We start from the raw sequence: 56,346 nt of genomic DNA on the forward strand, positions 1-56,346 counted from the left end.
AACCTCGCCGGCTCCGCCGAAGGACAGCGCTGCGCGCGAAAGTCAGGGAAATGTGCCCCGCCGGCCAAGGCCGACGGGGCACAACGGTGTCGCTTCAACCGCTACTCGTACGAGATCGCCTGGAGCACGTTCAGCCGGGCCGCGCGGATCGCGGGCAGGATCGCCGCCACCACGCCGATCACCGCCGCGAGCAGCAGGTAGCTGCCCATCTGCGTCCACGGGATGCCCAGGTCGGTGAAGCCCTCGTCCTTCAGCGCCCGCACCGCGCCCACGCCCAGCGCCGTGCCGACGCCCAGGCCCAGCAGGGCGCCGAAGACCGAGATCACCACCGACTCGACGGTGATCATGCGCATCACCTGCGCCCGCCGCATGCCGATCGCCCGCAGCAGGCCCAGCTCGCGCGTCCGCTCGATCACCGACAGCGCGAGCGTGTTGATCACGCCGAGCACCGCGATGAGGATCGCCAGCGCCAGCAGGATCTGGATCATCAGCAGGACCGTGTCCAGCTGCGACGCCTGCTGCTTCACGAACGCGCTGCGGTCCTGGACGGTGATCTCCGGGTTGTCCGCGAACAGCGGCTCGACGCGCTTCTGCACGTCCTGCACCGCCGTGCCCGGTGTCACCTGCACGAACGCCGTCTCCAGCTGCTCGACCCGGAACTGCTTGGCCGCGCTCACCGGCAGGACGATCGCGTTGACCAGCACGTTGTTCTTCGCGTACACGAAACCGACGGTGTAGGTCCGCGCCTCGCCCTTGGTGGTCTGCACGGACACCGTGCTGCCCTGCTTGAGGTTCAGCTTGGTCGCCGAGTCCTCGTCCAGCGCGAGCGTCCCCTCGGGCAGCGCCGTGAACGCGCCTTCCTTGGCGGACAGGCCGAACTGCTTCTGCATCACCGGCACGTCCGTCACCGCGATGCCGAACTGCGGCTTGCCGTCCACGAGGATGCGGTCGGCGTACCAGCCAAACGACGAGCCCACCCCGGACAGCCGCGCGATGTCGTCCAGCCGCGCCGGCTGGAACGTCGCGTCACCATCGGGGCCGCTGCCCTCGCCGGACACGATCAGGTCCGACTTGACCTGCCCCTCGGCGACCTTCGTGATGCTGGTGGTCGCCGACGTGAGCACCACGCTCACCCCGGTGATCAGCGCGATGCCGACCATCAGCGCCGCCGCCGTGATGGCGGTGCGGCGCGGGTTGCGGGCGGAGTTGCGGCGGCCGAGCGTGCCCGGCATCGACCACGCCAGCAGCTTGCCGATCACCGACACCACCGGCCGGCTGATCAGCGGGGTCAGCAGCGCAACGCCGACGAACGCCACCAGCAGCCCGGACATGATGAACCACAGCGCGCCCTCGGCGAACCCGTACCACAGCAGCCCGCCACCGGCGGCCGTCAGCGCCGCGCCCGCGATGGTCGGCCGGGTCAACGGCCGGTCCGGGGTGGCCGCCTCGCGCATGGCCGCCACCGGCGGGATGCGGGACGCGCGCAGCGCCGGCAGCACCGCCGCCAGCACCGTGACGATGATGCCCACCGCGAAGGCGGAAATGATCGCGCTCGGCGGCACCGAGATGCCCTCCAGGCGCAGGCTGCCGCCGCCGACCGTGCTGAAGATGTTCGCCAGCAGCGCGCCGACGCCGATGCCCGCGCCCAACCCCACGACGGACGCGACCAACCCGATGACCACCGCCTCCAGCACGACCGTGCCGATCATCTGCCGGCGGCTGGCGCCCATCGCCCGCAGCAGCGCCAGTTCCCGCGTGCGCTGCGCGACGATGATGGAGAAGGTGTTGAGGATGATGAAGATGCCGACGAACAGCGCGATGCCCGCGAACCCGAGCAGCACGTAGTTGAAGAAGGACAGGCCCTCGCCGATCTGGGCGGCGGAGTCCTTGCTGAGCTGCTCACCGGTCTTCACCTGGTAGGCGTCGCCCAGCTTGTCCTGGATGCGCTGGCGCAGCACGTCTTCGGTCACGCCGGGGCCTGCCCGCACGGTGATCGAGCTGTACGCGCCGGGCTGGCCCAGCAGCAGCTGCTGCGCGGTGGCCTCGGTGAACGCCGTGGTCATCTCGCCGCCCAGCGAGTCCCGGTTGCCCGGGTAGCCGAAGATGCCCGCGACGGTGAAGGTCTTCTTGGGTTCCAGGGTGATCAGGGAGATCTGCTCGCCCACCGAGAACCCGCCGGTCTTGGCGAGGTAGGCGCTGATGACCACCTCGTCGTCGCGCTGGGGCGCGTGGCCCTCGCGCAGCTGCTCCTGGCCGCCGTCGCGCCACGCCGTGCCCAGCCGGGGCGCGCCGGAGGTGGTGAGCACCTTGCCGTTCTCGCCGATGGGCCGGGCGGAGCCGACGACGTCGCCGACCACGCGGTCCGTGCCCGGGACCGACTCGACCTTCGCCAGGTCGTCGGCGGTCAGCGTGCCGGCCAGGGCCTGGTCCGGGTCGTCCGAGCCGATCTTGGGCTTGACCGCGACCTGGACGTCCACGTCGGAGTAGATCGTGGTGAACAGGCTCTTGAACGAGCGGTCCAGCGTGTCGGTGAGCACGAACGAGCCGGACACGAACATCACGCCCAGCACCACGGACAGTCCGGACAGGACCAGCCGCAGCTTTCTCGACAGCACGCTCTTGAGCGTCGCCTTCAACATCGCTACACCACGACCAGTTCGTCGCCGTCGAGGTGCTTCATGGTCTCCAGCACCGCGTCGGCGGTGGGCTGGTGCAGCTCGCGCACGATCTTGCCGTCGGCCAGGAAGATCACGCGGTCGGCGTAGGAGGCGGCGTTCGGGTCGTGCGTGACCATCACGACGGTCTGCCCGAACTCGCGCGCCGAGCGCTGGAGGAACCCGAGGACCTCCGCGCCGGAGCGGGAGTCGAGGTTGCCGGTGGGCTCGTCGGCGAAGACCACCTCCGGCCGCGACACCAGCGCGCGGGCGCAGGCCACGCGCTGCTGCTGGCCGCCGGAGAGCTGGGTCGGCCGGTGGGTGAGCCGGTCGCGCAGGCCCACGGTGTCGACCACCGTGTCGAACCAGGCCCGGTCGACCTTCCGGCCGCCGATGGCCAGCGGCAGGGTGATGTTCTCCTCCGCGGTCAGCGTGGGCAGCAGGTTGAACTGCTGGAAGATGAAGCCCACCTTGCTGCGCCGCAGGTCGGTCAACCCCTTGTCGCGCAAGCCGTTGACCTTGGTCTCGCCGATCCACACGTCACCGGAGTCGATGGTGTCCAGTCCGGCCAGGCAGTGCATGAGCGTGGACTTGCCCGAGCCCGAAGGCCCCATGATCGCGGTGAACCGCCCCCGCTCGAAGTCGACGCTGACGCCGGCCAACGCGGTGACCGCGGCCTCACCGGTCCCGTAGGACTTCCACACGTCCACCGCTCGCGCGGCGGACTCCGTCTTGCCCGTCACCAGATCCTCCAGTGCCCCTCATGACGGCACTCGCCGTCCCCGCACCATCGTCCACTGGTGCGACTGAGAACGGCTCCGGTGTGAACCCTGAACCGTTCTCAGGGAGAACCCCCGAACCCACCGCGACCTTTGATCGAACCCATAGCGACTCTTGATCGACTGGCCACCCGATCATCCCACCGTTAGCCGGCAGGTTCAGACACCCTTGGGAGGCGACAGAACACACACCGTGTCGGCGACACGCGATCTCTCCCACATGCCGGGAAAACCGAGACAGGAGGCCCTGTCGGAGTTAAGTTCTGGCACCGTCAGCGACCCTGACCGCGCAGTGGGACGAGATCGTGTCGGCGACCGCTTGAGGAGCTGGTGGTGTCAACCTTCCGGGTGCGCCCGTACACCAGGACCGGCGGGCGGACGCGCTCGACCACGACGCTGGCGATCGAGACGATCGTGTCCACCAACGAGCGCGTGGACCGCGACGCCCTCACCTCCACCGCGGAACACCGGGCGATCAGCGACCTGTGCCGCTACCCGCACTCGGTGGCCGAGGTGGCCGCCCGCCTGCGACTCCCGTTGGGCGTGGTGCGCGTGCTGCTGGCCGACATGTCGGCCATGAGCCTGATCAACGTCCACGAGCAACAAGGCGCTTCGCAGGACGGGCGACCCACGCTGGAACTGATGGAACGCGTCCTGATGGGCCTGCGCCGCATCTGAACCCGGTCCACTGTGGACCATTCGCTCGTTCTCGCCCGCACGACGCCCACTGTCCCCGGCACCGCGCACGACGCTCGTTCCCACCGGCACCGCCGACGAAAGTGTCGGTACCCCGTGCGACAATGGAATCGGGGGCCGGAGGCCACGCCCGCGCGGTCAGGACGCCGTCGGCAACCGGACCAGGGTCGCGCCCTCCTTGGTGTCGCGCACCGAGAACTCCGTGATCTCGTGCCACTTCAGGCCGACCGACGCGTTGAGCCGCACCGGTTCCTTGTCCGGGTTGGACGCCCCGACCTGCCACGACCCGACCACCACGGTCTCACCGCTCCGCGACTTCGCCACCAGCTCGCACCGCGTCGGACCCTTGGCGCCCTTGACCTCCAGCACCACGGCCGTGCCCCACGGTTCCGGCGACGCGCTGATCCGCGCCCACACACCGGTCGCCGGGTCGGTCCGGGTGACGGTGCCGGAAACGTCGGACTTCGCGACCGCGCTCGGTCCCGGCACCGTCGACGACGGCGGAGCCGCCACGTCGTCCCCGGGCGAGGACGACAGCCCGGCCGTCACCACCGCGGTCAGCACGACGAGCAACACGGCCGCGGCGGCGGCCAAGAGCACCGTGTTGCGGCGGCGTCGGACCCGGTCCGCCGACACCGAGTCGAGCATCGCGCGCACCGAACGGCCGTCCGGGCGCTCCCCCGCGGCGCCGCGCAGCATGCCGTTGGCGTCGGCTTCGTCCAGCAGGTCCGGCAGCACGGCGAAATCGCGCAGGTCCAACGCGCAGCGACGGCACTGGGCGAGGTGGTTCTCGAAGGCGTCGACCTCGTCCTCGTCGAGGATCCCGAGGACGTACGCCGCCACGTCGACGTGGTCCGGACGCGATGTCACCGAAGTCAGCCCCGATCCTGCAACGCCCGCCGCAGGGCGCGAAGTGCGTAGTAGACCCTGGACTTCACCGTGCCCGGGGGAACCCCGAGCACCGCTGCGGCTTCCCCGACGGTCCGATCCCGCAAATACGTTTCGAGAATAGCCTCCCGGTGCTCCTCCGTCAGTCCGTTCATCGCCTCTGCCACCACTATCGCCGCCAGCGTTCGGTCCGCTTCGTCCCGCGCCGGGGCTTCATCGGACGGCGTCAACTCCGACTCCTGCGGTCGGACGCTGCGCTTGCGGCGGTCGTCGATGACCAGCCGCCGGGCGACGGTGAACAGCCAGGAGCGGAGCAGGACCGGGTCCCGTTCCAGCTTCTCGGCGTTGCGCCACGCCCGTACCAGCGTCTCCTGCACGATGTCCTCTGCCCACTGCCGGTCATTGCCCGTCAACCGCATGGCATGCCCGAGCAGCGCGCTGCCGAACTCCTGGTAGAGCCTGCGGATCAGCTCGTCTTCCAGGGTCAGGTCCGGCCAAGCGTGTTCTCTGGGGGGTTGAGTGCTGCGTCTGTGCCGCGCCACGCCGAGCATCCAAGCGCGCCGACCGGTTCCGCGTCGAGGGTTTCGGCCGAGAAAAAGTCGCCGATCTGTTCGTGAACCGTCACCGCATCGTGTCCGTACTCCCCGGTATCCGCTTCGAAAGCAGGACCGAACGCTGGTCTGATCGGCGGAACCCGCCAGCAGGAGAAAGGACGAACGATGCGCGGTCGACGTTTCCGGGAGGCCCTGCCCGCCGTACCGGCCGTCGCGGCATTGCTGCTGGTCAGCGCCTGTGGCGCGACCGGGACCAATGCCGCGGGCGGCCCGGCCGGCGCCGCCGCCGGCACGACGGCTCCCCAACAGCAGCCCGAATTCAGCAAGGAACCGCACCAGATGCTGGCGGCGACCGAGTCGAAACAGGTGGGCTGGTTCGTCGCCGACGCCGGCGGGTTCGCCCTCTACCGCTACGACAAGGACACCGCGAAACCGTCGAAGTCCACATGCGACGGTGATTGCGCGAAGACCTGGCCGCCGGTGCTGGTCGGCGAGCACACCATGACGTCCGGAGTGGACCCGACGACGGTCGGCTCGGTGACCCGCGCGGACGGCAAGAAGCAGGTCACGCTGTCCGGCTGGCCCCTGTACCGGTACACGGGCGACAAGAAGGCGGGCGACGTCACCGGCCAGGGCAAGGGCGGCACCTGGTTCGTGGTGACCCCCGAGGGCAAGAAGGCGCAGGCCAACGACGGCGCCGCGCCCACGCAGGGGTCCACCGGCGACGGCTACTGACACCCACGCGAGGGAAAACCCATGTCAGCCAAGCGTTTCACGGCCCTGCTCCTGGCCGCGCAGCTCCTGCTCGCCCCGGCGCTGACCGGCACGGCGACCGCCGACGACCCGCCCGGCGCGGGCGCGGTGCAGCAGACCCCGCTGGGCCCGATCACCGAGCTGGACAAGGAACTGCTGGTCAAGGTGCGCCTGGCCGGCCTGTGGGAGATGCCTATGGGCGACGAGGCGCAGACCCGCGCCGGCAGCCGGCGGGTCAAGGAGGTCGGCGCGCAGCTGATGAGCGACCACACCTTCCTCGACGAGCGCGTGACCCGCCTGGCCGGGCAGATGGGCGTGCCCATCCCCGACGAGGCCAACGAGGACCAGCAGTCCTGGATGGCCGAGATGCGCTCGCGCACCGGCGCGGCGTTCGACGAGTCCTTCGCCAACCGGCTGCGCGCGGCGCACGGGTCGCTGTTCCCGGTCATCGGCCAGATCCGCGCGACCACGCGCAACGAGGCCATCCGCCAGTTCGCCCAGATCTGCAACCAGATCGTCCTCAAGCACATGACCCTGTTGGAGAGCACCAACATGGTCACCGAGATGGGGCTGTCCAAACCGGTGCGCGCCGGCGCGGCCCCCGTGCAGGGGGCGGTGAACGCCGACCCGCAGCGCACCGCGCAGGTCGGCGACACCGGCCCCGACCCCGTGACCGTCCTGCTCATCTGCCTGGTGGGCGCGGTGGTGACCATCGCGATCCTGCGCCTGCTGCGGCCCAAGGCCGACGTCAAGTGAAAGGAGGAAGTTCCGCACTCCCCCCGCGGAAGGCAGTTCACACCCCTCACCCCGCCCGGAACGGCCGTGACCACTCCTGCGCGGCCGTCCCGGGCGGGCCGCCACCCCCTCCTCCCGCCAACCCGGAGGTCGACAAGTGTTCTCCCAGGTCCCGCTGCTGGTCGCGCAGGCGACCGGCGGTGACCACGACGCCGGGGTGCGCCACGTCGCGCAGATCTCGGCTCGGCTGGCCTACGCGTTGATGTGCGCGACCCTGTGCTGGGGCGTCATGATCGCGACGGGCTGGGCCAACAAGCTCACCGGTAGACAGGGGCTGCGCAACAGCCACATGGTGCTCGCGACCGCGGCCCTGTCCTTCGGTTGCCTGCACGCCTTCGCGTTCACCCTGCTCAACCTGGCCCCGTTCGGGTTCTTGCAGATCGCCCTGCCCTTCGTGGGCGGCGGGCTGTTCCGGCACGCGCTGGGCATCGTCGGGCTGGAGCTCATGCTGGTGATCGCGTTCACCGCGGGCCTGCGCAAGAAGATCTACTACCGCAAGTGGCTCCGGCTGCACCAACTGGCCTACGTCGCGGTCGGCGTCACCGTGGTGCACTCCTGGTTCGGCGCGATCGCCAACGGCAACCTGGCCACGCTGTGGCTGGCCGGCCTGACCGTCCTGATCCCCACGGTCACCATCGCCCTGGCCCGCTTCCTGCCCCCGCACCTGCTGGTGCGGCTGGGCATGCTGGAGCCGGAGCCGGGCTTCGAGCCCGAACCGGACGGCGCGGGCGGCAGCGCCCTGGACATCAGCGTGGACAACGAGCGCTGCCACCGCTACGGCATCTGCCAGGCCGAGGCGCCGGGCCTGTTCCAGCTCGTCGACGACGAACGGCTGCGCTACGAGCGCCGGCCGCCACCCGAGCTGTTCGCGAAGGCGCGGGCCGCCGCGCGCGCGTGCCCGATGCGCGCCATCGAACTGCGGGAGCGTGTCAGGTGAACAGCGACTTCCGGGGCGGTGCGCGGTGAAGAACGAGGAGCGCGTCGTCATCGCGGGCGGCGGACTGGCCGGGCTGCGCGCCGGGGAACGGCTGCGCGAACTGGGCTTCCAGGGCGAGGTCGTGATCGTCAGCGCCGAACGCCACCTGCCCTACCACCGGCCGGCGCTGTCCAAGGAGGCCATCAACGGCGAACTGCACGCCTCCGACCTGCGCCTGACCATCAGCCGCGAGCTCAACGCGATCTGGCGCCTGGGCACCGCGGCCACCCACCTGGAGACCGACCGGCGCGTGGTCGGCCTGCCCGGCGGCGAGGAGCTGAGCTACGACGGCCTGATCATCGCGACCGGGGTGGAGCCGAGGCACCTCCAGGGCGCGCCGCGCCAGGACCCGCGCATCCACGTGCTGCGCACCGTCGACGACGCCGTCGCCATCAAGCAGGCCATCACCTCGACGCAGGGCCTGGTGGTGGTGATCGGCGGCGGGCTGATCGGGTGCGAGATGGCCGCGTCGGTGAAGACGATGGGCCGGGACGTGGCCATCGTGAGCCGGTCCAGCACGCTGCTGGGCAGCGCGGTCGGCAAGAACATCGCGGAGACCGTGACCGAGGCCCACCGGGCGCGCGGGGTGCGGATGGCGATGGGGGTCAAGATCCGGCACTGGATGCCGCAGGCGGGCGGGGTGGCCATCCACTTGTCCGACGGCCAGGTGTTCGTCGCGGCGGTCGTGGTGATCGCCGTGGGCGCGTCACCGTCGGTGGCCTGGCTGCGCGGGTCCGGGCTGGTGCTGGAGGACGGGGTGCTGTGCGACCCCACGTGCCACGTGGTCGGCGGGACCGACATCGTGGCCGCGGGCGACGTCGCGCGGTGGCCCAACCTCCGGTTCGGAGGACAGCCGCGTCGGGTCGAGCACTGGCTCAACGCGGTGGAAATGGGGCGGGCGGCTGCGGAGAACCTGTTGGCGGGCAGGGAGGGTTCGCGGCCGTTCACCCCCGTTCCGAGGTTCTGGACCGAGCAGTACGGGATGCGCATCCAGGGCTCCGGCCTGCCGTCGATGGGCAAGGACACGACGACCCTGGCGGGCTCGAAGAAGGACCACCGGACCATCACGGGTTTCGTCGACGGCGGCCGACTGGTCGGCATGGTCGGCCTGGACGCACCGACGGCGATGATCAAGCTGTCGATGGAGCTGTGGCGCCAGAACCGCGTCCCCGACACCGAACGCGCCCGCCGCGTCCCCCAACACCTGGCACCCCCCGACCGCCTGTCCAACGCCGAACACCCCACTCCCCCGCCCACTCCCACCCCAGCCTTCACCACCCCTCGCCACTCCGGCTACGGCCCCCCGGCCACGCCCCCCACTCATCCCTCCTCCCCACCTCCCCCTCCCTCCTCCCCACCCCGGCACGAAGCGGACGCCCCCGGGTTCGAATTCCCACGTCAACAGCAGGATTCACAGCCCCTGCCCATCCCTCCCCACGCCCCCGTCGTGCGGACCCGGGCGCACCCGCGCTCACTGGCCCGCACCGGACCGAGGGCAAGACCCCGGTGAGCTGTTACCTCATCGCCGTGTCCCCGTAACCCGGGACACCAAGCATTCGGACTCATGAACCGAGTCACCGTCGTCGGCATCCCCGCCCGCGACGAGGAGCGCACGGTCGGCGCGGTGGCCCAAGCCGCCGACGCCGGCCTGCACCTCGCCTTCCCCACCGGGACCAACGTCGTCGTGCTGGCGGAGAACGGCAGCACCGACGACACGGTGCGGCGGTTCGCCGAGACACCGCTGCGCGCCCGCAAGCTCGTGGCCGGTTCGCCCGGGACCGGCACCGGCAAGGGCACGAACGTCTTCGCGATCATCGACCGCGCCCTGGACCTCGACGCGGACCACGTGCTGCTCCTCGACGCCGACGTCCGCTCCACCGAGCCGAGCTGGATCGGCCGACTGGCCGAAGCCGTGTCGAGCGACGAACCGACGCTCGCCGTCCCGTCGTACCGCCGCAACCGGTTCGAGGCCAACACCACCAACCACCTGGCCAGCCCCCTGCTGGCGGCGGTGTTCGGCGTGCACGTCGAACAGCCCATCGGCGGCGAGTTCGCGTTCAACCGAGCGTTCCTGGAACGCGCACGGGAATGGCCGCGCCCCGACAGCGCCTACCTCTACGGCATCGATGTGTGGCTCACCGCGAACGCCCTGCGCGAGCACATGCGCGTGGTCGAGGTCCCCCTGGGCCGCAAGCTGCACAACTCCCCGTTCCCGAAGATCCTGCGCCTACCCCAACAGGTCCTGGACTCCCTCTTCCACGTCCTCCTCACCACCGACCACCTCCGCCCACCCGCCCCAGACGTCCCCCGCGCCCGTTCCGCGGTGGACGGCGCAGCAGTCCCCCAAGACCCCGCGGTCGTCGCACGCGTCTCCGCCTCCGTCTCCCGCTACCTCAACGCCCACCGCACCGACGTGCTGGCCCTGTTCCCCGCGGCCAAGGAACTAGCCCGAGCCCCCTGGGGCCTCCGAGTCACATCCGACGACTGGCCCCACGTCCTGGCCGACGCCGTAGCCGCAGTGGCAGCAGGCCGCTTCGAAGCAGCCCGCGACCACTTGGTGGCCCTGTACGTGAACCGCGTCATGACGTTCTGGCGAGAAATCGACGGCCTGGCAGGCCCCGACATCGACCGCCTGCTGGACCACCAGGCCACCCGAACGGTCGAGGCCGTGCAGGCCAGGCGAATCACCCTGACCGGCGCCACCGGCCCAACCCGCTTCGACGTACGCCACTGGGCGGGTTACAACGACGAGGCCCCCATACCCGCCTGAGTAACAACCGAGCAGTCATGAGCGCTGTTCAGGTTATGAGATCGCGCGGGACGCGAGAGCGTTCGCTAGTAACACTGGCCGCAGTCTTCCTGGCAGTGGCCACGCTCAACGCCGTCTTCGCCCTACTCGACCAAGCACCCTGGCGCAGCGTCACGGCCGGCGGCTGCGCAGTAGCCGCAGCCGCCCTCTTCTTCGCAGCCATCAGCGAACGCCGCCACCACTAACCCACCCCAGCCACTAACCCACCCCGGCCACGCCACCGCCAGGCGACCCACCACCCAGCCATCCACCACCAAGCGCCCCAGCCATCCGGCCTCCCACCACCAGGCGGCGTCACCACCCGGGCACCGACCACCGGGCCAGCCACCACCTGGGGCCTCTACCTGCCCAGGCACCCCAGCCGCACCTGCGCACCCCTGCCCCGACACCGCCCGCGCGACCTCGCCCCAAGCCTGCCGAGCCAATCCGAGCAAATCCGAGCCGTGCCAATCCGAGCTGAGCCGAGTCGATCCAAGCCGAGCCGTAGAGCGGCCGAAGTGCCCAAGTGCCGGGCTGCCGCATCGACCGGTGGACCCTGCCCGCCCCGTCCGCCGTTCCTAATCACGGTATCGCGCGAGATCGCGAAAAATTGCAGATCACGCATGTCACACGATCGGGTACAGGTCTCGAGCGGCCGTTCACCGCAGCCAGCGGGCCGGATCATCGTCCCCTCAGCGGGCGAACCAGGCCGCCGCTTGTTCACACACTGTTCGACAGGTGTGAAATCTTCGGACATTCGGGACAGATTGACGCTTCCCCCCGCCTAGCGCCAGGCTCCGAGATCCATACCCTCGCAGTCTGGAGGTCCCTGTGCTCCGACGCCTCGGATCGATCATCACCGCGTTGTCAATCGTCGCGATCGGCCTCATCTTCGGTTCCGCGCCAGCCCAAGCGGACGGCTGCTACACCTGGACGCGCACCCTGTCCCAAGGCGCGTCCGGTGCCGATGTCCGGCAGTTGCAGATCCGCCTGTCCGGCTACCCCGGCTACGGCGCCGTCCTCGCCCTCGACAGCTCCTTCGGCCCCGCCACCCGCTCCGCCCTCATCCGCTTCCAGCAGGCCTACGGGCTCGCGGCCGACGGCGTCGCGGGCAGTGGCACCTACAACAAGCTCTACGCCCTCCAGGACGACGACTGCACCCCGATCAACTTCTCCTACGCCGAGCTGAACCGCTGCAACTCCGACTGGTCCGGCGGCAAGGTCTCGGCGTCCACCGCGAAGTTCAACGCCCTGGTGTCGATGTGGAAGCTCCAAGCCATGCGGCACGCCCTGGGCGACCAGCCGATCACGGTCACGAGCGGCTTCCGCAGCATCTCGTGCAACAACGCCGTCGGCGGTGCCTCGGACTCCCGGCACCTCTACGGTGACGCCGTCGACCTCGGCGCGGGTCCGCACTCCCTGTGCCGCCTGGCCCAGCAGGCCCGCAACCACGGGTTCAACGGCATCCTGGGCCCGGGCTACCCCGGTCACGGCGACCACACCCACGTCGACCACCGCGCCAGCCGCTACTGGTCGGCCTCGCAGTGCGGCATCTGACCCACCACAACCGCATCTGACCCACGACGACCTCATCTGACCCACCACGACAAGGTGTGAGCACGCCGATCCCGGTTACCCTGGGCGTGTGATCTTCCTCGGCGTCATGCTCGCCGCGATCGGGGTGTCGACCCTGGTGTGGCGCGATGCCGACCTGTTCGGGTTGCCCCCGGTCGCGGTCGGCATCGCGCTGCTGGTCCTGTCCGCCGGCTCGATCGGCTACGGGTTGGTGCGCCGCAGGCGTCGGTGGACGGTCGGCGGTGAGCCGGCGCCGGTCGGCTCGGTCGTCGACCGCGCCAAAGCCCTGCCGCGCCTGCTCAAGCGGCGCCGGGAGTACGGCCTGCCCACCACCCGGCTGGCACAGTGGGGCTTCGCCGTGGTCTACCTGTTGTCCCCCATCGACATCCTCCCGGAACTGCTGCCGGTCGTGGGCATCACCGACGACGCGGGCGTGGCGGTGTGGCTGCTCACCAGCCTGTCCACCGCCGCCGGCCAGTACCTCAACTGGGAGCGCTCAAAACAGCGCCAGCGCGAGCCCTAGGGCCGCCAGCACGTTCACCCCGGTCGCCGCCGCGAACACCCCCACCGGCCGCCACCCGGCCTCCTTCAACGCACCCACCCGGAACTCCAGCCCGATGCTGACGAACGCCAGGACCAGGAACCACGTCCGCAGGTCGTTCACCACACCGATGGCCGCCTTCCCGGACGGCACGTTCGCCAGGTAGACGGTCGCGATCACCGAGGTCGCCAGGAACCCGAGCACGAACTTGGGGAACCGGTCCCACAGCTGCCGCCCGGCCGACACACCGACCGGCTTGCGCTCGACCTTCAGCGCGAAGTACGCGGTCAACGCCACCGCCACCACACCGAGCAACGCGTTCTGCGTGACCTTCACGATCGTGGCGATCTGCAAGGACTCCTCGCCCGCCAACGTCCCCGCCGCCGTCACCGCCGCGGTGGTGTCGATGTTCCCGCCGATCCACGCCCCGGTGGTCGCCGGGTCCAGGCCCAGCGCGGTCGCCGCCGCGGGCAGGATGAAGATCGACGGCAGCGCGAACACGATCACCAGGCTCGCGCTGTAGGCCAGTTGTTCCCGCCGCGCCTGCACCGCGCCCGCCGCCGCGATCGCCGCGCTGACGCCGCAGATCGCGACCGCCGCCGACAGCAGCGCCCGCAGCTTGTCCTCCAGCCCCAGCTTCCCGCCCAGCCACCACGAGAAGCCGAACACGACGCTGATCAGCACGACCGACTGCACGATCGCCGGACCCGCGTTGGACACGATCACCGACAGGTTGATCGACGCGCCCAGCAGCACCAGACCGGTCTTGATGAAGAACTCCGTGCGGAACCCGCCGGACAGCCGTTCCCGCAGGCCCGTCGCCGACAGCACCGCGTTGCCCAGCAGCCCCAACAAGATCGCGTAGATCGGGAACTCGATCGACGCCCCGATCCCCTCCAGCCCGGTGCCCTTGGTCGCCTTGGGGACGGCGGTCGACAGGTACCGCGCCACCCACGACAGCGCGAGCACCACCACGACGCCCAAAGCCGCGTACAGCAACGGTTTCCGCGTCTGCTCCGAGGTCGTCATCAGGGCACCAGCCCCGGCGTGATCACACCGGTCAGGGCCAGCGCGAACAGCGCCAACCCGACGATCACGGCGAGCCAGTCCTCGTTCAGCGCCTTGCGGGGTGGTTCCTCGCCCATCGCTCACGCTCCAGCATGCGGGACAGCAGGGAGCTTCGAACGCTAGCGAGGACAAGGGGAACCGTCATCGGCTCCCAGGATGTGGGAGCTCGCGGACGCCGACAAGGAGCGCGGTGATCGCGTCCATGATCCGCGCGGTCGCCTCGTCCAGCACGGTCTTGCTCATCCGCTGGTCGTACAGGTCCGACAGGTCCACCGGCGTGCCCGCCACGACGTGCACCTTCGTCCACGGCCGCGGCACGAACCGGCCGGGCGGCAGCAGTTCCCGGGTGCCCCACTGCGCCACCGGCACGACCGGCGTCCGGGTCTGGAGGGCCAGCCGGGCGACGCCGTTCTTGCCCTTCATCGGCCAGCCGTCGGGGTCGTCGCTGAACGTGCCCTCCGGGTAGACGATCACGCACTGCCCGTCGTCCAGCGACGCCCGCGCGGTCTCCAGCGCCCGACCGGCCTGCACCGTGCCCCGGTCCACCGGGATGTGCTTCCCGCCCGACATCACCCATCCGATGACCGGCGCCTTCCACAGGCTGGCCTTGGCGAAGTAGCGCGGCACCCGCCCGGCGGCCAGCGCGTACGCGGTCAGCGTCACCGGGTCGGCGAAGGACAGGTGGTTGGACGCCAGCAGCACCGGGCCCCGCCGGGGGACGTTGCGACGTCCCGCCATCCGCATCCGCACGAAGAACACGACGAACGGCCACAGCACGTCGATCGCGACCGAGTACCAGAAGCCCCGCCCGCGCCGGGGCAGCCGCGGGGTCAACGCCACCATCTGCGAGAAGCTCACAGCGCCATCTTCGCCCACCCGGGTCCAGCGCCATCTTCCCCACCCGAGCACACCGCCACGGTCACCCGCCGAGTTCGGGGAGGCACATATCGATTGTGTTGGACGATCGCTGAGTTCTCGCGCCCGATTTTGTGCGAGCGTCCAGCACACGTCACATGCCCCCATCTGGACGGCAAGGACACGCAAGTCCAGCGAACCGCCGAACCGTGTGGGGCGCGGGTGATCGCTGTTCGGCTAGGGTCCCATGCCGTGACTGGCTTCAGCGGTGCGGACCGCATCACGGTGCTGCTCGTCGAGGACGACGAGGGCGACGCCGTGCTGGTCGAGGCGCTGTTGGAGGAGGTCGGCGCCGACGTCGAGCTGCACCGCGTGCGGACGCTGCGCGAAGCGACCCGACTGCTGGCCAAGGTGGACTGCGTCCTGCTGGACCTGGGCCTGCCCGACACCACCGGGCTCGACGGGCTCACCCGGCTGCTGTCGGTGTCCTCCCCGCCCGCGGTCATCGTCCTGACCGGACTCAACGACGAGCTCCAGGGCGAGCGCGCGGTCGCCGCCGGCGCCGAGGACTACCTGGTCAAGGGCCAGGTGGACGGTCCGCTGCTGCTGCGCGGCATCCGGTACGCCGTCGGCCGCAAGCGCGCCGAGGAGACCCAGCGGCAGCTGCGCGACGAGCAGCTGCACGCCGCCGAGAAGACCCGCCTGGAACGCGGTCTGCTGCCCACCCCGATCCTGCACGGCCCGGACCTGGGCGTGGAGGTCCGCTACCGGCCCGGCGGCAGCCGGATGCTGCTGGGCGGCGACTTCTTCGACGTGGTCCGCACCCGCGACGGCACGCTCCAGGTGCTGATCGGCGACGTCTGCGGGCACGGGCCGGACGAGGCCGCGCTGGGCGTGCTGCTGCGCATCGCGTGGCGGGCGCTGGTGCTGGCCGACCAGGAGCCGTCGCGGGCGCTGCGCACGCTGCACGAGATCCTGGAGCACGAGAGACACCAGCCGGGGCTGTTCACCACGGTGTGCATGGTGTCGATCGCGCCGGACCGCAAGTGGGCCCGGGTCTACCTGGCCGGGCACCCCGAGCCGATGCTGCTGGTCGGCAACCAGGTCACCGAGCTGCCCCGGGACCGGGCGGGCCTGCCGCTGGGCGTGCTGCCGGACAGCACGTGGAGCGGCTTGGACGTGCCGCTGCCGCCGGGCTGGTCGCTGCTGCTCTACACCGACGGCCTGGTCGAGGGCCGGGTCAAGGGCGACACCGAGCGGCTGGGCTCCGAACGGCTGATCGGGCTGATCGACGACATCACCCGCGCCCGCCCGGACTGGGCGCGCGACCCCGCCGGGCTGCTGGACTCGCTGATCGCGCGGGTCAAGGAGCTCAACGGCGGCGAACTGGACGACGACATGGCCGTGCTGCTGATCTCGGACCAGGGCTGATCGGCCGGGAGTGACGGACCGAGGCTGATGGACTACCGCACCCGCTTGCCGGCGAGCCGGCTGCTCGTGGCCGCCGTGACCATCCTGATCATCGTGTGCGCGAGCGCGATCGGCGGTGTCGCCGTCGCGCTGATGGGCCTGAAGGACGCGCGGGCGGTCCTGCTGGACCAGGTCAGCCCGGCCCGGCGCGCCGTGCAGGAGCTGGACGGCGCGCTGGTCGACCAGGAGAGCTCCGTGCGCGGCTTCGCGCTGACCGCCAAGGAGGAGTTCCTCGACGGCTACCGCGCCGGGCAGGAGGTCGAGGCCGACGCGCTGGCCGACGCCCGGCGGCGGCTCGCCGAGGTCCGTCCCGACCTGGTGGCGCGGGTCGACGCCATCGCCCGGCTGACCGCGAACTGGCGTGCCGAGTACGCCGAGCGGATCGTCGCGCAGATCCGTGCCGCCGACACCCCGCAGGTCGACGTGGCCGGCACCGAGCGCGGCAAGGAGGTGTTCGACAACCTCCGCGGCACCGTGTCGGCCCTGGAAGGCGAGCTGGCCGGCGACGCCGCCAAGGCCCGCGTGGACCTCGACGCCGTGGCCGACCAGGTGTTGTTCCTGGTCATCGGGCTGGGCGTGCTGCTGGTGGTGATCATCGCGGCGGTGGCAGTGGTGCTGTACCGGATCCTGATCCGGCCGCTGTCGGTGCTGGCCGACCAGGTGCGGCAGGTGTCGTCGGGCGACTTCGAGCACGTCATCGAGACCGGCGGGCCGCGCGAGACGGTGATGCTGGGCGAGGACGTCGACGCCATGCGCACCCGCATCCTCAACGACGTGGAGGACCTGCGGCGGTCCAATTCGGAGCTGGAGCAGTTCGCCTACGTCGCCTCGCACGACCTCCAGGAGCCGCTGCGCAAGGTCGCGAGCTTCTGCCAGTTGCTGGAACGGCGCTACTCCGGCGAGTTGGACGAGCGCGGTGAGCAGTACCTGCGGTTCGCGGTGGACGGTGCCAAGCGGATGCAGGTGCTGATCAACGACCTGCTGGCGTTCTCCCGCGTCGGCCGGCTGACCCGCGAGCACACCCTGGTCGACCTGAACGAGACGCTCGCGCAGGTCCTGGACAGCTACTCCGAGGCGATCGAGCGGACCGGCGCGACGATCGAGGCGCCGGAGCTGCCGACCGTGCGCGGCGAGGCGTCGCTGCTCGGCGGCGTGTTCGGCAACCTGGTCAGCAACGCGCTGAAGTTCCACGGCGAGGACCCGCCGCTCGTGCGGATCTCCGTGGAACGCACCGACGGCCACTGGACCTTCACGGTGAGCGACAACGGCATCGGCATCGACGCCGAGTACGCTGAGCGGATCTTCGTGATCTTCCAGCGCCTGCACCACAAGGACGACTACCCGGGCACCGGCATCGGCCTGGCGATGTGCCGGAAGATCATCGAGTACCACGGCGGCACGATCTGGCTGGACACCGGTGAGGGCGCCGGCACGACCTTCAAGTTCACCCTGCCGGCAGTAGTAGAGGACACCGAGGTGACCGAATGAATGACTCCATGAACGTCGTCGACGTCCTCCTGGTCGAGGACGACCCGGGTGACGCCCTGATGACCCAGGAGGCGTTCGAGCACCACAAGATCCGCAACCAGCTGCACGTGGTGCGCGACGGCGTCGAGGCACTGGAGTTCCTGCGCCGCGAGGGCCGCTACGCCGACGCGCCGCGCCCCGGGCTGATCCTGCTGGACCTGAACCTGCCGAAGATGGACGGCCGCGAGGTGTTGGCGCAGGTCAAGGCGGACGAGTCGCTGCGGACCATCCCGGTGGTGGTGCTGACGACGTCCGAGGCGGAGGAGGACATCCTGCGCTCGTACAACCTGCACGCCAACGCCTACGTGACCAAGCCGGTGGACTTCGACCGGTTCATCGAGGTCGTGCGCCAGATCGACGACTTCTTCGTGACCGTGGTGAAGCTGCCTCGCTGAAATTCCTCCGGACGCCGTAGGCCCGGGTTTGTCGGTGCTGCTGCGTACGGTCTGGTTCGACGGTCCACCACTCGAACCAGGAGGCGCAGATGTCCACCGTGACCTCGGCCGATGGCACCACCATCGGCTACACCCGGATCGGCTCGGGTCCACCGGTGGTGCTCGTGGACGCGGCGAGCTGCTTCCGGGGCAACAGCCCGATGGACGCCTTGGCCGACGCCCTCGCAGCCGACTTCACCGTGTTCACCTACGACCGACGCGGCCGGGGCGAGAGCACCGACACACCGCCTTACGAGATCGCCCGCGAGGTGGACGACCTGCGAGCGGTGCTCGCGGCGACACGCGATCTCGGCGGCGGTCCTGGTGCTAGCGGCGCGGGTCGCGGCAGCAGCGGCCACGACAGCGATCTCGGCGGCGGTCCCGGTCAGGCCGGGTCGGTGTTCGTGCACGGGTTCTCCTCCGGCGCGGTGCTCGCGCTGCACGCTGCCGCCGGCGGGCTGCCCATCGCCCGGCTCAGCCTCCTCGAACCGCCCCTGGCCGAGGACCCGACACCGGACGCGGCGCTGGTCGCCGAGCTGGAGCAGCTGGTGCGGGAGGGCAGGCGGGGCGACGCGGTGCTGCGGTTCCAGCAGGCGATCGGGGTGCCGGAGGAGTTCGTGGCCGGGATGCGCCAGTCGCCGGCGTGGCCCGCGCTGGAAGGGCTCGCGCACACGTTCGTCTACGACCTGGCGATCACCGGCACAGCGCCCGACCTGGCCGCCGTGCGGGTGCCGACACTCGTGGTGGACAGCGAACGGTCCGACGAGCGCCTGCACGCCTGGGCCGACGGCGTGGCCGCCCGCCTCCCGCGGGCGACCCGAACAACCCTGCCCGGCGAGTGGCACGGCGTGGCCCCGGACGTCCTGGCCCCGGTGCTCGCCGCCCACTTCCGGGCTGATCCGGACGCCCCTCAGCGCGCCGAGTCGACGCGCGGGCGACGCTCAGCCGGCTGAGTAGACGCGGGCCACGCTCAGCGCGCCGAGTCGAGGTCGCCTCCGCTCAGTGGGCCGAGTAGACGTGCACGCCGTCCACGGTCTCGACCGACGCGAGGCCGCGCCGCACGAGCACGTCCAGGTGGGCCGCGGTCTCCCCGGTCGCCAGCACGCGGTTGAACAGGTCGAGGTCGTCGAACCGGCGGTCGCGGCGCGTCCAGCCGAGCTTGCGGGCGGTCTCGAACGCGGTCCCGGTGCCCGAGCGCACGGCGTCGAGGGTCGCGGCCAACCGCTGCTCGTGGTGGGCCAGCAGTTCGTCCACCCGCGCGTGGCTGGACCCGGTGACCGGGCCGTGCGCGGGCAGCAGCCGCAGGTCCGGGTAGGAGCGCACGAGCCGCAGGGAGTCCAGGTAGTCGCCCAGCGGCAGTTCCGGCCGGGCCGGTTCGAAACCGATGGAGGGGGTGATGTGCGGCAGGACGTGGTCACCGGCGAACAGCAGCGACGACTCGACGTCGACGAACACCACGTGCCCGCGGGTGTGGCCGGGCGTCGGCAGGACCCGCAGGACCCGCTTCTCCAGGCCGAGGTCGGTCTCGGAGAGCCACTCGTCGGGCTCCTCGTAGTCGCGCAACTCGGCCTCGCCGATCGCCTCGACCGCCTTGCGCCACCGTGCCGCCAGCTCACCGCCACCCCACGAAAGGAGGTTCGCCAGCTGCCCGTCCCGGGTCCGGCCGATGATCCGCCGCAGTGACGGCTGCTCACCCAACCCCAACGCGACCCGCGTGCCGAACCGCCGCCGCAAGGCGACGGCCAGCGTGTAGTGGTCGCGGTGCAGGTGGGTGACCAGGAACCGGCGGATGTCGGTGAAGTCGCGCCCCAGCGCGCCCAAGGCCGCCTCCAGCGCCCGTTCGCCGTCCTCCAGCGCCCAGCCGGCGTCGACCAGGACGAGCCCGTCGCCGTCCTCGATCGCGTAGACGTTGACGGTGTGCAGGCCGTCGTTGGGCAGCGGCAACGGGATCCGGTGCACGCCGGGCGCGACCTCGAAGACTCCGGGCTCGGTCCACTCCATCCCCGGATACTACTTACGGGTAACCGCGATATCCGCGCGCCCTGGGGACCTTCGCGCAGCGCGCCGGTCCGTCATGCGTGTGCGGCTCAGTCGCTCACCTCGGCGAGTTCCGGGTGCTTCTCCAGGTACCCGCGCACGAACGGGCACCGCGGCACGACCGCCAGGCCGCGTTCGCGCACGTCGGCCAGCGCCTGCTTGACCAGCGCGCTGCCCAGGCCCTTGCCCTCCACCGCGACCTCGGTGTGGGTGAACACGATGCGGCCCGGCTCGAGGGTGTACTCGGCGAACCCGCCGAGCTGCCCGTCCAGGCGCACCTCGAAGCGGGACAGCTCGGGGTTGTCGGACACGGTGACGACGTCATGATCGAGGCTCACGAAGCCCACGGTATCCGCGCGGTGCAAGATTGCGCGATGGACGTCTACCTGCTGATCCTGGGCGACCACCTGCCGGACCCGAGCACGGGCCGGGTGGTGAGCGAAGCGGAACGGCTCCGGGCGATCGTGGAGCAGGCCGTGGTGGCCGAGGAGGCGGGGTTCACCGGCGTCGCGATCGGCGAGCACCACTTCACCCGCTACATCGTCTCCGCGCCCGAGTTGCTGCTGGCCACGATCGCCGAGCGCACGTCGCGGCTGCGCCTGTCCACGGGCGTCACGCTGCTGGCCCACCACGACCCGGTCCGGGTCGCCGAGGAGTTGGCGACCCTGGACGTCCTGTCCGGCGGGCGCGCGGAGATGATCGTCGCGCGGGGCGTGTCGCAGCGCACCGACGCGGCCTTCGGCGTGCAGGACGACCTGCGCGCCCGGTTCGACGAGAACCTGCGCCTCCTGCTGCGCCTGCTGGAGGAGCCGCACGTGACCTGGAACGGCCGCTTCCGCAGTCCGCTTGCGGACGTCACCACCACTCCCCGCCCCCTCCAGCGGCCACGCCCGCTGGTGTGGATCGGCAGCGGTTCGGCGGTGTCGGCGGACCTGGCGGTGGAGTTGGGCCTTCCGCTCATGCTGCCCAGCACCCTGCGGGACCCCAGCACGCACCGCGGCGTCGTCGAGCGCTACCGCACCGCCATGCGCGGTGCGGGCCGGGTCGCGCTGCCCAGCCACGTGTTCGTCGCCCCGTCGGCGGCCCGCGCCCGCGAGGTCTGGCGCCCGCACCTGTCGGCCTACGCGCACTTCGCCGACCCGTGGCGCGGTGACGGCGACTTGGACGTCGACCTGCTCATGGACGGCGCGGCGGTGTGCGGCGACCCGGCCGAGGTCGCCGACCGCCTCAACGACCTGGCCCACCTGCTGGGCCTGGACGCCCACCTGGTGATGGTCGACATCGGCGGGCTGCCGCACACCGCCGTCCTGGACACCATCCGGCTGTTCGGCGAGGAGGTCCTCCCGGCCCTGAAGTCACCGGCCACCACCTCGGGCCACTGATCCTCCCCGTCCCGCCCGCACTCCTCGTCTTACGGGACGCGCGAGTCGGCGTTTGGTCGCGGATCCTGCCATTCACACGATCGGGTGAGGCCCGTCGCGAGGCCGCGAAACGCCGCTGACCTGCGTGAACGGGCGGCGCGCCACCCCTCGCGGACGCGCCGCCCGTCGGTGGACGTGCGTTAGTGGAGGGCGGCCAGGGCGGCCAAGCGGGATGTCGTGGGGTCGCCGCGGCGGACCACGACCAGTTCCCGTGTGGCGCGGGTCAGGGCGACGTAGCGTTCGGCGGGCGACATGCGTTCCGGCTCGACGACCACCACCTCGTCGAACTCCAAACCCTTGGCCGCCCGCGGCGTGAGGGGGCCGTCCGGGGAGATCACCGCGAACGTCCCCCGCGCCCCGCGCAGCCGCTCGACGACCGACAGGTCCGACACCACCATCTCCACCGGCGGCGAGCCGCGCCGCACCGACACCGGCGGCACGGCCGACGCGTCCACCTCCGCCAGCGCCGCCGCCGCGTACGACATGATCTCCGCCGGGGTCCGGTAGTTCACGGTCAACCGCCGATACGCCCACCGCTCCCGCACGTACGGCGCGAGCACCGCCGACCACGACCGCACCCCCGCCTCGGCCTGCCGCTGCGCCAAGTCGCCGACGACGGTCATGGACCGGTTGGGGCACCGCCGCATCAGCACCCGCCAGTCCATCTCGGACAACTCCTGCGCCTCGTCCACCACCACGTGCCCGTAGGTCCACTCCCGGTCCGCGAAGGCCCGCTCGGCCACGGTCCGGTGGTCCGGGACGGCGTGCCGGTCGGCCAACCACGTGGAGTCCAGCAGGTCGGTCACGCGCAGCTCGTCGTCGGCGTCGTCGTAGCCCTCCATGTCGAGCACCTCCAGCACGCCCCGGGCGTACTCGACCTCCGCCGCCCGCTCGCGCTCCGCCGCACGCACGGCCTCGTCGGTGGTGCCGAGCAGTTCCGCGGCCTCGTCCAACAGCGGCACGTCGGACACCGTCCACGCCCGCCCGTCCTCCCGGTACAGCTCCGGGTAGCCCAGCGCCAGGCACCGCCCCTCGTACAGGTCGGCCAGCAGCGCCGCGGGCGTGAGCACCGGCCAGAGGGCGTCCGCCAGGGCGAGCAGGTCGGCGTTGCGCAGCAGCTCCCGCCGCACGTCCGCCGCCAGCTCCGGCCAGTCGTGCCCGATCAACGCCAACGCCGGCCCGACCAGCACGTCGACCAGCGCGTGCCGGAACACCTCGCGAGCCTCGTTGTGCCGCAACCCACTGGCCCGCGCCCGGTCCCGCGCGACCGCCACCAGCTCGGCGTCGACGGGCACGGTCACGTCCTCCAGCTCCACCGGCACCGGCTCGACGGGCAGCTCCTGCCGGTCCGCGATGGCTTCGCGCAGCAGGTCCACCGCCGCCAGCCCGCCCTTGAGCCCCTGCACCTCCGGCGGGTCCTCCCGCGACGTCCGCACCCCGGGGAACAGCTCCCCCGGCGTCGCGAACACCACGTCGGTCTCCCCCAGCGACGGCAGCACCTCGCCGATGTAGCGCAGGAAGCCGGGGTTCGGCCCCACGACCAGCACGCCCTGCCGCGACAGCCGCTCCCGCTGCGTGTAGAGCAGGTAGGCCACGCGGTGCAGCGCGACCGCGGTCTTGCCCGTGCCCGGTCCGCCCTCGATCACCAGTACGCCCCGGTGGTCAAGGCGGATCACCTCGTCCTGCTCGGCCTGGATGGTCGCGACGATGTCCCGCATCGTCTCGCTGCGCGGCGCTTCCAACGCCTCCACCAATGCCGTCCGGTCCAGGTGCAGTTCGTCGTCGTGGAATCCCTCCAACGCCCGCCCGCGAGTGCGGAAATGCCGCCGCCGGGTGAGGCCTTCGGGATTGGCGCCGGTGGCCGTGTAGAACGGTCGGGCGGCCGGCGCGCGCCAGTCGGTGAGCAGCGGCGCGTAGTCGTCGTCGGGGTCGAACAAACCGATCCGGCCGATGTAGGTGGACGTGCCGCCGTCGTGGTCGATGCGCCCGAAGCACAACCCCTCGTCCGCCACCCGCAACCGGCTGACCTGCTCGGACAGCGTCCGAACGGCCACCTCCCGGTGCCACCGCTGCTCGTGCGGGTCGAGCAGCGCGGCGTCCAACCGGGCCTTGGCCGCGGCCCGCTCCCGGTCGAGCCGCTCGTACAGGAAAGAAATCCGCTGCCGTTCCGTGGACAATTCCCCTGCCGTCACGCTTGCCCCCTGTGATACAATAGATCTGTATCCCGTTCCAGCCTCATTCCCGTATTTGAGGCGAACGTCTTTTGTACCACGACTCCCGCCATTTCCGGCGTTACCCGTTCGGGTGATCCCGTGGTGCGGCAGACTGCCGGGCATGGGTTTCCTCGACGGCAAGGCGGTCGTCATCACCGGCGCGGGCAGCGGCCTCGGCGAGGCCTACGCGCGGCACGCCGCCCGGGAAGGCGCGTCGGTGGTGGTCAACGACCTGGCCGGCGCCGAGCGCGTGGTCGCCGACATCCGCGCCGAGGGCGGCACGGCACTCGCGCACACCGGCTCGGTCACCGAGACCGCGGACGAGCTGATCACGTTGTGCCACACCGAGTTCGGCGCGGTCGACGGCCTGGTGAACAACGCGGGCACCACCCACTTCGCCGCACCGTGGGAGGACGACCCCGAGATCGTCCGCCGGGTCGTCGAGGTCAACGTCCTGGGCACGATGTTCTGCGGCATCGCGGCGGCCAAGGTCATGCGCGGCGGCTCGATCGTCAACGTCGCGTCGGGCGCGATGCTGGGCCGCGCCGACGCCGCCGCCTACTCGGCGTCCAAGGGCGCGGTCGCCGCGCTCACCGCGTCGTGGGCGGGCGGCCTGGCCGAGCGGGACGTGCGCGTCAACGCAGTGTGCCCGCTGGCGTGGACCGGCATGATGGAACGCGACCCGCGCAAGGATTCCTTCGGCTCACCGGACACCACCCCGGCCGCACGCATGGCGCCCCTGGTCACGTACCTGCTCAGCGACGCCTCCCGGCACGTCACCGGCCAACTGATCCGCTTCCTGCCGGACAAGCTGCACGTCATCGCCCAGTACGCGGTCAAGCAACCGGTGCTGGTCCGCGACACCTGGGACACCGACACCATCGCCGCCGCCTTCCACCCGGACACCGGCGACCTGCTCCCCGAACCCCCGGGCCGCGACCGCTGGCGCGCCTGACGCCACGAGCGCCATTCGCCGGCGCGGCCTCCGGCCCCCGAGTCGATCGTCGCACGAGGTACCGACATCGCCAGGCGCACGGCCACACGGAGGAACACGCGACCACCGCACCGCGCCCGGCGGCAACCGACCTCCGCGCCACGCGCACGCCGGCAACCGACCACCGCACCGCGCGCCCGCCGGCCCACGCGACCCCGCGACTGCCGCCAGCGAGCGTCAGGACGCGACGGTGACTGTCGCCGGCGAGCCTCAGGACGCGACGGTGACTGCCGCCGGCGGCGTCAGGACGCGACGGGGACTCGTTGCCGGCGCAGGGGCACGACCATCGGTGTGCCCGTCTCCGGGTCGTCGATCACGCGGCACGGCAAGCCGAACACGTCCTCCACCAGCTCGGCGGTCACGATGGACGCCGGGTCGCCCTGTGCCACCACGCCCTCGCCCGGCTTCATGGCGATCAGGTGCGTCGCGTACCGGCACGCCTGGTTCAGGTCGTGCAGCACCGCCACCAGGGTGTGGCCGCCGTCCTCGTGCAGGTCGGCGCACAGGTCCAGCACCTCGATCTGGTGCGCGATGTCCAGGAACGTCGTCGGCTCGTCCAGCAGCAGGATCGACGTCTGCTGCGCGAGCACCATCGCGAGCCACACCCGCTGGCGCTGACCGCCGGACAGCTCGTCGACCTGCCGGTCGGCCAGGTCGTGCACGCCGGTCAGCCGCATCGCCTCGCCGGTGACCACCTCGTCCTGCGGCGACCACTGCCGCAGCAGCCCCTGGTGCGGGTACCGGCCGCGCGCGACCAGTTCCCCCACCGTGATCCCGCCGGGCGCGATGGACGCCTGCGGCAGCAGGCCCAGCCGTCGCGCGACCTCCTTGGAGCGGTAGGACGCGATCGCCGCGCCGTCGAGGTAGACGGTGCCCGCGCGCGGCTTCAGCATCCGCGCCAGCCCTTTGAGCAGCGTCGACTTCCCGCACGCGTTGGGGCCGACGATGACCGTGAACGACCCGTCGGGGATCTCCACGTCCAGGCCGGTGGCCACGAGCCGTTCGTCGTAGGCCAGCGTCAGGCCCTCGCCGCGCAACCGAGCCGTCATCCGCACGCTCCCTGGTCCGACCGTTTAGGCGAGCCTAACCGAAGCGAGCCCGGCCCGGCCACGACCCTTTGGTCCACAATGGACTCAGCGGCCGGTGGCCGCGTACGCGGGCTGCTCCGGCACGGCGGTCTCCCGGCGGGCCAGCACGGACGACAGGATCTCCGCCACCCGCACCGAGGTGTTGGACAGCAGCGACGACGAGATCCCGTGCGTGTGCTCGGTCCCGCCCTGCAAGTACAGCCCGCCCGAGACGCCGTCGTCGGTGGCGACCCGGTAGTCCCGCCCGATCCGCAGCCGCCCGTCCGCGTCCCGCCGGCACCGCCCGGCCAGCTCGCCGAGCAGGTCGGTCGGGTCCGCCTCCCGGTACCCGGTAGCGCACACGACCGCGTCCGCCTCCAGCACCTCCCGCTCGCCGCTGGACAGCGACTCGACGGTCAACCGCACGCCGTCCGCCGACTCGGACAGCTCCGCGATCCGCGACAGGTTCAGCACCCGCAACCGCCGCACGCCCAGCACCTTCTCCCGGTACACCCGGCGGTACAGCTCGGCGATCAGGTCGTTGTCCACCACCGCGTAGTTGGTGTTGGCGTGGTAGCCCATCAGCTTGCGCTTCACGTCCTCGGGCGCCTCGTAGTACTCGTCCACCGCGCCCGGGTCGAAGATCCGGTTGGCGAACGAGCTGTCGTCGGCCGGGCTGTACCCGTACCGCGCGAACACCGCGCACACCTCCGCGCCGCGGAACCGCTCGTGCAGGTACGCGGTCACCTCGGCCCCGCTCTGCCCGGCGCCGACCACCACCAGCCGCCGCGGGTCGGCCAGCGCCTCGACCTTGTGCAGGAAGTCCCGGTTGTGCCACACCCGCTCGGACGGCTCGACCCCGTCGGGCAGGCTCGCCCGCAACCCGGTCGCCAGCACCAGGTTCCGCGCCCGCCGCACCTCGACCTCGCCGGTGGACGTGCGCGAGCCGACGTCGAAGTGGGTCACCACCCCGTCCTCCACGACCGGCCGCACCGACACCACCTCGTGGTCGTAGGAGACCAGGTCGTCCACCTGACCGGCGGCCCACTCGAAGTAGTCGTGGAACTCCACGCGCAGCGGGAACAGGTTCTTGTGGTTGACGAAGTCGACCAGCCGGCCTTGGCCGTGCAGGTAGTTCAGGAAGCTGAAGGGGCTGGTCGGGTTGCGCAGCGTCACCAGGTCCTTGAGGAACGACACCTGCATGGTCGCGTCGTCCAGCAGCATCCCGCGGTGCCAACCGAAGCGGGGCTGGCGCTCCAGGAAGTGTGCGGTCACCACGTCTTCGGGGCGCGCGGCGGCGTTGTACTCGGTGACGGCGATCGCGAGCGCCAGGTTCGAGGGCCCGAAGCCGACGCCGAGGACGTCGAAGACAGGTGGCTGTGGCATGGCTGTCCCATCGGTGCGACAACAGGAGATCGAACTTTGGTTACCCTAACCTAAGTCCGCGCACGGTGGGAGTGATCCGGACCTCTCCGGAGATTAGGCTAGCCTCACCTTTCGCATCGATGAAAGGGCGCTTCGGGGGAACCGCGGCGTCAGGCGGACCGGCGTGGGACCAAGGTCGTCGGCAAGATCGCCGGTTCGGGTGTGGATGTGCCGCCGTCGAGGCGTGACAAGAGCATCCGGGCCGCCGCGCCGCCCATCTCGCGCATGGGCTGCCGGACCGTGGTCAGCTCGGTGTGCGCGGCGACCGGTATGTCGTCGAAGCCCACCACCGCCACGTCTTCGGGCACCGTCCGCCCCGCCGCCCGCAACGCCCGGATCACGCCGAGCGCCGACAAGTCGTTGTGCGCGAACACGGCGTCGAACGGCAGCCCGGCGCCCAGCAGTTTCTCCGCCGCCACCGCGCCCCGGTCGGTCGTGAAGTCGCCCTCCACCACCAAGCGCGGGTCCACGTGGACGTCCTGCTCGGCCAGCGCGTCGAGGAAACCGTCCAGCCGCTCCTTCACGCACCCGAAGGTCAACGGACCGGTCACCACCGCGAACCGCCGCCGGCCGGCCGCCACCAGGTGCCGCGCCGCGTCCCGTGCGCCCTCGCGGTTGGTCGTGGCCACCGACGGGAAACCCGGCCGGCTGCCCCGGTCGTCGATCATCACGACCGGCAGGCCCTGGGTGTGCAGCGTCTCGATGTAGCTCAAGGTGTCCGGCGGCTCGATGACCAGCAGCCCGTCGAACGCCTTCGCCGACACGTGGCTCGCGAACTGCGCCAGCGACTCCGCGCCCCGGTTGACCGTGTACAGCAGCAGCCCGTACCCCTCGGCCTCGACCTCGTCGACCGCGCCCTGGACGACCTCGCTGGTCCACGGCCAGGTCAGCGACGGCACGAGCATCCCGACGGTGCGGGCGCGACCCCTCGCCAGCCCGACGGCCCGCGCGCTGGGCACGTAACCGACGTCCGCGATGACCTGCCGCACCCGCGCCGCCGTCGCCGCGTCCACGTCGGGTTTGCCGTTGAGCACGCGGGACACGGTCGCCTTGCTCACCTGGGCGCGTTGGGCGACTTCGGCGATCGTGACTCGCACTGGGCACTCCCCGGTAGGACCACGGCGTTGTGGAACCGGTACCGAAACCGGTTACGAGCGCGCAGTCAACCGTGCGGGACTCGTCAACGTCAAGACCGGTTCACACCCCTGGCGCAGCGGCCGTCCGGGCGAAAGAACGACGGCGCGGTCGCCTCCGGCAGGGCGTCCCGACCGCCCCACGATCACGCGAGCAGGGCCAGACCGGCCGGCGTGATCTCCGCCGGCACCCACGGACCGTCACCACCACGGGCCGCCGGACGGACCAGTCCGGCGTGGGCCAACTGGCGGGCGGTCACCTGGTCGCTGCACAGCAGACCGTCGACCCGCAGGTCGGGCTCCTGACTGTGCGTCACTTCGGCACGGCCGGCCGCGACAGCCCGCAGGACCGCTCGTGCTCGTTGGTTCAGTTCGTCGTCCATGATCTTCCACCGTCGTTCCGCAGGGCTCGCACCGGGTTTATCGCCGCGACCCCGCGAAGTCTTACCGATTAGGGTCATCGATCATGGGGCACATCGAGGCAGTCAGCCGTAGCGGTGAGTACACGTTCACCAAACCGAACGAGGACGCCATCCGGCTCGTCGCCGGGCTCGGGGTCGAGGGCGACGTCCACGCGGGCGAGCTGGTCAAGCACCGCTCCCGCGTCCGCCGTGACCCCACGCAACCGAACCTGCGCCAGGTCCACCTCATGCACGCCGAACTCCACGACGAGCTCAACGCCCTCGGCCACCCCGTCACGGCGGGCGCGCTGGGCGAGAACATCACCACCCGCGGCGTCGACCTGCTCGGCCTGCCCACCGGCACCCGCCTGCACCTGGGCGCGGAGGCGGTCGTCGAGGTCACCGGCCTGCGCAACCCGTGCCCGCAGATCGACGGCTTCTCCGACGGCCTGCTCAAGCACGTGGTCGGCCGCGACGCCGAGGGCAACGTGGTGCGCAAGGCGGGCATCATGTCGATCGTCCTGGTCGGCGGCGAGGTCCGCCCCGGCGACCCGATCCGCGTGGAACTCCCCGCCACCCCGCACACCCCGCTCCAGCCGGTCTGACGGCGAACGCCGCCGACGGGAACGGGTCCCCGTCGGCGGCGTGTTCGGCCGGTCGGTGTCAGCGGAGCTTGCCGTCCCCGTGGCCGGTGGGGATGGCGAACCACTCACGCCAGCCACCGTTGGTCGGGATCGACCCCGACCAGAAGGTGGACATCACGTGCCCGCCGGCCGACGTGGCGAACAGCTGCGGCTGGTTGTTCAACATGATCATGCCGACCCGGGCCGCCCGGGAGGCGATGCCGTCGCCGAACCCGGTGGGGATGGCGAACCACTCGTGCCAGCCACCGTTGGTCGGGATGGTCCCGGACCAGAAGGTCGAGACGACCCGGCCGTCGGCGGTCGTGGTGAACAGCTGCGGCTGACCGTTGATCACGGTCGCGGTGACCGCGCTGTTCGCCCCCGCCTTGCCGTTGGCGTACCCGGTGGGGATCGCGAACCACTCACGCCAGCCACCGTTGGTCGGGATCGACCCCGACCAGAACGTCGAGATCACCTGGCCGTCCGGAGCCGTCGTGAACAGCTGCGGCTGACCGTTGATCGTCGTCGCGGTGACCACCGCGTTGGCGGAACCCTTGCCGTTCGCGTACCCGGTCGGGATCCCGAACCACTCGCGCCAGCCACCATTCGTGGTGATCGAGCCGGACCAGAACGTCGAGATCACCTGACCGTCCGGAGCGGTCGTGAACAACTGCGGCTGACCGTTGATGGTCGTAGCCGTCACCGTGGCGTTGGTCGCCGTCTTGCCGTTGGCGTAACCGGTCGGGATCGCGAACCAGCTGTGCCAACCACCGTTCGAGGTGATCGAACCGGACCAGAACGTCGAGATCACCTGACCGTCCGGAGCCGTGGTGAACAACTGCGGCTGACCGTTGATCGTCGTCGCCGTCACCACACCCGCCGACCGACCATCACCGTAACCGGTCGGGATCGCGAACCACTCGCGCCAACCACCGTTGGTCGGGATCGCCGGGTCCCAGAACGTCGAGATCACATACCCGTTCGGAGCGGTCGTGAACAGCTGCATCCGACCGTTGATCTTCGTGAAGGTCACCGACGCGTTCGCCGCCGCCACACCATCGGCATACCCGGTGGGGATGGAGAACCACTCGTGCCAACCACCGTTGGTCGTGATCGAACCCGACCAGAACGTCGACACCACATGCCCATCGGCACCCACACCGAACAACTGCGAACCGTCCGATGTGGTCACCACCGACCGCACCCCCGCCGGAGCGGCCGGCGGCGCGCCCCACAGGTGGTCGGCGATCCGGACCGCGTCCGCCGCCTCGACGCCGTAGCGGTACCGGTAGTCCGAGTGCGGGCGCTGGACGTCGGCCGCGACGTCGCCGATCGGCGCGGTGTTCCAGGAACCGTTGGGGTAGAACGCCGACATCACGTCCAGGAACTTGCCGGTCGCGTACCCGGGGTCGGTGCGCTGCGCGAACGAACCCCACGACTCCCGCTGCTGGAACAGGCCGACCGAGTCCAGGTCGCCGCCGTCCAGGTTGGCCATGCTGGTCTCGACGATGATGGTCGACACGGCGATCGCGGCGGCCCGCTGGTTGTACCCGCGGCCCTTCACCGCCTCGACCACCGCCCGGGCGCAGGACATGTTGTAGGCGTTGAGGTTGTTGCGCATCTTGTTGGTCAGCTGCGGGTTCAACGCAGTCGCGTTGGCCCCGTCCTGGCCGGTCGGGCCGCCCGGGACGCAGGGCAGCGCGGCGAACGACGCACCCACCTGCGCGGGCCACACCTCGGCCGGGTCGGACTCCTGGGCCACCGCGGGCCCGGTCAGTGCCAGCGACATCCCGCCGGCCAGCGCCGCCAGGGACAGCGCCGCGGACAGCGCACGACGTGCACGCATCGGTCTCTTCCCGTCTGTTCCGCTTGTCGCGTGCACGTCAGACCCGCTGCCGGCCGTCGTGGTGGCCGGTGGGGATGGCGAACCACTCGTGCCAGCCACCGTTCGTGGTGATCGAGCCGGACCAGAAGGTCGAGATCACGTAGCCGTTCGGCGCCGTGGTGAACAGCTGCGGCTGGTTGTTCAGCATGATCATGCCGACCCGGGCGCTCGTGGCGGCCTGACCGTTGTTGTAGCCGGTGGGCACCGCGAACCACTCGCGCCAGCCACCGTTGGTCGGGATGGAGCCGGACCAGAAGGTCGACATGACCTGGCCATCGGGAGCGGTCGTGAACAACTGCGGCTGACCGTTGATCGTCGTCATCGTCACCGCGCCCTTGGCGCCTGCCTTGCCGTTCGCGTACCCGGTCGGGATCGCGAACCACTCACGCCAGCCACCGTTGGTCGGGATCGAGCCGGACCAGAAGGTCGACATGACCTGGCCATCGGGGGCGGTGGTGAACAGCTGCGGCTGACCGTTGATCGTGGTCGCGGTGACCACCGCGTTGCCCGAAGCCTTGCCGTTGGCGAACCCGGTCGGGATGGCGAACCACTCGCGCCAGCCACCGTTCGTGGTGATCGAGCCGGACCAGAAGGTCGACATGACCTGGCCGTCGGGAGCCGTGGTGAACAGCTGCGGCTGACCGTTGATCGTCGTCGCGGTCACGGTCGCGTTGGTCGCCGTCTTGCCGTTGGCGAAGCCGGTCGGGATCGCGAACCAGCTGTGCCAACCACCGTTCGAGGTGATCGCACCGGACCAGAACGTCGAGATCACGTGCCCATCCGGAGCCGTCGTGAACAGCTGCGGCTGACCGTTGATCGTCGTCGCCGTCACCACACCGGAGGACTTGCCGTCACCGTAACCGGTCGGGATGGCGAACCACTCGTGCCAGCCGCCGTTGGTCGGGATCGATGGGTCCCAGAACGTCGAGATCACATACCCGTTGGAAGCGGTCGTGAACAGCTGCATCCGACCGTTGATCTTCGTGAAGGTCACCGACGCGTTGGGCGCGGCCACGCCATCGGCATATCCGGTCGGGATCGTGAACCAGTCGTGCCAACCGCCGTTCGTGCTGATCGACCCGGACCAGAACGTCGACACGACATGCCCGTCCGGCCCCACGCCGAACAGCTGCGAACCGTCCGACGTGGTCACCACCGACCGGACGCCCGAGGTGACGGGGTTCGCGTCGTCGACGATGCCGTTGTAGCGCAAGGGCCGGTACCCGCCGCTCTCCAGGGAGCTCCGGGACCAGGTCCGCTCGATCGCGCCCGGGTACGGCCCCTCCGGACCGCCGAAGGACGTCGACTCGTACACGACCGCGGCCGTCCGGCTGGCGTCGGTCCACCGGACGAACAGCACGACGTGCGAGTTGACCTCGTCGATCGCGTCACCGGGCTTGAGGTCGTCGAGGCTGTTCAGCCAGGTGCTGTAGTTGGGCAGCGTCCACGTGGTCGGCGAGCTCATCCCGCTGGGCGACAGGCCCCACGCCATCGAGATGAACCCCGAGCAGTCGCGCCGGTAGGTGCCGTACTCGTTGGTGTAGGTGCCGAACTGGCTGTACGGCACGCTCGCCTGGACCCAGCTGTGGGCCCGCTTGAGCACCTCCGAACGCGTGATGGTCGCGCTCGCTTGCAGATCCGCTGTCGTGACCACCTGTTGTCCGATACCCGGCTCCTGCGGTGTGATCCGGTTCTCCTCGGCCGACGCCGGCACGGCCACGGCGCCCGCCCCCACGCCCAGCACGAGCGCGCCCACCAGCAACGCCCGTCTGGCGACCTGTCCTGTCGTCCTGCTCATCTCGCTCCCCCTCGTGGGATCTGAAATCGACAACCACGAGGTTCGGCGACGCGACTGGAAGTCGGCTGCAAGCGCGACGGGCGCCGGGGCGCCGGGACCGCAGGACGCCTAGAGGTTTCCTGCAAGCGGCCTGGAAACCCGCTCGCGCCACCGCTGCGGGGTCAGGTCGGCCAGTTCCTCCCGCTCCCGCAGGCCCAGGTCGGCGGCCAGGGCGGTGGCCCGCGCCCACTGCTCGCGGGCGGCCTCCGCGTCGGTCGCCACCGTCGCGGCGGCGAGGTCGCGCAGGGTCCGCGCCTCCCACACCGGCAGGCGCAGCTCGCGCCACAGGTCCAGCGCCTCGGACAGCAGCGCCGCGGCGCCGCCCGCGTCGCCCCGGGCCAGGGCGAACTCGCCGAGCGTCCGGGTCGTCAGCGCCACCCCGAACCGGTCCTTGTGCCGCGCGCAGACGTCGCGGCAGGACTCCAGCGTGGCGGCCACGCCCTCGGTCCGCCCCGCCCGGAAGTCCGCCTTGGCCGCCGACTGGAGGGCGTACGTCGCGCCCAGGACGTCGTCGACGCCGACCAGGATCGCGTGCGCCTGCCTGCTCAACGCGCCCGCGCGGGCCAGGTCGCCGGTCGCGCGGTGGCACAGGCTCAACCCCCGCAACGCGAGCGCCTCGCCGCGCACGTCCCCCAGCTCCCGGTACAGCTCGACGCACCGGCCCAACGCGGTCGTCGCGGCGTCGAGGTCGCCCTGGTCGCGCAGGATCGCGCCGAGCCCGTACTCGGCGGCGACGACCACGCCCGGGTCGCCCGAGCCGATCGCGGCGGTCAGGCTCTCCCGCGCCTGCGCGAGCCGCCCCAGGTCGCGCAGCACCGTGCCGATGCCCAGGTGCGCCACGCCTTCGATCGCGCGCTCGCCGACGGCCGTGGCGATCTCCAGCGCGGAGGTGAACTGCTCCAGGGACGCGGCGAAGTCGTCGCGTTCGTAGAACAGCTGCCCCAGGCCCGCCCGGACGGTCGCCTCGGCGGTCCGGTCGCCCGACCGCACGGCCGCGTCGAGGGCGGCGCGGTGCGTGCGCTGCCACCCGTCGAACTCGTTGCGCACCGCGAAGGGCGACGACAGCATCGCGGCGATCAACGTCGTGCTCAGCTCGTCGATGCCCAGGTCGTGACCGCGTTCGACGGCCCGCACGATGGTCTTGGTCTCCGAGGTCAGCCACCCCATCGGGTCGGCCGCCGCCTCGTCGGTCAGCCGCGGGTCCACCTCGGCGTCGCCCGCGCGCACCGGCGGCGTCAGGCCCACCGTGACCCGCGGCAGGCGGGCCGCGCTGGTCTCCACCAGCGCCATCCAGGTCAGCAGCGCCCGCCGCAACGCGTCCGCCACCACGTCCGCGGGTTCCTCGCGCTCCGCCCGCTCCACGCCGAACAGCTGGACCAGGTCGTGGAAGGAGTACCGGATGCGGCCCAGCACGTCGACGCCCATGACGTCCAGCAGCCGCAGGTCGACCAGCTCCTCGACGACGTCCTCGGCCCCCTCGAGGTCGATGTCCAGCAGCGGCGCGGCGAGCCAGGCGCCGAAGTCCGGGAGGTCGAGCAGGGCCAGCAGGTGGAACAGCCGCCGCTGCCGGCCGTCCAGCTCGGCGTACCCGACCTCGAGGCTGGCCCGCAGCGCGAGGTCGCCGACCGACAGCTCGTCGAGTCTTCGGTGCTCGTGCGACAGGCGGGCCGCCAGCGCGGACAGCGGCCAGTGCGCCCGGGCCAGCAGCTTGGCGCCGGCCACGCGGATGGCCAGCGGGATGCCACCGCACAGCCGCGCGATCGACGCCGCGACCTCCGGCTCCGCGTCCACCCGCTCGTCGCCGATGATGCGGCGCAGCATCTCCACCGACGCCTCGACCGACAGCAGGCCGAGCTCGACCGGGGTCGCCCCGGCCAGCCCGGTCAGGCGCGACCGGCTGGTGATCAGGACCAGGCTGTGCCCGGAGGCGGGCAGCAGCCGGCGCACCTGGTGCTCGGCGCGCACGTCGTCCAGCACGATGATCAGCCGCTTGGTCGCGGTGGTCATCCGGTACAGCTCGGCGCGCTCGTCCTCGCTGTCGGGCAGGTCCGCGCTCGGCGCGCCCAAGGCGCGCAGGAAGCGACCCAGCAATTCCCGGCTGTCGACCGTGCGGCCCGCCTCGCGCAGGTTCACGAACAGCTGGCCGTCGGGGTAGCTGCGGGACAGCACGTGCGCGCAGCGCACCGCGAGCGTGGACTTGCCGGCGCCACCCGCCCCGGACACCACGACGACGCGCACCGCGGACCGCTCACCGTCCCGGGCCAGCGCCAGCACGCGGTCGACCTGCTCGCGGCGGCCCACGAAGTCGGCGAGGTCCGGGGGCAGCTGGTTGGGCACCACTCGCGGCCGGACCTCGGGCGCCGGCCGTTTCGTCAGGGTGGCGGTGGCCGACCCGGTGGTCCGGTAGGTGCCGTCCAGGATCTGCGCGTGGACCTGCCGCAGCGCGGTGCCCGGTTCGACCCCCAGTTCCGCCACCAGGTGCTCGCGCCCGTCGCGGAACACGGCCAGCGCGTCACCCCGCCGCCCGCTCAGGTACAGCGCCTGCATCAGCAGCGCCCGCGCCTCCTCGCGCAGCGGGTGGGCCGCCGACACGGCGGTCATCCGGGACACCACCGCGGCGACCCGGCCCAGCGCCAGGTTGCAGCGGGCCAGCCCCTCCTCGGCGGACAGCCGGTCGTCCTGCAACGAGTCGGCGCGCACCCGCGCGAACCGGGCGGGCACCCCGTCGAACGCGACGAGCCCGCGCCACTCCTCCAGCGCCTCGCGGTACCCCCGCGCCGCACCCGCCTCGTCACCGGCCCGCTCGGCCCGCGACGCCTCCCGGAGGTGCCGGGCGAAGCGCACCAGGTCCACGTCCTCGGGGTCCACGTCCAGCGCGTAACCCGGCGCGCGCGTCGCCAGGCTGCGCTGGTCGCCGACGGCCGCGAACCCGCGGCGCAGGCTCGACACGTAGGTGTGCACCAACGACGCCGCGGTCTGCGGCGGGTTGTCGTCCCACACCAGGTCCACCAGCCGCTCGACGGACACGACCCGGCCCGGTTCGAGGGCCAACGCGGCCAGCAACGTCCTCGGCTTCGGTCCCCCCAGGTTCGCTACCCCCTTGTCCGACACCGCTTCGATCGGTCCCAGTGCAGCGATCCGCACACAGCCCCCCGGTCAACTGGTCGGACGACAAGTATCCGCCGGACCACTAACACTCCTCTCACACCCGGCCCGCGCCTTCGGTCCTCCGAATCCCCGGCTACCGTCCCGATCATGGACCTCAGCGGAACCACCGTCCTGGTCACCGGCGCCAGCGGCGGGATCGGAGCAGGCATCGCGCGGCGGTTCGCCCAGGCCGGCGCGACCGTCGTCCCGCACGCCCACTCGGCCGAGGGTGACTTCGTGCGCGCCGACCTGACCGACGAGTCCGCGTGCCACGACCTGGTCACCGAAGCCGTCCGCCGCGCTGGAAGGCTCGACGCCGTGGTCAACTGCGCGGGCGTCCAGCCGGACCAGGACCTCGACGGCATGACCGTCGCCGACTGGCGCGCGGTCGTGGACACCAACGTGCTCAGCGCCTTCGCCGTCACCCAGGCGGCGGCGCGGGTGATGCGCGGGACGGGCGGCTCGATCACGCACATCGCGTCCATCCAGGGCACCCAACCCGCCGCCGGGCACGCGCACTACTGCGCCTCGAAGGCCGCGCTGATCATGCACGCCCGGTCCGCGGCACTGGAGTACGGCCGTTTCGGCATCCGGGTCAACACCGTGTCACCGGGCTTGGTCGACCGCCCCGGTCTAGCCGACGCGTGGCCGGAGGGTGTTCAGCGCTGGCACGCCGCCGCACCCCTCGGCCGACTCGGCACCCCCGAGGACGTCGGCGACGCGTGCGTCTTCCTGGCCTCGCCGTTCGCCCGCTGGATCACCGGGCACGACCTCGTGGTGGACGGAGGGGTCAGCGCGCGGCCGACCTGGTGATGGAGGTGAAATGTGTTGGACGATCGCGATGTTCCGGGCGGTTTTTCTCCGCGATCGTCCAACACATTTGATATGTCACTCCGCCAGGATCGGCTGGGCGATCGCGAACGCGCGGTTGGCGGCCGGGACCCCGGCGTAGACGGCGACCTGGAGCAGGACCTCGCCGATCTCGTCGCGGGTCAGGCCGTTGCGGAGGGCGGCGCGGATGTGCATGGCCAGTTCGGCGTCGTGGCCGAGGGTGGCGAGGACCGCGAGCGTGACGCACGACCGGGTGGGCCGGTCGAGACCGGGCCGGGTCCAGATCTCGCCCCAGGCGTAGCGGGTGATGAAGTCCTGGAAGTCGGCGGTGAACCCGTCCGTCCGCGCGACAGCCCGGTCCACGTGCTTATCACCGAGCACCTCGCGCCGCACCCGCATACCTTGGTCCCGCCGCACCGCATCACCGCCACCCGCTTCGCCGGCCGCGCCGCCGCCCAGGCCCGCCAGATCCTCGCCGCCGGCCCCGCTCCCGCCCACCGCGCCACCGCCGGCCGCACCCACGCCGGCCGCACTCCCGCCAGCCGCACCCGCGCCGGCGGCACCCGCGCCGGCCGCGGCGGCATCGGCCGCGCCACCCGCCGTACTCCCGCCGGCACCGTCCTCGCCCGCCGCGCTCGCGCCGAGTTCGACCTCGCCTCCCAAGTCGTCCGTGGTCATCGGGCGACCAGGTGGTCCAGGAGGATGCGGCTCACCGCGTCCGGGGCCTCGACGTTGGCCAGGTGGGCGGCCTCGACCTCGTGCAGCACCGCGCCCGGCACCGAGTCGGCGATGAGGCGTTGCTGGTCGGGTGGGGTGGCGAGGTCGTACTTGCCGGAGATGACCGCCGTCGGGGCCTCGATCGCCGGGAGGACCGAGCGGAGGTCCAGGGCGGCCAGGGCGTCGCAGCAGGAGGCGTAGGACTCGTCATCCACAGTGGACAGCTCGCCTTCGAAAGCGCGGATCACCTCGGGGTTGCGGGTGGCGTAGGTGGGGGTGAACCAGCGGGAGACCGCCAGCCCCGCGATCGATGCGGTGCCGGAGGCGCGGACCGTCGCCGCGCGGTCGTGCCAAGGCTGGGCCGAGGGGAAGGCGGCGGTGGTGCAGCACAGGACCAGGCGGTCCACGCGTTCCGGGGCGTGGCCCGCGAGCCACATGCCGACCATCGCTCCCAGGGAGACGCCCGCATAGGAAACGCGCGCCAGGCCCAGGGTGTCCAGGAGTTCCAGGACGTCGTCGCCGAGGTCGTCCAGGCGGTACGGGCCGGGCACCGGTCGGGTGCCGCCATGACCGCGGTGGTCGTAGCGCAGGACGCGGAAGTGCCGGGTCAGGGCCGGGAGTTGGGCGTCCCACAGGGTCGTGGTGGTGCCCAGGGAGTTGCCCAGGACCAGGACCGGCGCGTCCGCTGGGCCGGTCAGCTCGTGGTGCGGTTTCACCGGCCCGGCCTCCCCCGGTGGGCGGCCAGCGCCCGGTCGACGAACTCGCCGGCGCTGCCGATGTAGCCGGCCGGGTCCAAGGCCTCGGCGATCTCCTCGACGGACAGGTCGATGCGCAGGTCCGCCTCCAGCGCCTCGCGCAGCGAACGGCCGGACAGGACCGCCGCGCGGCACACCTCGGCGACCAGGTCCTGGGCCTCCGCGCGGCCGATGCGGGCCGCCAGGCGGACGGCCACGTTCTCCGCCATGAGCAGGCCTCCGGTCAATTCGAGGTTGTGCCGCATGCGGTCGGGGTCGACGCGCAGGCGGGACAGCAGTTCGCGGACGCCGCGCACCGCGCCGCCGACCAGGCGCAGCAGCTCGGTGACGGTCTGCCACTCGCTGTGCCACGCGCCCACCGCCCGCTCGTGCTCCTGCGCCATCGCCGACAGCACGGTCGAGACCAGCGCGGGTACGCGGCGGGCGCAGGCGTTGACCAGGACCGCGCGCACCGGGTTGTGCTTGTGCGGCATGGCCGACGACGTGCCGCCCTCGGCCTCGGCGACCTCCGCGACCTCGGTCTGGGCCAGCAGCACGACGTCCTGCGCGATCTTGGCCAGGACACCGGACACCACGCCGAGACCGCCGGCGAGTTCGGCGACGCGGGTGCGGTTGGTGTGCCACGGGATCAGCGGCGCGGCCAGGCCGAGTTCGGCGGCCAGCTGGTCGATCAGGCTCGGGTCGTTGACCGCGGCCAGGGTGCCCGCCGCGCCGCCGAACTGGACGGCCAGGCGCTCCTCGCGGACGCGGGTCAGGTGGTCCACGGCCTCGTCCACGGCGACCAGCCAGCCCGCGCACTTGAGGCCGAACGTGGTGGGCAGCGCGTGCTGGGCCAGGGTCCGGCCGGCGATGAGGGTGTCGCGGTGGCGTTGCGCCAGGCGCTCGCACTCCTTGGCCACCCCGCGCAGGCCGGACAGGACCGGCCCCAGGGCGCGGTGGGCCACCAGGGACAGGGCGGTGTCCAGGACGTCCTGGCTGGTGGCGCCGTTGTGCACGGCGGCCTTGCCCTCGGAGGTGACGTGCGCGCCGATCGCCCGGACCAGCGGGACGACCGGGGTGCCGGAGGTCAGCGCGCCCGCGCCCAGCTCGGCCGGGTCGTAGTGGCCGACGTCGATCGCCGTCACGACCATCCGCGCCGCCGCCTCGGACACGATGCCCGCGCGGGCCTGCACGATCGCCAGCGCGCGTTCGAAGTCGAGCATCGCCCGCAGCCACGCGGAATCGCTGATCTCGGCCTCGACGGCCGGGTCGGTGAACAACGGGCCGAACAGGTCAGACGTCGAAGAAGACGGTTTCATGCTCCCCTTGCAGCCGGATGTCGAAGTGGTAGCCGTACGGGGTGGCGGCGGCGATCAGGGTCGCCCGCGCGGCCGGGTCCAGGGCGGTCAGGACCGGGTCGTGGGCGTTGGCCTGTTCGTCCGGGAAGTAGATCCGGGTGACCAGGCGCACCAGCACGCCCCGGCAGAACAGCGACACGTCCAGGTGGGGCGCCTCCCATCCCCCGTCGCCGGTCGGCAGCGGGCCGGGCTTCACGGTCAGCACACCGTAGCGGCCGTCGGCGTCGGTCGCGCACCGGCCGAAGCCGCGGAAGTCCTTCCAGCGCACCGCGCCGCGCGGGTCGTCGGGGTGGTCGAAGCGGCCGTCCGGGTCGGCCTGCCAGGTCTCGACCACGGCGTCGGGCACGGGGTCGCCGCGGCCGTCCAGGACGCTGCCCTCGACGCGGAACGCGCCGGGCGTGCCGTCGGGGACCACGAACGGGCCGTCCGCCCACGGCAGGCCGATGCCGAAGAACGGGCCGACCGTCTGGGAGGGGGTGGTGATCAACGACGGCGTGGTGGTGAGCGGCTCACTCATCGTCGTCCTCCTCCTCCAGCGGCGTGGGGGTCTTGCCGCGCAGCACGATGTCCCACTGGTAGCCCAGCGCCCACTCCGGGACGGTGGTGTCCAGGTCGAAGCGGGCGACCATCGCCTCCCGGGCCTTCGGGTCGCGCACCGAGTTGTAGATCGGGTCCTGGAAGAACAGCGGGTCGCCCGGGAAGTACATCTGGGTGATCAGGCGCTGGGTGAACGCCGTGCCGAACAGCGAGAAGTGGATGTGCGCCGGTCGCCAGGCGTTGTCGTGGTTGCGCCACGGGTAGGCGCCGGGGTGGATGGTGGTGAACCGGTAGCGGCCCTCGGCGTCGGTGAGGGTGCGGCCCACGCCGGTGAAGTTCGGGTCCAGCGGCGCGGGGTGGCGGTCGCCGTCGTGGCGGTAGCGGCCACCCGCGTTGGCCTGCCACACCTCCACCAGCGTGCCCGGGACGGGGCGTCCGTCGCCGTCGAGGACCCGGCCGGAGACGATGATCCGCTGGCCCTGCGGCTCGCCGTCGTGACCCGCGGTGAGGTCGTTGTCGTGCGGGCCGACCCGGCCCTCGCCCAGCAGCGGCCCGGTGATCTCGCCCAGGCGGTGCGGCAGGAGCACCAGCGGCCGGTTCGGGGCGCGCAGGGCGTTGGAGCGGTAGTCGGGCCAGCGCACCGGCGGCTGGGACTCCGGGTCCCGCCGGTACTGCGGCGTGGTCTGCGAGGGCACCGCCGGTCTCCCGTCCGTCGAGGTTTCCAAGATCGAACGTAGGGACCGCGGCCGGCGGCGGTCAACGGAGACTTCCACTCACCGGAAGACCAACCCCTGACCGGTGAACCGCGCACGACCCCTACGTTCTGAACCAGACCCGCCCGGCGACCGAACAGCCAAGTGTCCGCACGCTCGCCGAGGAAAGGGATCGAGCATGTCCTCCACACCGCTCACCAGGCGCCGAACGACGCGCGCGACCGCCGCGCTCGCCGTGGTCGGCGTCGCGGCCACCGCCGCCGGCCTGGTCGGCGCGCCGAGTCCGGCGGGCGCGTCGAGCCACCGGGAGGCGCCGCTGATCGCCGGCGACCCGGCGGTCGACAACACCGACGTCTACGCGTTCGTCAGCCCCGACCACCAGGACACCGTCACGCTGATCGCGAACTTCGCGCCGTTCTCCGAGCCCAACGGCGGCCCGAACTTCTACCCGTTCGCGACCGACGCCCGCTACGACATCAACGTCGACAACGACGGTGACGCCAAGGCCGACCTCACCTACCGGTTCACCTTCCAGACCGAGGACAAGCGCGGGAAGTCGACCTTCCTCTACAACAACGGCGTCGTCACCACGCTCGACGACGAGAACCTGCTGTTCCGCCAGTACTACACGCTCGAAGTCGTCGACGAGCGCGGCAACGCCAAGAAGCTGGTGCAGCGCGGCAAGGTCGCGCCGTCCAACACCGGGCCGAAGTCCATGCCGGACTACGGCGTGCTGCGCGACCAGGCGATCACCGCTGTGCCCGGCGGGGCGCGGGCGTTCGTCGGGCAGGCCGACGACCCGTTCTTCCTGGACCTGCGGGTGTTCGACCTGCTGTACGGGGCGGACCTGTCCGAGGTCGGCCAGGACACGCTGCGCGGGTACAACGCCAACACCATCGCCTTGCAGGTGCCCAAGAACTGGTTGGCGCTCAAGGGCGACGCCAAGCGCAACCCCGTGATCGGGGTGTGGGGCGACACCGAGCGCCGGTCGATGGAGCTGAGCCCCGGCCGCTACCGGGCGCACGGCGACTGGGTGCAGGTGTCGCGGCTGGGCAACCCGCTGGTCAACGAGGTCGTGGTGCCGGCGGCGCTGAAGGACGCGTTCAACTCGCTCACGCCCGACCAGGACGCCAAGGTCAAGGAGCTGGTGGACCGGGTCACCACGCCCGAGCTGCCGCAACTGGTCGAGCAGATCTACAAGATCCCCGCGCCCAAGGGCAAGCGGGACGACCTGGTGGAGATCTTCCTGACCGGCATCACCACCAAGCTCGGCGGTCCCATCAAGGCCGACCTGAACTCGCAGCTCAACAACGCCGACGTGAACCCGAAGCGGTTCGTGCCCTCCGAGCAGCTGCGGCTGAACATGGGTGTCGCGGTGTCGGGCGACCAGAACCGGCTGGGCGTGCTGGCCAAGGACAACCAGGGCTTCCCCAACGGCCGGCGGCTGACCGACGACGTGGTGGACATCGGGTTGCAGGCGCTGGAGGGCGCGGCGGTCAACGGGGTCGTCGAGGGGCTGGCGGCCGGCGACAAGGTGGACGCCAACGAGAACGCGTTCGGCAAGCAGTTCCCGTACGTGGCGCTGCCGAACAACACCGCGGTCAACGCCGGTGGCGACGCGGTGGCGATCAAGCCGACAGCGGGCGGGTCGATGCCGACCGCTCCGCTGTGGGGCGGACTGCTCGCGGTCCTGCTGATCGGCGCGGGTTTCTGGGTGTTCCGGAACCGCGCCCGGCAGACCGCCTCCCCGACCGAGTAGTCCGCGCACGCCCGGCGGGGACGCGCACCTCCCCGCCGGGTCCCCCTTCTCCCCGGAGGTCTTCCGCATGATCCGGCTCGTCGCCGTCACGGCCATCGTCGGCGGGATCGCTCTCCTGGTCACCGCCGTGTCCGCGCTGTCCACACCGGACGCCAACCCGCCGCCCGCGCCGGCCGCGGTCGAGTCCGCCCTGCACCGCACCATCTCCGCCGCCCGGGACAAGCTGCGCCGCACACCGTCCGACGCCCGCACGTGGGCGTCGCTGGGCACCGCGTACGTCGAGCAGGCCCGCGTGACCGGCGACCCCTCCTACTACACCAAGGCCCTGGGCGCGCTGGACGAATCGCTCAAGCACCACCCCGACAACGGCTGGGCGCTGGTCGGCCTGGGCGCGCTCGCCAACGCCCGCCACGACTTCGCCGCCGCCCGCGACCTGGCACAACGCGCGGCGACCGTGCTGCCCGACACCGCCGAGGTGTACGGGGTGCTGGCCGACGCGCAGACCCAGCTCGGGGTGGAGGCGACCGCGACCGTGCAGCGGATGCTGGACCTGGAACCCGGCGTGCCGTCGTTCACCCGGGCCGCGTACGACTTGGAGCAGCGCGGCGACGTCGAGGGCGCCCGGTCGGCGCTGGAGCGGGCTTTGGAGGCGGCCGTGGTGCCCGCCGAAGTGGTGTTCTGCCGGTACCACCTGGGTGAGCTGGCCTTCGACAACGGCCGGCTGGACGACGCGGAGGCGCAGTACGAGCAGGGGCTGCTGGTCGACCCCCGGGACGTGATGTTGTTGCAGGGCAAGGCGAAGGTCGCCGCTGCTCGTGGACGGATCGACGAGGCGATCGGGGGTTATCGGGACCTCGTCGCGCGTGCGCCCCTGCCCCAGTTCCTGCACGAGTACGCGGTGCTGCTGCGCCGGGCCGGGCGCGGCGACGAGGCCGCGCAGCAGTTCTCCGTGCTGGACCGGCAGTTCGCGTTGCTGGCGGCGTCGGGCGGGTCGGACGACCTCGCCGCGTCCGTGGCCGCGGCGGACCGGGGTGACGCGGCCACCGCCTTGCGGCTGGCCGAGGCGGAGTGGGGCCGGCGGCAGCACGCGCTGGTGGCCGACGCTGTGGCGTGGGCGCTGCACTTGAACGGGCGGGACGCGGAGGCCTTGGAGTTCGCCACGCGCGCGGCGGCTCCGGGGTGGCGCAACGCGGTGTTCGCGTTCCACCGGGGCACGATCCTGGCCGCGTTGGGCCGGCCCGAGGCGGCGGACGTGCTGGATGAGGCGTCGCGCATCAACCCGCACTTCCCCGACGCCGGCTCGGCTCGGGCGACCCTGGCGGGGTTGCGGTGAGGTGGCTGGTCGCGGCGGTGCTCGGGCTGGGCGTGCTGCTCGGCGTGCTGCTCGGCGGTGTGGGGACGGCGGCGGCGCACCCGTTGGGCAACTTCACCGTCAACCACTACCACGGGATCACCGTGTCACCCGACCGCGTGATGGTGCGGGCGGTGGTGGACACCGCGGAGATCCCCACACTCCAGGAACGTCCGTCCGAAGTGGATGGTTATGCCGGGCGGGAGTGCGCCGCGCTGGCCGGTTCGGTGGTCGTGGAGGTGGACGGGCGGGCGGTGGCCGGGGTGGTGCGGTCCAGCGCGGTCGAGTTCCCCCTCGGTGAGGCCGGGTTGCCCACGACCCGGCTGACTTGCGAGGTCGAGGCGGGCACGTCCGGGGAGATGGTCGTGGTGCGCGACGGGTACCGGGCGGACCGGATCGGGTGGCGCGAGATGACCGCCGTGGGCGACGGGGTGGCGCTGGTCGACCCGCCGGTGCCGGCGGTGAGCGTGACCGGCGAACTGCGGAGCTACCCCGAGGACCTGCTGTCGGACCCGTTGGACGTCCGCTCGGTGACGCTGCGGGTCCGGCCGGGCGTGGGCGAGTCCGCAGCCGCCGCTGCCCCGGCCCGCGGCACGTCGCTGCTGACCCGGGCCACGACGGCGTTCACGTCGTTCGCGGGCAGCCGGGACCTGACGCCGTGGGTGGGCGCGCTGGCCGTGCTGCTGTCCCTGGTCCTGGGCGCTTCGCACGCGGCCCTGCCGGGGCACGGGAAGACGGTGATCGCGGCGTACCTGGCGGGGCGGGAGGGGACGCCGCGCGACGCGGTGGTCGTCGGGGCGACGGTCACCCTGACGCACACGGCCGGGGTGCTGGTGCTGGGGTTGGTGGTGAGCGCGGCCGGGGCGTTCGCCGGTGACGAGGTGCTGCGGTGGCTCGGCGTGGTGAGCGGGTTGGTGGTGGCCGGGATCGGAGCCGGGTTGCTGCGCTCGGCCCTTAATCGAAGGCGTGAACTGGTAAGCACCGGCCACGGCCACGGACATCCCCACGGTCACGGTCACGGTCACGGCCACTCGCACGGGCACGGCCACTCGCACGGTCACGGGCACTCGCACGGTCACGGGCATTCGCACGGGCACGGCTATCGGCTGGGTCGGGGCGGCTTGGTGGGCATGGGGATCGCCGGTGGGCTGGTGCCGAGCCCGTCCGCCCTGGTCGTGTTGCTCGGCGCGGCGGCGCTGGGGCGGACGTGGTTCGGCGTGGTGCTCGTCCTCGGCTACGGCGTGGGCATGGCCGCGACGCTGACCGCCGTCGGCCTGCTGCTGGTGCGCCTGCGCGACCGCCTCGCGGCCGTCGAACGGCTGCGCGACCGGTTCGGCGCGCTGCCCGCCCTGACCGCGGGCCTGGTACTCGTCGTCGGCGCGGGGCTGGCCGTGCGGTCGGTGCTCGGCTGACCCTCTACGCTGGTGTTCCGCCACCAGTTCGGAGGCCGCGAAGCCCCATGCCGCCCCACCCGATCCGCGTACTCCTCGTGGAGGACCACGACATGGTCGCCGAGGCGATCGGACTGGCGTTCCAGCACACCGCGGGGCTCGACGTGGTCGCCACCGCGCGCTCCGTGGCCGGCGCCGTCACCGCGACCCGCGAGCACCGCCCCGATGTCGTGGTGCTGGACCGGAGACTGCCCGACGGCGACGGCACGTCCGCCATCGGCGAGCTGGCCGCGTTGGGTGCCCGGGTCCTGGTCCTGACCGGCGAGGCCACCCCGTCCGTCGCCGCGCGGGTGGCCGAGGTCGGCGGCGCGGGCCTGGTGCTCAAGTCGTCCCGGCTGGAGGACCTGGCCGACGCGGTCCGGCGGGTGGCCGACGGCGAGGCGGTGTTCGACGGCGCCCTGCTCAACGGCGTGCTCAACCGCCTGACCGGCCGGGTGCCCGCGACCGGCGCGTCCCTGACCGGGCGCGAGCGCGAGACCTTGGCGCTGCTGGCCGACGGCGCGAGCACGAACGAGATCGCCACCCGCCTGGGCGTCGCCCGCAACACCGTCCGCAACCACGTGCAGCGCGTGCTGGACAAGCTCGGTGCCCGGTCGAAGCTGGAAGCGGTCACCATCGCCCGCCGCGAGGGCCTGGTCGACTAGCGCCTGGTGCGTTTGCACCAGCGGTGGTGGGCTGGCTGCGTCTCGCCTGCCCGGGGCCTGGTGGTCCACTCTGCCAGCGTGGACGTGCCGGTGGCGGGCCTGGTGGCCGAGTTCAGCCCGCCCGCGGGACCTGGTGGTGCGGGGCTGGCCCGGGAGTTCACCCGGCGCACGTTGGAGCGGTGGAACTACGCGGGCGCGCACGACGACGTCGTGCTGGCCGTGTCCGAGCTGGTCGCCAACGCCGAACGGCACGCGCGCGGTCCGGCCGTGCTGCGGCTGCTCGGCGGGGTCCGCCGAGTGCGGGTCGAGGTCTCCGACGGCAGCCCCGAGCACCCGGGTCAGCGGGTCGCCGGTGTGCGCGGCGGGTGGGGGTTGCCGCTGATCAGGCGGCTGTCCCGGACCTGGGGCGTCACCCCGTCGGCACACGGCAAGGTCGTGTGGTGCGAGCTGGGCTAGCGGCCCGGCGGCGGTCGTCGGCGCCGATGGTGCACAGTGGCGCCATGTCCGGATCGCCGCTCAGGCCCGAGCGCCTCGACCAGTCCGCGTTCCGCCTGCTGGTCGAGGGCGTGATCGACTACGCCATCTTCATGCTCGATCCGGGCGGCCACATCGTGAGCTGGAACGCGGGTGCCGAGCGCATCAAGGGGTACCGCGCCGAGGAGATCCTGGGCAGGCACTTCTCGGTGTTCTACCCACCCGAGGACATCGCGACCGACAAGCCCGGCCGGGAGCTGGAGGCCGCCATCGCCGACGGGCGGCTGGAGGACGAGGGTTGGCGCTTGCGCGCGGACGGCACCCGGTTCTGGGCCAACGTCGTGATCACCGCCTTGTTCGACCCTGATGGGCAGCTGCGCGGTTTCGGCAAGGTCACCCGCGACATGACCGAGCGCCGCCGGACCGAACAGGCGCTGCTGGAGCGGCACAGGCTCGTCAGCCACCTGGTCGAGGCGCAGGAACTGGAGCGGCGACGCATCGCGTGGGACGTGCACGACGACTCCATCCAGGCGATGGTCGCCGTGGGCATGCGCCTGCAACTGCTGTCCGCCGCCCTTCCCGAGGAACACCGGGCCGCTGTGGACCGTCTCGACGGCACCGTCCGAGACACCGTCGACCGCCTGCGCCTGCTGGTGTTCCGCCTACGCCCGCCGGAACTGGACCAGCTGGGCCTGGTCCGAGCCCTGGAGCGCTACCTGGGCGACATCGTCCCACGCTGGGGCTTGGCGTACACCGTGCACGACCTGCTGGAACGCGAGCCCGTAGGCGACACGGCGATCACGATCTTCCGCATCTTCCAGGAAGCACTGGCAAACGTAGGCAAGCACGCCCGAGCGTCCACAGTAGAAGTCTCTCTATCCACTGTGGACAACGGCACCCTGGTAGACGTCTCCGACAACGGCCGAGGCGGTGCCGTGATCGGCCACCGCAGGCCCGGCACAGAACACTTCGGCATGATCGAAATGCGAGAACGCGCCGAAACCGCCGGCGGCTGGTGGACCGCCGGAGACCGCCCAGGCGGCGGCACGTCGGTCCGCTACTGGCTCCCCTTCACAACCCCTCGCCCGGAGCACCCGTGAAGCCCCCACTCCGAGTGCTGATCTGCGACGACGACACCCTCATCGGCGAGGCCCTGCACGACGTCCTGACCGCCGAACCAGACCTGGCGGTAGTAGCGGTGGCCCAAACCGCTGCCGACGCAATCACCCTGGCCAAGCAACATGCGCCTGATGTCGCGGTGCTCGACGTGCGAATGCCGGGCGGCGGCGGGATGCACATCGCCCGCGAGATCCGGCGACTGAGCCCAACGACCCGGTTGATGGCCTTTTCGGCCCATGTCGACGGGGCGGCGGTGGACGAGATGCGCCGTGCGGGAGTCCTGGAGTACTTGGTCAAGGGCGCAACGAATGCCGACATCGTCGCCACAGTCCGCCGCGTCGGCCGCACCTGACGGCGGGGACAGCCGCGCCTGACGGGGACGGGCGGCATCCGACGGGTCGGGCCGAGCCGTGACTCGGCGGGGTTTGGCTTTGGCGCGCACAGCGCGTCTTCGCACGCGGAGCGCGCGCCCTTCACCCCCATCGGCGGTCTCCCGGCCCGCTTTTCATCTTGAGCGCGCGAAGCGCGTTGCGTTTAGACCCGCGAAGCGTGTGGATTGAGGAAGCGAAACGCAAGTTCAAAGATCAATAGAGCCCGCCGGCGGGCAGACCACTGAGGATGGACACAAAGCAAAAGAAAGGGCGAGGGCAGAGAAGTGCTGTGCGGCAGTTTCCTGAAAAACCTGCGCGCGGCGCGCGTAGGGGGTGCCGGGCTGCCCGTGAAGAGCGTGGCGGTGGTTGGATCACTGGGTACCGCAGTCACAGCAACACCACGGCATGCAACGACCGTGCGCCTCCAATGCTTCAGCTCTGGTGGATCAGCCGCTCGGGGGCCGTGCCGGTGCTGAGCCAGGTTCGCGCCAGCTTGGTGGCCGCAGCGCGGAACACGCCGTCGCGGTTGCCGTCTTCGGGGCTGACGACCTCGGCCCGCTTGTCCAAGACCAAGTACCGGTCCGCTCCACCGTCGGTGTGGAACCGGTAGCGCGCCTCGGCTTCGGTCTCAGTGGTTCTTGATCTGCTCGATCTCGGCGCGGGTGAACCCGGTTCCTCCGCCGACCCTGGGTACGTCCGCGACATGGCTCGCGACATCGTCGACGTCGTCGGAACCCCGGATCGACTGGTAGGCGTTCTCCGACCAGCGGTCGATGCGGTCGTAGGCACGCAGCGATCCGTCATCGACCGGCCGCGCGCCGCAGGTTTGGCCTGGGCGAGGAAGCTCGTCACCCGACCGGGCAGGGGTCTTCAGGTCGTCCAGGACCTTGCGGACCTTGGCGAACACATCACCGAGCTTGCGCAGCAACGGGATCAGCTTGCTGATCGTGCGCACCAGTTTCTTCAGGATGTCGCCGATCTTCGCACCCCACCGCGCCACCGCTGCGGATGCCTGCGCGACCACGACGGGCGTTGCGAGGCCGAGCGTGAACGCGACCTCCGCGGCCCACGAGATCAAGCGGCCGACCAGGTCGGCGGTCAGGTCGCGCACGACCTCCCGCACGACGGCGACCACGATTCCGGCCATCTCCACGGCTGAACCGAACCCGTCAGCGGCTGTGGACGCGCCGGCGAGGACTTCGGCGTTGTTCTTGGCGACGGCGCGGTAGGCGTCCCCGGCCTGCCCGACCCAGCCGGCGGTGTCGTCGGCTACGTCTCGCGTGTAGTCGTCCCGAACCTCCGCCACAGCCTTCGCCGCGTTCTTCCAGGTAGCGGCGTGCGAAGCAACGACATCCGCGTTGCCGGCCAGCCAGTCCAAGGCATCGGACAACGGCTTGACGTGTTCGATCAACCACGAAACACCGGCGGACAGCAGGGACCCCAACGGGTCGACGACGAAGCTCAGCGCTTCGAGCCCGACTCCGGCGACACCCAATCCGATGTCTAGCTTGCAGGCATTGCTATATCGGCGCACGCCGACGAGGGCCACGTGATCGGCGAACTTTCCCCCGGACGGCACCGCGCACGTGGAGGCAGGCACCAACGCTCGACCCCCGAGGGAGTAGGTGCCGCATGGTCATGCTGACCCTGGATAGGGCGTACGACGTCAGTCCTGTTCCAGGCCCAGGTAGAAGGCGATCAGGCGGAGGAGGTGTTCGGTGTCCACCGGCTTGGTCACGTAGTCCGTGGCGCCTGAGGCCAGGGACTTCTCGCGGTCGCCCTTCATCGCCTTGGCCGTCACCGCGATCACCGGCAAATCCGCATACCGCGACATCGCCCGGATGGCCGCGATCGTCGCGTTTCCGTCCAATTCCGGCATCATGATGTCCATCAGCACCAGCGACACGTCGTCATACTGTTCCAGTGCCCGGACGCCCGTGATCCCGTTGTCCGCGTAGATCACCTCCAACCCGTGCAGCTCCAGGACGCTGGTCAAAGCAAAGACGTTGCGCAGGTCGTCATCTACGATCAGGACCTTTTCGCCGTGGAAGCGCATGGGCGCGGGCGGCAGGTCATCAGGGGCCGACGTGATTGCCGTTGGTTCCTCTACCGGGGTCAGGAGTTCGGGGAGTTCCGGTTCTACCGGGGTTGGGACCAGGCTGTGGTCGCCCAACGGCAGGTACAGGGTGAACGTCGAGCCGACGCCGGGTTCGCTGCGCACGTCCAAGCGGCCCTCCAAGAGGGCGGCCAGTTCTCGGCTGATGGACAAGCCCAAGCCTGTGCCGCCGTACTTGCGGGACGTCGTTCCATCAGCCTGTTGGAAGGCCTCGAAGATGACCGACAGCTTGTCCGCCGGGATGCCGATGCCCGTGTCCTGCACGTCGAAGGCCACTGCGCCGTCGGCCAGCCTGATCCTCAACCGAATTGCGCCGTCGTGGGTGAACTTCACCGCGTTGGAGAGCAGGTTGCGCAGGATCTGCTGCAAACGGTGTTCGTCGGTGTGGAGGGTGGAGGGCACGTCCGCTTCTACGGTGACCTCGAACTCCAGGCTCTTCTCCGCCGCAAGCGGCAGGGTCAGCGCCTCTACGTAGTTCACCACGTCCGACACCCGTACCGGGTCGGTCTGGACCTGCATGTGTCCGGATTCGACCTTCGTCAAGTCCAGGATGTCGTCGATGAGTTGCAACAGGTCCGTGCCCGCCGAGTGGATGGTCTTCGCGAACTCGACTTGCTTCGGGTTGAGGTTGCCGTCCAAGTTGTCGGCGAGCAGTTTGGCCAGGATGAGCAGTGAGTTCAACGGCGTGCGCAGCTCGTGCGACATGTTCGCCATGAACTCCGACTTGTACTTCGACGCCGACGACAGCTGCCGCGCCCGTGCCTCCAGCTCCACCGAGCCGGCCCGCAGCTCCTCGGTCAGGCGCTGCGACTCGGCCAGCAGGCTGTCGGTGCGGGCGTTGGCCAACATGGTGTTGACGTTGACGCCGATGTTCTCCTTCAGCTGGTCCAGCAGGTCCAAATGGACCTCCGTGAACTCGCTGAACGACCCCAGCTCGATCACGCCGAGCGTCTCGCCCTGGAACACCACCGGCAGGATCACCAGGTTCAGCGGCGGCGCGGAGCCCAAGCCGGAGCCGATCTCCAGGTAACCCGGCGGGACGTCGCGCACCAGCACGGTCTTCTTCTCCACCGCCACCTGGCCGATCAGCGACTCGCCGCGGGCGAACCGGGTCGGCCTGCCGCCTCGTGGCTGGTAGGCGTAGGTGGCGGTCAGCTCCACCGCGTCGGACTCGCCGTCTACCAGGAAGAACGCGCCGTGCTGGGCGGAGACCAGCGGGGCCAGTTCGCTGATCACCAGGGACGCCATCGCGTGCAGGTCGCGGTGGCCCTGCATCATGCCCGAGAGCCTGGCCAGGTTGGTCTTGAGCCAGTCCTGCTCCTGGTTGGCGCGGGTGGTCTCGCGCAGGTTGCTGATCATCCGGTTGACGTTGTCCTTGAGGTCGGCGACCTCGCCGGAGGCGTCCACGGTGATCTGGCGGCTCAGGTCGCCCGCGGTCACGGCGGTGGCCACGACGGCGATCGCACGCACCTGGCGGGTCAGGTTCCCGGCCAGCTCGTTGACGTTCTCGGTCAGCCGCTTCCACGTGCCGGACACGCCCTCGACCTCGGCCTGACCACCGAGCTTGCCCTCGGTGCCGACCTCCCGGGCGACGCGCGTGACCTCGTCGGCGAACGAAGACAGCTGGTCGACCATCGTGTTGATCGTGGTCTTGAGCTCCAGGATCTCGCCGCGCGCGTCGACGTCGATCTTCTTGGACAGGTCGCCGCGCGCCACGGCGGTGGTGACCTGGGCGATGTTGCGGACCTGGTTGGTCAGGTTGTTCGCCATGAAGTTGACGTTGTCGGTGAGGTCCTTCCACGTGCCGGCCACGTTCGGGACGCGGGCCTGGCCGCCCAGGATGCCCTCGGTGCCGACCTCGCGGGACACGCGGGTGACCTCGTCGGCGAACGCGCGCAGCGTGTCCACCATGCCGTTGATCGTGTCGGCCAGGGCCGCGATCTCGCCCTTCGCCTCGACGGTGATCTTCTTGGACAGGTCGCCGCCCGCGACCGCCGCCGCCACCGCCGCGATGCTGCGCACCTGGGTGGTCAGGTTGTCGGCCATGACGTTGACGTTGTCCGTCAGGTCCTTCCACGTGCCTGCGACGCCCGGCACACGGGCCTGACCGCCGAGCCGGCCGTCCGTGCCGACCTCACGGGCGACGCGCGTGACCTCGTCGGCGAAGCCGGACAGCTGGTCGACCATCGTGTTGATGGTCGACTTGAGTTCGAGGATCTCGCCGCGCGCGTCGACGGTGATCTTCTGCGACAGGTCGCCGCCCGCGACCGCCGTGGTGACCTGGGCGATGTTGCGGACCTGGGCGGTGAGGTTGTTGGCCATGAAGTTCACCGAGTCGGTCAAGTCCCGCCAGGTGCCCGCGACACCGGGGACCTGCGCCTGACCGCCGAGACGGCCGTCCGTGCCCACCTCGCGAGCCACACGCGTGACTTCGTCGGCGAACGACGAGAGCTGGTCCACCATCGTGTTGACGGTGTCCTTCAGCTCCAGGATCTCCCCGCGCGCGTTGACGGTGATCTTCTGCGACAGGTCGCCGCGCGCCACGGCGGTGGCGACCTGCGCGATGTTGCGGACCTGGGCGGTCAGGTTGCCCGCCATGAAGTTCACCGAGTCGGTCAAGTCGCGCCACGTGCCGGCGACGCCGGGGACCTGCGCCTGACCACCGAGACGGCCGTCGCTGCCGACCTCGCGGGCCACGCGGGTCACCTCGGCCGCGAACGACGACAGCTGGTCCACCATCGTGTTGATCGTGGTCTTGAGCTGGAGGATCTCGCCGCGCGCGTCGACGTCGATCTTCTGCGACAGGTCGCCCTGCGCGACGGCCGTGGTGACCTGGGCGATGTTGCGGACCTGGCTGGTCAGGTTGCCGGCCATGAAGTTCACCGAGTCGGTGAGGTCGCGCCACGTGCCGGCGACGCCGGGGACCTGCGCCTGACCGCCCAGGCGGCCCTCGGTGCCGACCTCGCGCGCCACACGGGTGACCTCGTCGGCGAACGACGACAGCTGGTCCACCATCGTGTTGATGGTGTCCTTGAGTTCGAGGATCTCGCCGCGCGCGTCGACGGTGATCTTCTGCGACAGGTCGCCTTGGGCCACCGCCGTCGCCACCTGCGCGATGTTGCGGACCTGCGACGTCAGGTTGTTCGCCATGAAGTTCACGTTGTCGGTCAAGTCGCGCCACGTGCCGCCGACGCCGGGGACCTGCGCCTGACCGCCGAGCCGGCCGTCCGTGCCGACCTCGCGGGCCACGCGCGTGACCTCGTCGGCGAACGACGACAGCTGGTCCACCATCGTGTTGACGGTGTCCTTCAGCTCCAGCATCTCCCCCGCGACCGTGACGGTGATCTTCTGCGACAGGTCGCCCTGGGCCACCGCCGTCGCCACCTGCGCGATGTCGCGGACCTGCGCGGTGAGGTTGTCCGACATGAAGTTCACCGAGTCGGTCAGGTCGCGCCACGTGCCCGCCACGCCCGGCACGTTCGCCTTGCCGCCCAGCCGGCCCTCGGTGCCGACCTCGCGCGCCACGCGGGTGACCTCGCCCGCGAACGTGCGCAGGGTCGCGGTCATCGAGTTGAAGCTCTCCACCAGGGTCGCGACGTCGCCGCGCGCGGTGACCGTGATCTCCTGCGACAGGTCGCCCTCGGCCACGGCCGCCAGCACCCGGCTCAGCTCGGCGGTCGGACGGGTCAGGTCGTCGACCAGGCCGTTGACCGCGTCGGAGGCCATCGCCCAGCCCTGCGGGCCGGCCCCGGGCGCGAGCCGCTCGCCCAGCCTGCCCTCCTGGCCCACCGCCTGGCGCACCCGCACCAGCTCGCCGACCAGCCACTGGTTGCGCTCGGCGATCTCGTTGAACACCTCGGCCAGCTCGCTCGCCGGCCCGTCGGGCACCACGAGCCGACGTCGGAAGTTCCCGTCCCGCATCTCCCGCATCGCGGACAGCAGTCGGGCCAGGGTCACGTCCGTGTCGTCCTGGGCGGTCGTCACGAGGGCCTCCAACGTCTGCGGATGTGCGCCAAGCCTGCCACTGTTGAACGCGGCGTGTCCGCTAGGTTGGGCACGACCCGACACACAGGAGCCGCGATGGCCCAAGGCTACCGGCAGGGCGCCGACGCGGGCCTCGACCTCGACGCGTGGCGCCGCCTCGTCGACGGCTTCCACGAAGCCGTGGTGGTGCTCGACCCGGAAGGGGTCGTGCGCCTGGCCAACCCGCTCGCCGCCGTCCTGTTCCCCGAGGCCCGGCCCGGTGCGCCGGCCTCGCCGCACGGCCGTGCCCAGGACCTGGGCGGCGGCTGGACCGCCTGGTACCGGGGTGTCGAGGACTTCTTGGAACGGGCGTCGCAGCGGCTCGCGGTGCTGACCGACCGTGACGAGACGCTGCGGACCGTGGTCGAGCTGGCGCCGTCCGACCACCCCGTCGTAGTGGTGCCGGGCGCACGCGGGCGGCTGGAGTGGTGGCGGCGGGACAGCTCGGGTGTGACCGTCGCGCGCACGACCCGGCAGATCGCGGGCACCGTGCCGGGGCTGCTGGACGTGCTGGACGGGTCCGCGCGACACGCCGAGATCACCCAGCCGGGTGATGCTCCGTGGGGTCGGCCCTCGGGTGGCGGCCTCGCCGTGTCGTTCGACGGGCACGGCGCCCTGGTCAGCTTCGGCAGGTCGCGGGACCAGGAACTGCTCGAGCGGTTCGCCGAACGCGCGTCGGCGGCGCTCGACGCGAGCACCCGGTTCAGCGAGCAGCAGCAGACCGTGGAGGCGCTGCGCGCCGACCTGCTGCCGCGCCCGCTGCCCACCATGACCGGCACCCGGCTCGCCCGCGTCTACGAGCCGGCGCACCGACGCAACCTGGTCGGCGGCGACTTCTACGACGTGCACCCGCGCGAGGACGGCAGTGCCGCGTTCGTGCTCGGCGACGTGGCGGGCAACGGGCTCGAGGCGGCCGTGCACGCCGGGCGGGTGCGGCGGTCCCTGCACACCCTGCTGCTGGTCGAGCAGCGCCCCGCGCAACTGCTGTACCTGCTGAACTCGGCGCTGCGCGCGGCCGGCAGCCGGCTGTTCACGACGCTGGTGGTGGGCAATCTCGTGCCCGTGCAGGCCGGTGGGCTGCGGGTGACCCTGGCGGCCGGCGGACACCCCGCGCCGCTGGTGCTGCGCTCCGGCGGGCGGGTGGACGAGGTGGCCGTGCACGGCGGCATCGTGGGCGTGCTGCCGGAGGTGAAGTTCCAGCAGACGACGGTCGCGCTGGCGCCGGGCGAAACCCTGCTGATCTACAGCGACGGCGTCACCGAGGCCCGCGCCCACGGCGACCGGGAAGACCTGTTCGGCGATGTCCGGCTGAAGGCGGCACTGGCGGAGTGCGTGGGACTGCCGGCGGCGGCGGTGGCCGAGCACGTGCGGCGGGTGGTGTTCGACTGGCTGGGCGCGGCGGAGCACGACGACCTCACCATGCTGGTCGTGCAGGCGGAGGATTGACCGTCCCCACTTTCGGCACGAGCACCCCCCGGACTTCCGCCGGCTTCCGCCGACTTCCCAGCGCGCGAAGCGAGCTTTGGCTTTTCTTCTACCTACAAGTGGAGGGCCTCGGTTCCCCCACCGTATGGCCTGCCCGAAGGGCTACCACAGATTTCCCGGGGTGCAG

Annotated in this window: 48 protein-coding genes; 24 read left to right on the top strand and 24 right to left on the bottom strand. The window is 71.3% G+C overall.

What is annotated here, in order from left to right:
• Positions 1-101: 101 nt before the first annotated feature.
• Together WBN91_RS09555 and WBN91_RS09560 are read right to left on the bottom strand one after the other, a co-directional pair.
• Positions 102-2,639, bottom strand: a complete 2,538-nt coding sequence (locus WBN91_RS09555; protein WP_337723393.1) for an ABC transporter permease — start codon at positions 2,637-2,639, stop codon at positions 102-104.
• Positions 2,640-2,641: 2 nt separating this feature from the next.
• A complete protein-coding gene (locus WBN91_RS09560) occupies positions 2,642-3,397 on the bottom strand; it encodes an ABC transporter ATP-binding protein (RefSeq protein WP_337723394.1) in 756 nt (251 codons plus the stop codon).
• Positions 3,398-3,766: 369 nt separating this feature from the next.
• On the opposite strand from WBN91_RS09560, the gene WBN91_RS09565 reads away from it, so the two are divergent.
• On the top strand, positions 3,767-4,111 hold the full coding sequence (locus tag WBN91_RS09565; protein ID WP_337723395.1) for a DUF742 domain-containing protein: 345 nt from the start codon (positions 3,767-3,769) through the stop codon (positions 4,109-4,111).
• A 156-nt stretch (positions 4,112-4,267) separates the two neighbouring features.
• Here WBN91_RS09565 and WBN91_RS09570 read toward each other — a convergent pair whose 3' ends face one another.
• Together WBN91_RS09570 and WBN91_RS09575 are read right to left on the bottom strand one after the other, a co-directional pair.
• Positions 4,268-4,999: an anti-sigma factor family protein gene (locus tag WBN91_RS09570; protein ID WP_337723396.1), complete on the bottom strand. Its 732-nt coding sequence runs from the start codon at positions 4,997-4,999 to the stop codon at positions 4,268-4,270.
• Positions 5,000-5,004: 5 nt separating this feature from the next.
• Complete coding sequence (locus tag WBN91_RS09575) at positions 5,005-5,568, bottom strand: sigma-70 family RNA polymerase sigma factor (RefSeq protein ID WP_337723397.1); 564 nt, start codon at positions 5,566-5,568, stop codon at positions 5,005-5,007.
• A gap of 168 nt (positions 5,569-5,736) precedes the next feature.
• Here WBN91_RS09575 and WBN91_RS09580 point away from each other — a divergent pair, with 168 nt between their 5' ends.
• From WBN91_RS09580 to WBN91_RS09610, 7 genes are all read left to right on the top strand, one after another.
• A complete protein-coding gene (locus WBN91_RS09580; protein WP_337723398.1) occupies positions 5,737-6,306 on the top strand; it encodes a hypothetical protein in 570 nt (189 codons plus the stop codon).
• Between the two features lie 21 nt (positions 6,307-6,327).
• Entirely contained in the window at positions 6,328-7,080 is a 753-nt protein-coding gene (locus WBN91_RS09585; protein ID WP_337723399.1) for a DUF4142 domain-containing protein, read from the top strand.
• A gap of 136 nt (positions 7,081-7,216) precedes the next feature.
• Positions 7,217-8,056: a ferredoxin gene (locus WBN91_RS09590; protein WP_337723400.1), complete on the top strand. Its 840-nt coding sequence runs from the start codon at positions 7,217-7,219 to the stop codon at positions 8,054-8,056.
• A gap of 25 nt (positions 8,057-8,081) precedes the next feature.
• A complete protein-coding gene (locus WBN91_RS09595) occupies positions 8,082-9,605 on the top strand; it encodes an NAD(P)/FAD-dependent oxidoreductase (protein ID WP_337723401.1) in 1,524 nt (507 codons plus the stop codon).
• Positions 9,606-9,659: 54 nt separating this feature from the next.
• Positions 9,660-10,865: a glycosyltransferase family 2 protein gene (locus tag WBN91_RS09600; RefSeq protein WP_337723402.1), complete on the top strand. Its 1,206-nt coding sequence runs from the start codon at positions 9,660-9,662 to the stop codon at positions 10,863-10,865.
• Positions 10,866-11,747: 882 nt separating this feature from the next.
• On the top strand, positions 11,748-12,440 hold the full coding sequence (locus tag WBN91_RS09605) for a D-Ala-D-Ala carboxypeptidase family metallohydrolase (protein ID WP_337723403.1): 693 nt from the start codon (positions 11,748-11,750) through the stop codon (positions 12,438-12,440).
• Between the two features lie 88 nt (positions 12,441-12,528).
• Entirely contained in the window at positions 12,529-12,981 is a 453-nt protein-coding gene (locus tag WBN91_RS09610) for a YkvA family protein (RefSeq protein WP_337723404.1), read from the top strand.
• Here the strand turns inward: WBN91_RS09610 and WBN91_RS09615 are convergent.
• Both WBN91_RS09615 and WBN91_RS09620 read right to left on the bottom strand, forming a co-directional pair.
• Positions 12,955-14,028 (bottom strand): YeiH family protein, encoded by a 1,074-nt coding sequence (locus WBN91_RS09615; protein ID WP_337723405.1) that lies wholly within the window; start codon positions 14,026-14,028, stop codon positions 12,955-12,957. The genes WBN91_RS09610 and WBN91_RS09615 overlap by 27 nt on opposite strands.
• 180 nt (positions 14,029-14,208) lie before the next feature.
• Entirely contained in the window at positions 14,209-14,910 is a 702-nt protein-coding gene (locus WBN91_RS09620) for a lysophospholipid acyltransferase family protein (RefSeq protein WP_337723438.1), read from the bottom strand.
• 264 nt (positions 14,911-15,174) lie between these two features.
• Between WBN91_RS09620 and WBN91_RS09625 the strand changes: the two genes are divergently transcribed.
• The 4 genes from WBN91_RS09625 to WBN91_RS09640 all read left to right on the top strand — a co-directional run bounded on the left by WBN91_RS09625 (position 15,175) and on the right by WBN91_RS09640 (position 19,306).
• On the top strand, positions 15,175-16,353 hold the full coding sequence (locus WBN91_RS09625; RefSeq protein WP_337723406.1) for a PP2C family protein-serine/threonine phosphatase: 1,179 nt from the start codon (positions 15,175-15,177) through the stop codon (positions 16,351-16,353).
• Between the two features lie 27 nt (positions 16,354-16,380).
• Positions 16,381-17,880 carry a sensor histidine kinase gene (locus WBN91_RS09630; RefSeq protein WP_337723407.1) on the top strand — a complete coding sequence of 500 codons (1,500 nt, stop codon included), beginning with the start codon at positions 16,381-16,383 and terminating at the stop codon, positions 17,878-17,880.
• Positions 17,877-18,314 carry a response regulator gene (locus tag WBN91_RS09635; RefSeq protein WP_121228263.1) on the top strand — a complete coding sequence of 146 codons (438 nt, stop codon included), beginning with the start codon at positions 17,877-17,879 and terminating at the stop codon, positions 18,312-18,314. Before WBN91_RS09630 ends, WBN91_RS09635 begins: the two co-directional genes overlap by 4 nt.
• Positions 18,315-18,403: 89 nt before the next feature.
• Positions 18,404-19,306, top strand: a complete 903-nt coding sequence (locus WBN91_RS09640; protein WP_337723408.1) for an alpha/beta fold hydrolase — start codon at positions 18,404-18,406, stop codon at positions 19,304-19,306.
• A gap of 46 nt (positions 19,307-19,352) precedes the next feature.
• On the opposite strand, the gene WBN91_RS09645 is transcribed toward WBN91_RS09640, so the two are convergent.
• Positions 19,353-20,354 carry an MBL fold metallo-hydrolase gene (locus WBN91_RS09645; RefSeq protein ID WP_337723409.1) on the bottom strand — a complete coding sequence of 334 codons (1,002 nt, stop codon included), beginning with the start codon at positions 20,352-20,354 and terminating at the stop codon, positions 19,353-19,355.
• Between the two features lie 86 nt (positions 20,355-20,440).
• The gene (locus WBN91_RS09650) at positions 20,441-20,728 is read right to left on the bottom strand and encodes a GNAT family N-acetyltransferase (RefSeq protein ID WP_337723410.1); all 288 of its coding nucleotides are present in this window, start codon (positions 20,726-20,728) and stop codon (positions 20,441-20,443) included.
• Between the two features lie 36 nt (positions 20,729-20,764).
• Here WBN91_RS09650 and WBN91_RS09655 point away from each other — a divergent pair, with 36 nt between their 5' ends.
• A complete protein-coding gene (locus tag WBN91_RS09655) occupies positions 20,765-21,772 on the top strand; it encodes an LLM class flavin-dependent oxidoreductase (protein WP_337723411.1) in 1,008 nt (335 codons plus the stop codon).
• A gap of 179 nt (positions 21,773-21,951) precedes the next feature.
• Here WBN91_RS09655 and WBN91_RS09660 read toward each other — a convergent pair whose 3' ends face one another.
• On the bottom strand, positions 21,952-24,003 hold the full coding sequence (locus WBN91_RS09660; protein ID WP_337723412.1) for a UvrD-helicase domain-containing protein: 2,052 nt from the start codon (positions 24,001-24,003) through the stop codon (positions 21,952-21,954).
• A gap of 142 nt (positions 24,004-24,145) precedes the next feature.
• Here WBN91_RS09660 and WBN91_RS09665 point away from each other — a divergent pair, with 142 nt between their 5' ends.
• The gene (locus WBN91_RS09665; protein WP_337723413.1) at positions 24,146-24,979 is read left to right on the top strand and encodes an SDR family NAD(P)-dependent oxidoreductase; all 834 of its coding nucleotides are present in this window, start codon (positions 24,146-24,148) and stop codon (positions 24,977-24,979) included.
• Positions 24,980-25,260: 281 nt separating this feature from the next.
• Here WBN91_RS09665 and WBN91_RS09670 read toward each other — a convergent pair whose 3' ends face one another.
• From WBN91_RS09670 to WBN91_RS09685, 4 genes are all read right to left on the bottom strand, one after another.
• Positions 25,261-26,067: an ABC transporter ATP-binding protein gene (locus WBN91_RS09670; RefSeq protein WP_337723414.1), complete on the bottom strand. Its 807-nt coding sequence runs from the start codon at positions 26,065-26,067 to the stop codon at positions 25,261-25,263.
• An 84-nt stretch (positions 26,068-26,151) separates the two neighbouring features.
• Positions 26,152-27,471 carry a lysine N(6)-hydroxylase/L-ornithine N(5)-oxygenase family protein gene (locus WBN91_RS09675; RefSeq protein WP_337723415.1) on the bottom strand — a complete coding sequence of 440 codons (1,320 nt, stop codon included), beginning with the start codon at positions 27,469-27,471 and terminating at the stop codon, positions 26,152-26,154.
• Between the two features lie 149 nt (positions 27,472-27,620).
• Entirely contained in the window at positions 27,621-28,607 is a 987-nt protein-coding gene (locus WBN91_RS09680; RefSeq protein WP_337723416.1) for a LacI family DNA-binding transcriptional regulator, read from the bottom strand.
• Positions 28,608-28,789: 182 nt separating this feature from the next.
• Positions 28,790-29,026 carry a hypothetical protein gene (locus WBN91_RS09685; RefSeq protein WP_337723417.1) on the bottom strand — a complete coding sequence of 79 codons (237 nt, stop codon included), beginning with the start codon at positions 29,024-29,026 and terminating at the stop codon, positions 28,790-28,792.
• Between the two features lie 83 nt (positions 29,027-29,109).
• On the opposite strand from WBN91_RS09685, the gene WBN91_RS09690 reads away from it, so the two are divergent.
• The gene (locus WBN91_RS09690) at positions 29,110-29,649 is read left to right on the top strand and encodes an MOSC domain-containing protein (RefSeq protein WP_337723418.1); all 540 of its coding nucleotides are present in this window, start codon (positions 29,110-29,112) and stop codon (positions 29,647-29,649) included.
• A gap of 58 nt (positions 29,650-29,707) precedes the next feature.
• Here WBN91_RS09690 and WBN91_RS09695 read toward each other — a convergent pair whose 3' ends face one another.
• The 3 genes from WBN91_RS09695 to WBN91_RS09705 form a co-directional block, all read right to left on the bottom strand.
• Complete coding sequence (locus tag WBN91_RS09695; RefSeq protein ID WP_337723419.1) at positions 29,708-31,513, bottom strand: hypothetical protein; 1,806 nt, start codon at positions 31,511-31,513, stop codon at positions 29,708-29,710.
• 37 nt (positions 31,514-31,550) lie between these two features.
• Positions 31,551-33,350: a hypothetical protein gene (locus WBN91_RS09700; RefSeq protein WP_337723420.1), complete on the bottom strand. Its 1,800-nt coding sequence runs from the start codon at positions 33,348-33,350 to the stop codon at positions 31,551-31,553.
• 108 nt (positions 33,351-33,458) lie between these two features.
• Complete coding sequence (locus tag WBN91_RS09705; protein ID WP_337723421.1) at positions 33,459-36,533, bottom strand: AfsR/SARP family transcriptional regulator; 3,075 nt, start codon at positions 36,531-36,533, stop codon at positions 33,459-33,461.
• Between the two features lie 111 nt (positions 36,534-36,644).
• On the opposite strand from WBN91_RS09705, the gene WBN91_RS09710 reads away from it, so the two are divergent.
• Positions 36,645-37,349, top strand: coding sequence for an SDR family NAD(P)-dependent oxidoreductase (locus WBN91_RS09710; RefSeq protein ID WP_337723423.1), 705 nt, complete (start codon positions 36,645-36,647; stop codon positions 37,347-37,349).
• Between the two features lie 75 nt (positions 37,350-37,424).
• Here the strand turns inward: WBN91_RS09710 and pcaC are convergent, their stop codons facing one another.
• The 5 genes from pcaC to pcaH all read right to left on the bottom strand — a co-directional run bounded on the left by pcaC (position 37,425) and on the right by pcaH (position 41,408).
• Complete coding sequence (gene pcaC, locus WBN91_RS09715; protein ID WP_337723439.1) at positions 37,425-37,784, bottom strand: 4-carboxymuconolactone decarboxylase; 360 nt, start codon at positions 37,782-37,784, stop codon at positions 37,425-37,427.
• 257 nt (positions 37,785-38,041) lie between these two features.
• Complete coding sequence (pcaD, locus tag WBN91_RS09720; protein ID WP_337723424.1) at positions 38,042-38,800, bottom strand: 3-oxoadipate enol-lactonase; 759 nt, start codon at positions 38,798-38,800, stop codon at positions 38,042-38,044.
• A complete protein-coding gene (gene pcaB / locus WBN91_RS09725) occupies positions 38,797-40,137 on the bottom strand; it encodes a 3-carboxy-cis,cis-muconate cycloisomerase (RefSeq protein WP_337723425.1) in 1,341 nt (446 codons plus the stop codon). Before pcaB ends, pcaD begins: the two co-directional genes overlap by 4 nt.
• A complete protein-coding gene (pcaG, locus tag WBN91_RS09730; protein WP_337723426.1) occupies positions 40,112-40,693 on the bottom strand; it encodes a protocatechuate 3,4-dioxygenase subunit alpha in 582 nt (193 codons plus the stop codon). Before pcaG ends, pcaB begins: the two co-directional genes overlap by 26 nt.
• Complete coding sequence (gene pcaH / locus WBN91_RS09735) at positions 40,686-41,408, bottom strand: protocatechuate 3,4-dioxygenase subunit beta (protein WP_337723427.1); 723 nt, start codon at positions 41,406-41,408, stop codon at positions 40,686-40,688. Before pcaH ends, pcaG begins: the two co-directional genes overlap by 8 nt.
• A 196-nt stretch (positions 41,409-41,604) precedes the next feature.
• Between pcaH and WBN91_RS09740 the strand changes: the two genes are divergently transcribed.
• From WBN91_RS09740 to WBN91_RS09770, 7 genes are all read left to right on the top strand, one after another.
• Positions 41,605-43,185, top strand: a complete 1,581-nt coding sequence (locus tag WBN91_RS09740; protein WP_337723428.1) for a DUF4331 domain-containing protein — start codon at positions 41,605-41,607, stop codon at positions 43,183-43,185.
• Between the two features lie 67 nt (positions 43,186-43,252).
• Positions 43,253-44,518 (top strand): tetratricopeptide repeat protein, encoded by a 1,266-nt coding sequence (locus WBN91_RS09745; RefSeq protein WP_337723429.1) that lies wholly within the window; start codon positions 43,253-43,255, stop codon positions 44,516-44,518.
• The gene (locus tag WBN91_RS09750) at positions 44,515-45,948 is read left to right on the top strand and encodes a nickel/cobalt transporter (RefSeq protein ID WP_337723430.1); all 1,434 of its coding nucleotides are present in this window, start codon (positions 44,515-44,517) and stop codon (positions 45,946-45,948) included. The genes WBN91_RS09745 and WBN91_RS09750 overlap by 4 nt, the downstream gene beginning before the upstream one ends.
• Positions 45,949-45,995: 47 nt before the next feature.
• Positions 45,996-46,631, top strand: a complete 636-nt coding sequence (locus WBN91_RS09755; RefSeq protein WP_337723431.1) for a response regulator transcription factor — start codon at positions 45,996-45,998, stop codon at positions 46,629-46,631.
• A gap of 78 nt (positions 46,632-46,709) precedes the next feature.
• Positions 46,710-47,087: an ATP-binding protein gene (locus WBN91_RS09760; RefSeq protein WP_337723432.1), complete on the top strand. Its 378-nt coding sequence runs from the start codon at positions 46,710-46,712 to the stop codon at positions 47,085-47,087.
• 44 nt (positions 47,088-47,131) lie between these two features.
• Positions 47,132-48,205 carry a PAS domain-containing sensor histidine kinase gene (locus tag WBN91_RS09765; protein WP_337723433.1) on the top strand — a complete coding sequence of 358 codons (1,074 nt, stop codon included), beginning with the start codon at positions 47,132-47,134 and terminating at the stop codon, positions 48,203-48,205.
• Positions 48,202-48,576, top strand: a complete 375-nt coding sequence (locus WBN91_RS09770; RefSeq protein WP_337723434.1) for a response regulator — start codon at positions 48,202-48,204, stop codon at positions 48,574-48,576. Before WBN91_RS09765 ends, WBN91_RS09770 begins: the two co-directional genes overlap by 4 nt.
• Positions 48,577-49,027: 451 nt before the next feature.
• Here WBN91_RS09770 and WBN91_RS09775 read toward each other — a convergent pair whose 3' ends face one another.
• The 3 genes from WBN91_RS09775 to WBN91_RS09785 all read right to left on the bottom strand — a co-directional run bounded on the left by WBN91_RS09775 (position 49,028) and on the right by WBN91_RS09785 (position 54,695).
• Positions 49,028-49,168 (bottom strand): hypothetical protein, encoded by a 141-nt coding sequence (locus WBN91_RS09775; RefSeq protein ID WP_337723435.1) that lies wholly within the window; start codon positions 49,166-49,168, stop codon positions 49,028-49,030.
• Positions 49,169-49,223: 55 nt separating this feature from the next.
• Positions 49,224-50,144: a WXG100 family type VII secretion target gene (locus WBN91_RS09780; protein WP_337723436.1), complete on the bottom strand. Its 921-nt coding sequence runs from the start codon at positions 50,142-50,144 to the stop codon at positions 49,224-49,226.
• Between the two features lie 117 nt (positions 50,145-50,261).
• Entirely contained in the window at positions 50,262-54,695 is a 4,434-nt protein-coding gene (locus WBN91_RS09785) for a HAMP domain-containing protein (protein WP_443217683.1), read from the bottom strand.
• Between the two features lie 96 nt (positions 54,696-54,791).
• Between WBN91_RS09785 and WBN91_RS09790 the strand changes: the two genes are divergently transcribed.
• On the top strand, positions 54,792-56,180 hold the full coding sequence (locus WBN91_RS09790; protein ID WP_337723437.1) for a PP2C family protein-serine/threonine phosphatase: 1,389 nt from the start codon (positions 54,792-54,794) through the stop codon (positions 56,178-56,180).
• Positions 56,181-56,346 lie beyond the last annotated feature (166 nt).

The sequence above is a fragment of the Saccharothrix sp. CCNWYY140 genome (assembly GCF_037401995.1).
In the GTDB taxonomy this organism is placed as follows: Bacteria; Actinomycetota; Actinomycetes; order Mycobacteriales; family Pseudonocardiaceae; genus Actinosynnema.

Excerpts from the sequence above, each read along its gene's own strand:
- WBN91_RS09555 (WP_337723393.1), bottom strand. The coding sequence starts at position 2,639 with ATGTTGAAGGCGACGCTCAAGAGCGTGCTGTCGAGAAAGCTGCGGCTG.
- WBN91_RS09575 (WP_337723397.1), bottom strand. The coding sequence starts at position 5,568 with ATGCTCGGCGTGGCGCGGCACAGACGCAGCACTCAACCCCCCAGAGAA.
- WBN91_RS09580 (WP_337723398.1), top strand. The coding sequence starts at position 5,737 with ATGCGCGGTCGACGTTTCCGGGAGGCCCTGCCCGCCGTACCGGCCGTC.
- WBN91_RS09585 (WP_337723399.1), top strand. The coding sequence starts at position 6,328 with ATGTCAGCCAAGCGTTTCACGGCCCTGCTCCTGGCCGCGCAGCTCCTG.
- WBN91_RS09600 (WP_337723402.1), top strand. The coding sequence starts at position 9,660 with ATGAACCGAGTCACCGTCGTCGGCATCCCCGCCCGCGACGAGGAGCGC.
- WBN91_RS09615 (WP_337723405.1), bottom strand. The coding sequence starts at position 14,028 with ATGACGACCTCGGAGCAGACGCGGAAACCGTTGCTGTACGCGGCTTTG.
- WBN91_RS09620 (WP_337723438.1), bottom strand. The coding sequence starts at position 14,910 with ATGGTGGCGTTGACCCCGCGGCTGCCCCGGCGCGGGCGGGGCTTCTGG.
- WBN91_RS09630 (WP_337723407.1), top strand. The coding sequence starts at position 16,381 with ATGGACTACCGCACCCGCTTGCCGGCGAGCCGGCTGCTCGTGGCCGCC.
- WBN91_RS09635 (WP_121228263.1), top strand. The coding sequence starts at position 17,877 with ATGAATGACTCCATGAACGTCGTCGACGTCCTCCTGGTCGAGGACGAC.
- WBN91_RS09640 (WP_337723408.1), top strand. The coding sequence starts at position 18,404 with ATGTCCACCGTGACCTCGGCCGATGGCACCACCATCGGCTACACCCGG.
- WBN91_RS09645 (WP_337723409.1), bottom strand. The coding sequence starts at position 20,354 with ATGGAGTGGACCGAGCCCGGAGTCTTCGAGGTCGCGCCCGGCGTGCAC.
- WBN91_RS09655 (WP_337723411.1), top strand. The coding sequence starts at position 20,765 with ATGGACGTCTACCTGCTGATCCTGGGCGACCACCTGCCGGACCCGAGC.
- WBN91_RS09665 (WP_337723413.1), top strand. The coding sequence starts at position 24,146 with ATGGGTTTCCTCGACGGCAAGGCGGTCGTCATCACCGGCGCGGGCAGC.
- WBN91_RS09670 (WP_337723414.1), bottom strand. The coding sequence starts at position 26,067 with ATGACGGCTCGGTTGCGCGGCGAGGGCCTGACGCTGGCCTACGACGAA.
- WBN91_RS09675 (WP_337723415.1), bottom strand. The coding sequence starts at position 27,471 with ATGCCACAGCCACCTGTCTTCGACGTCCTCGGCGTCGGCTTCGGGCCC.
- WBN91_RS09685 (WP_337723417.1), bottom strand. The coding sequence starts at position 29,026 with ATGGACGACGAACTGAACCAACGAGCACGAGCGGTCCTGCGGGCTGTC.
- WBN91_RS09690 (WP_337723418.1), top strand. The coding sequence starts at position 29,110 with ATGGGGCACATCGAGGCAGTCAGCCGTAGCGGTGAGTACACGTTCACC.
- WBN91_RS09695 (WP_337723419.1), bottom strand. The coding sequence starts at position 31,513 with ATGCGTGCACGTCGTGCGCTGTCCGCGGCGCTGTCCCTGGCGGCGCTG.
- WBN91_RS09700 (WP_337723420.1), bottom strand. The coding sequence starts at position 33,350 with ATGAGCAGGACGACAGGACAGGTCGCCAGACGGGCGTTGCTGGTGGGC.
- WBN91_RS09710 (WP_337723423.1), top strand. The coding sequence starts at position 36,645 with ATGGACCTCAGCGGAACCACCGTCCTGGTCACCGGCGCCAGCGGCGGG.
- pcaB (WP_337723425.1), bottom strand. The coding sequence starts at position 40,137 with ATGAAACCGTCTTCTTCGACGTCTGACCTGTTCGGCCCGTTGTTCACC.
- pcaG (WP_337723426.1), bottom strand. The coding sequence starts at position 40,693 with ATGAGTGAGCCGCTCACCACCACGCCGTCGTTGATCACCACCCCCTCC.
- WBN91_RS09740 (WP_337723428.1), top strand. The coding sequence starts at position 41,605 with ATGTCCTCCACACCGCTCACCAGGCGCCGAACGACGCGCGCGACCGCC.
- WBN91_RS09745 (WP_337723429.1), top strand. The coding sequence starts at position 43,253 with ATGATCCGGCTCGTCGCCGTCACGGCCATCGTCGGCGGGATCGCTCTC.
- WBN91_RS09755 (WP_337723431.1), top strand. The coding sequence starts at position 45,996 with ATGCCGCCCCACCCGATCCGCGTACTCCTCGTGGAGGACCACGACATG.
- WBN91_RS09765 (WP_337723433.1), top strand. The coding sequence starts at position 47,132 with ATGTCCGGATCGCCGCTCAGGCCCGAGCGCCTCGACCAGTCCGCGTTC.
- WBN91_RS09790 (WP_337723437.1), top strand. The coding sequence starts at position 54,792 with ATGGCCCAAGGCTACCGGCAGGGCGCCGACGCGGGCCTCGACCTCGAC.